Here is a 57,671-nt window from a genome sequence, read left to right as displayed (position 1 = left end):
ACGCATGGCCAAAATGGAGAAAATCGCTTCCACGGCCCCCGCCGCACCCAGCAAATGCCCGACCATGGACTTGGTGGAGCTCACCGCCAATTTGTAGGCATGATCACCAAACAGGGTTTTCACCGCCATCGCTTCGGCCACATCACCCATTTGCGTGGAGGTGCCGTGGGCATTGATGTAATCCACCTGATCCGGCTCAACCCCGGCATTGCGCAGGGCGTTGCGCATGGCACGCATGGCTCCGTCGCCGCCCGCTGCCGGAGAAGTGATGTGGTATGCATCATCACTCATGCCAAAACCTACCAGCTCCGCATAGATGGTGGCACCACGGGCCTTGGCGTGCTCGTACTCTTCTAGCACAACCGCACCAGCGCCATCAGCCAGCACAAAGCCATCGCGATCTTTGTCCCAGGGGCGACTAGCTGCTTGTGGGTCATCGTTACGAGTAGATAATGCACGTGCAGCGGCAAAACCACCTACTCCCAATGGTGAAGATCCTTTCTCTGCCCCGCCAGCAACCATCACATCCGCCTGCCCCAGAATAATCTGCTGGGCGGCAAACCCTATATTGTGGGTGCCTGTGGTGCACGCTGTTACCGTGGCAAAGTTCGGCCCTTTCATCCCGTACATGATCGCCAGATTACCTGCGATCATATTAATAATGGTGCCGGGCACAAAGAAGGGCGACAGCTTACGCGGACCGGAATCGAGCAGTTTACGATGGTTTTCTTCGATATAGGTGAGGCCTCCAATGCCCGAGCCAATAGCGGCACCAACGCGTTCGGCGTCTTCCTTTTCCATGTCCAAGCCCGCATCACGCACAGCCTGAATAGCCGCCACCAAACCGTACTGAACAAAAATGTCCATCTTGCGGGCATCTTTGGGGGACAAGTATTCGGAAATATCAAAGTCAGGCACCAGGCCAGCAAAACGGGTAGCAAAGCGCTCCGTATCAAAGTGCTCGATATTGCGAATGCCACTTTTACCCGCCTTGATGCCTTCCCAAGTAGAAGCCACATCGACTCCAAGCGGCGTGAGCATTCCCAACCCTGTAATAACGACTCGACGTGACGTCACCCAATACCTCCCAAATCCATGTTTTTTGGCGCCATTTAAAGGCCTTAATGCAACAAGACTACTACAACCGGCCCATTAACTGGCTGCCGTAATGTAAGAAAACGTCACTTGTTACGGCAAATATTCTGGCCACAAAAAAGCCGCAAGCTCATTGAACCTGCGGCTTTTTTGTTATTCGATCAACCGAAATCAGCTGTGTGCTTTAATATAATCCACAGCGGACTGGACGGTGCTGATTTTCTCAGCTTCTTCATCCGGAATTTCGGTTTCAAATTCTTCTTCCAGGGCCATCACTAGCTCAACGGTATCCAGGGAGTCTGCACCCAGATCTTCAACGAAGGACGCTTCTGATTTTACGTCTTCCGGCTTAACACCCAGTTGCTCAACGATGATTTTGTTTACGCGTTCTTCGATGCTGCTCATGATCGTATTACTCTCCTGATTAATGGTGTGCTAGCACCTGTCAGCGGCTATTCTAGGTGAACGCTGTTTGCGGTTGCAAGCCGACTAGACCGATGCCTTTCCTTGAAGTTTTTCCAAATATTTTCTTCTGCAAAAACAGTCAATTAGACAGCCTTCCCAGAAACCCTCGGGTGCCCACTTTTTGAGCTACCCGGTAAACATGCCCCCATTGACGTGCAAAGTGGTTCCCGTGACATAACCACCGCCCTCACTGGCCAGCCAAGCAACCGCACTGGCAATCTCCGCCGGCTGCCCCAAGCGCCCCAAGGGAATTCCCTGCAGTAGGGCCTCTTTCTGGGCTTCTGGCAGCGCCTCTGTCATGTCCGTTTGAATAAAGCCCGGAGCAACAGAGTTCACCGTAATGTTACGTGAGCCAAGCTCGCGGGCCAATGCCCTTGAGAAACCTTCTACGCCGCCTTTAGCGGCCGCGTAATTGGCTTGCCCTGCGTTACCCATGGTGCCGACCACCGAGCTGATATTGATAATCCGGCCCCAACGCGCTTTCGTCATGCCTTTCAAGCATGCCTTGCTAACACGATAAAGGGAATTGAGATTAGTATTGATCACATCATCCCATTCATCTTCCTTCATCCGAAGCATGATGTTATCGCGGGTAATACCCGCGTTATTCACCAACACCAAAGGAGCACCAAACTCTTCGTTGATGCTCTTGAGGGTGGCGTCCACCGACGTCTTGTCTGCCACATCAAGCCTCTTGCCGGCACCGTTTTCGCCCAACGCATCGCCAATGGCGGCAGCCCCTTTGTCAGTAGTAGCCGTGCCAACCACAAAAAAACCATTCGCAATCAGTTGTTCGGCAATCGCCCGGCCGATGCCCCGGCTAGCGCCGGTTACCAGTGCCACTTTCTTGTCTGACATGCTTATTCTCCTTGCAGAGCAGCCGTGAAAGCTGCCTCTGTTTCCAGCGGACGAGCGGCCAATTCCCGGTCAATGCGTTTCACCAAACCACACAAAACCTTGCCCGGGCCACACTCATAAAGATGACCAACACCCTGCTCTTGCAGTGCCTGAATGGTTTCCACCCAGCGCACCGGTGAATAAAGTTGGCGAATCAACGCATCACGAATTTTCTCCGGATCCGTTTCCATGGCCACATCCACATTATTGATCACCGGCATTTCCGCCGCGTGAAAACGGGTATCACTCAAGGTATCGGCAAGCTGTGCAGCGGCAGGTTTCATCAACGCACAATGGGACGGCACACTGACCGGAAGCGCCATGGCACGTTTCGCACCAGCCTCTTTACAGGCTGCAATAGCCCGCTCAACCGCATCCGCTGAACCGGCAATAACCACCTGTCCTGGCGCATTAAAATTGACAGCCTCAACAACGCCGCCCTGAGCTGCCTGCTCACAAGCGCTGCGAACCTGATCATCATCCAACCCGAGAATGGCAGCCATGCTGCCTTCACCCTGGCCAACGGCCTGCTGCATCAACTGGCCACGAGTACGCACCAGCCGCACGGCATCACCCAGATTAATGACTCCGGCGCAACTCAGCGCCGTGTACTCACCCAGGCTATGCCCTGCCAACACATTCGGCCGTGGGCCACCGCTCTGTTCCCACAAACGCCACAGGGCAACGCCTGCGGTCAGCAGTAAAGGCTGAGTGATTTCTGTCTGATTGAGCGCTTCTTTTGGCCCTTCTTGGGCTAACGCCCAGAGGTCCTGATCCAGCGCACCAGAGGCTTCCTGAAAGGTTTGCTTCACCGCCGGACGTTCGGCGAACTCACTGAGCATCCCCAGGCCCTGAGACCCTTGGCCAGGAAAAATAAAGGCTGTCTTGGACATGCAACATCCCCTTGAAAATAGGCAGGCCGCAGTATGCCGGCTTTCGCTTTCGCTGTCCGGTCAGGCCTGAAACAAAGTATGAATAGACATTCGGGGCCAGCCAGCCCCGACGCATAATTTAGTGAGTGCCGGGCTGACCCAGTGCATCACTAATCAAGGACGGTACGTTACGGCGCGCCTCCAGCTGAGCCACTTCCAGCGCACAGGCAAAACCTTCCTTGCTGGTACCACCGTGGCTCTTCACCACCACGCCACGCAGGCCAACAAGGCTGGCGCCATTATAGTGATCCGGGTCCATGCGCTTTTTGAGCCCAATCAACACCGGCAACGCAAACAAGCCGCATAGTTTGCGCAGCCAGGACTGTTTGATTTCTTGGCGCAACATGTTGCCAATCATTTTGGCTACACCTTCCATGGTTTTTAGCGAGACATTACCAACAAAACCATCACACACCACCACATCGGCCTCGCCTGAAAAGATGCCATTACCTTCCACGAAGCCCACATAGTTGAGACCTTGGGCTTCACGCAACAGCCCTGCCGCCTCCTTAATCTGCTCGTTACCCTTGATGTCTTCTTCACCAATATTCAGTAACGCCACACGAGGATGCTCCACCCCATCAACAGCACGCACCACCGCCTGCCCCATCAAGGCAAACTGCAGCAAGTGCGCGGGCTCTGAATCCACATTGGCGCCTAAGTCGAGCATGTGACAATGGCCATTGGCCGTGGGAATAGCCGTACAAATGGCGGGGCGATCTACCCCGGGAAGGGTTTTCAACACAAAACGGCTCACCGCCATCAAGGCACCAGTATTGCCGGCGCTGACCGCTGCCTGGGCACGCCCTTCCTTGACCATATTGATGGCCACACGCATGGACGAGTCCTTCTTTTGCCGCAGAGCAACGGCGACGGGATCATCCATTGCCACCACTTCCGTGGCTGGCTGAACGGTAATACGCGGGTGATCAGCGATATTAGCCTGAGACAAGGCGCTAGTTAACGGTTCAAGTTGGCCAACCAAGATAATGTGCATGTGCTCATGGCGAGACAGCATGGCTGCCACGGCGGGCACTGTTACGGACAAGCCGTGATCGCCCCCCATGGCATCCACTGCTAGCGTCACAACCGGCATGGGCTGCTTCCTTATATTCAAATTTGGAGGCATTCTGACAAAAAACGTTCGGCGGTAACATATTCTCCGCCTTCAACCACAAATCCACTTACAAAAAATCCTCCCGAAGGAGGATTTCAGTGCGCCACTGAAACTGGGCTGTTACTGCACAATAAGGGCAGCGCAAGGCCAGACCGGCACAGAAAAACGGGAGCCGCAGCTCCCATTTTCATACAACTTATTCGTCGTCAGAATCACCCTGACTGATCACCTGGCGGCCACGGTACATGCCATCCGGAGAAATGTGGTGACGACGGTGCACTTCACCAGTGTTGCTATCTTCAGTCAGCGCAGCGGCAGGCAGCGCATCGTGAGAGCGGCGCATGCCACGCTTTGAACGGGTTTTACGGTTCTTTTGAACAGCCATTTCGAGCTCCTCGGGCGTTTATTCAGCCTGAATTTACTTGCCTTGACCTTTTAATTTGGCCAGCACGGCAAAAGGATTATCCGCGTTTTCGTGTTTCTCAGGTTTACCGCTGTCCTGCGGTAAAGCTGTCGGGCAAGAGTCATGCAGAGCCACCAGTGGCATAGCCAGCAACAGCTCCTCTTCGATTAGATCGGTAAGAACCATGCGTTCTTCGCCAACCAACCAAGGATCCAGTCGCCCCGGCAATGCCTTGGCCTGATCCTCATTCCAAACCAACGCCACATCGATATGGGCAGTAATAGAATAACTCACTGGCTCCAGGCAGCGCTGACATGGCAGCACCAATACGGTGCTAACCTCGCCCTCGATACGCCGATGCCCCTCATCATCACGATCGAACGCCAGCGATATTGCTACTGGCTGGTCCAAGCTATCGCGGTATTCCTGCAGGCGTGGCAGGTCTCCAACGGTAAGCTGGCCTTCAACGATGCGACCTTGATCCGCATATTTGCGAGGATCGAGGAACTGTGGCAGTTGCCCTGAAAACATAAGCGCGCAATTCTAGGGCCGCGAGGCCCCGCTGTCAAAGTTAATGTGAGGCACTAAACACCTGAGTCAACAGGGTTTTTCGTGCGTCATGAAAAAATAATCCTTACACTTGCCCCCGCAAAGCGCGGAGACCCCTATGACTGACCAGACACCTACCCTGTTACTCGCCTCTTCATCGCCGTTTCGGCGCCAACTATTAGACAAGCTGAAACTGGATTTTATCCACCAGAGCCCGGATATCGACGAATCCCGGCATGAGGATGAAAGCCCTACCGCCTTGGTAATGCGCCTGGCCCGGGAAAAAGCGCTGGCCCTCGCAGACCAACACCCGAACACGCTAATTATCGGCTCCGACCAGGTTGCCGTTATTGGCAATCAAGTACTGGGCAAACCCGGCGACCGCGACACCGCTATTCGTCAACTCAGCGCCGCCAGCGGCAAGCGGGTCAGTTTCCTGACGGGTTTGTGCCTGCTCAATACCGCCACTGGCCGTAGCCAAGTGGTCTGTGACCCTTTCCATGTGCAGTTCCGCACCTTGAAACCAGCGCAGATTGAACGCTACGTGGACATCGAACAGCCCCTGAATTGTGCTGGCAGCTTCAAATCCGAGGGCCTCGGCATTGTGCTGTTCAAAGCCTTGGAAGGACGCGACCCGAATACACTGGTAGGCCTGCCTTTAATTATATTAACCGAATTTCTGGCTGCAGAAGGCGTTCAGCTGCCCCTATAACCAGCTGCCTCTATTCTATAAAGGGAAGAGGCGGGAACCGAACGCCCTTGGGGTTTCGGAACGCGTCTCTTCTCGTTTCTCGCCATTATGATTAACGAATCACCGGCGATGCACTCAACCCCAGCTGCGTAGCCACGCCTTCGCCAATGGAAACCCCAAAACGGCGAATAAACTCTTCCATAGGAGAGCGGCTGGCACTGTAGTTGAGCATCTCCTCCTCGCCTACCACTTCGCGAACCACCTGCCCCGGGCTCATTAGTCCATCAATCAGACCCAAATCCATAGCCCGCTCGCCAGTCCAGAACAAGCCGGAAAACAATTCTGGATGCCCATCAACTTTCAACCTATTGCCGCGCCCCTTCTTCACCGCCGCAATAAACTGCTGATGAATATCATCCAGCATGGTTTGTACGTGTTTGCGATGGGCCGGCTTCACCGGTGAAAACGGATCCATCAAATCCTTGTTTTCGCCAGCGGTAAACACACGGCGCTCCACACCCAGTTTGTCGGCCGCCTGCTCCAGCCCAAAGCCAGCCATGATCACGCCAATGGAACCTACAATGCTGGCCGGGTCCGCATAGATTTCATCTGCAGCGGAGGCAATAAAGTACGCCCCAGAGGCACCCACATCGGTAATCGCCGCATACAGTTTCTTTTCCGGGTATTCAGCCCGCAGCCGCTTGATGGCGTTGTACACCTGATTAGATTGTACTGGTGAGCCACCTGGGCTGTTGATTTTCAATAGAACGGCGGTGGTGTTTTCCGCTTCAAAGGCTCTCGTTAAGCCGGTGACGATCAAGTCCGCACTCGCCTCCTGATCCGGCGCAATCACGCCGTTCACATCTACGATCCCCACATGGGCTTCCGCCATGGTCACAGCAGAACCGGTTTTGCCCGGAATCACTATCACCAACAAGGTAAACAGATACACAAAGGTCAGGGCCTTGAAGAAAATACCCCAACGACGGGATTTACGCTGCTCATCTTGGGCCTGGCCCAGTAATTTCTCTATCAGCTTCCATTCCCGCTCATTCTGAGGGGGCTGAGAAGATGGCTGATTATTCATAGTCATACGCTCTCCATTACAAATTCAGACGCTGCCAACCCCACTAGCGGCAACAAATGGTCCAAACGATCGATCACCGCCAAGGGCTCGCATGGGAGCAACTGCTCAACTGGATGCGCACCATAACTCACCCCTATGCGGTCTACCCTAGCAGCACGGGCCATCTCCAGATCATAGGTGGTGTCACCCACCACCACGGCCCGCTCAGCAGGCACTGCCATCGCCTCCAGCAGTTCCAGCACCATGGCTGGGTGCGGCTTAGAATGGCTTTCGTCGGCGCATCTGGAAGCATCAAAATAACGTTCTAGGCCGGTATTGCCCCACACCCTCTGCAACCCCTTGCGACTCTTTCCGGTTGCCACTGCCAGCTTAAGACCCTGCTCACGCAGGTGAATCAAAACCTGCTCAGCAGCCGGATAAAGGGCACTGGGTGTCTGCTCGGCGGCAATAAAATGAAACGCATAACGATCACGCATGGCAACAATGCCAGCATCATCCAGCTGCGGATAGAGTGTAGCGATTGCTTCCGGCAACCCTAGCCCAATAATGCTGCAAACTACCGAATCAGCCAATGACGGCAACGCCATGTCCACCGCTGCCAGCTGCATGCAGCTCACAATGCGCCCCGTGGAATCCATCACTGTGCCGTCCCAATCAAAAATCACCAGGTCGTAGGGGCGAACAACACTCATGGTTTGCTCCTCAGGGCAGTCAAAATGGCCTCGTAGTCATCATCCAGCGGCGCGGTAACCGTCAGCCTTTTACCCGTATTCGGGTGCACAAAAACCAGAGTTCGGGCATGTAAGCAGAGCCGGCGGCGGCCAATTTCAGCCAACAACGCCTCCCCTTTAGCGATGCCGTACTTGCTATCACCCAGCAGTGCAAAGCCCCCAAACTGACTATGCACTCTAATTTGGTGGGTGCGGCCGGTTTCCAGGGTAGCCTCCACCAGCTGCGCCTGAGCAAACCGCTCAAGGAGGCGAAAATGCGTCACAGAGGGTTTGCCCTCACGCGATACTCTGACGATACGCTCATTGCCATTCATCATTTTCAATAAGGGCGCATCCAGCGTGCGCTCCTTACCCTTAAACCCTTGGCAGAGAAGCCAGTAACGTTTTTCAATCTGGCCGCCCTGCATCAAGCGCTGCAGTTTACGCAGAAACGAGCGCCGACGGGCCACCATGATCAAACCACTGGTATCGCGATCCAGTCGGTGCACCAGCTCCAGCTCCCGCTCTTGCGGGAACATCACCCGCAACGCTTCAATCAAGCCCAGGCTGACGCCACTGCCTCCATGCACCGCTAAGCCCGCAGGTTTATTAAAAACAAATAACTGATCATCTTCATAGACACAGGCCCGGCGCAGACGCTCAGCCAAGCCCTCACTCACCGCCGCAGGCGCGGTGGAGTCACTGGTGCGAATGGGCGGGACACGCACCACATCGCCAGTACACAGTCGGGTGGTCTGCTTGGCTCGCCCCTTGTTAACCCGCACCTCTCCGGACCGGATAATCCGGTAAACTCGAGACTTGGGCACACCTTTAAGGTGAGTAAACAAGAAATTATCCAGGCGCTGACCGTGCCGGCCTTCATCAATGGTGACAAACGTCACCCTGTTCGCTGCGGGGGTATCTTCTGACATGGCGCGATTCTAAGCGCGATCGGAGGAAATGTCTGCATCTGACCAAGCGATACCAGCAATCTATCTGATTGATCCCACTGGCCTTTTATTGCTATAGTCAAGCGTCGACCTGAAATAGGCAACGGTGACGCGCAGCGAACATTCGCCGTTCGGCCCTCTCCGGCTACAGCCGATGAAGACAGAGCCCGCCACACGGTCACAGAAAAAGCGTCAGGCCCACCTTCCACACGGGAAATACCCTATACGGAACTGGGCTTACGCTGCAGAAGACCCATTTACAGCGCCCGAAAACGGGCCCTGAACATTAACGATGGTGGCCTGCAGCGCTGGTCAAACGACCTGGAAAACAGACAGACAAGAGTTTACACATTGCTGTGTGATGATAACCACGGCAATCGCGTGAAGCATTACAGACTGGCCAACTGCCAGCATGATTACGCACTAAACATTGCACACAACTCGGAGAGCCGCTAACTCAGGCAATACGATCACCAAGGAAAGCGATCCACACGCTCAGCGTGCGCCCGCCCTACCCGTGACATGCCTGCCACAGCACTCCCCTTGGTCTGCTACCGGTTATACCCGGCCCTGCCTCATGCCACCACAAACTTGTGGTAACACCATGAAACGTATGCTTATTAACGCCACTCACCCTGAAGAAGTACGGGTGGCACTGGTCGACGGACAACGTCTGTATGACCTGGATATCGAACACCGCACGCGGGAACAAAAAAAAGCCAACATTTATAAAGGCAAGATCACCCGGGTAGAACCGTCCCTGGAAGCCGCCTTTGTGGATTTTGGCGCAGAGCGCCATGGCTTTCTTCCCCTCAAAGAAATTTCCCGCCAGTACTTCCAAAAAGATCCCAAGGACATCCAGGGCCGCATTAACATCAAGGAAGTCATCAAGGAAGGCCAAGAAGTTATTGTCCAGGTGGCCAAAGAAGAGCGGGGCAACAAAGGCGCCGCCCTCACCACCTTTATTAGCTTGGCGGGTCGCTATTTGGTGCTAATGCCCAATAATCCTCGCGCCGGCGGCATTTCCCGCCGTATCGAAGGGGAAGAGCGGGCTCAGCTGAAAGAAGCCCTAGGCGCCCTGAACATCCCCGACGAAATGGGGGTTATCGTGCGCACCGCTGGGCTGGGCCGCAGTGCTGAGGAATTACAGTGGGACCTGAACTACCTACTGAAACTGTGGACCTCCATCGACGATGCCTCACAGGATCGCAAGGCACCTTTCCTGATCTATCAGGAATCCAACGTTATCATCCGCGCCATTCGTGACTACTTGCGCAAAGATATCGGCGAAGTCCTGATCGATTCCAAGAAAGTTTATGATGAAGCCCAAGGTTTCGTTCAGCAGGTAATGCAGGACTTCCAGCACAAAATCAAACTGTACGACGACGAAACCCCACTGTTCTCCCGTTTCCAGATTGAGTCTCAAATCGAAACCGCCTTTGAGCGGGAAGTGAAGTTACCCTCCGGTGGCTCAATCGTGATCGACCCGACAGAGGCCTTGGTGTCCATCGACATCAACTCCTCCCGCGCCACCAAAGGCGCAGACATCGAAGAGACCGCTCTGCAGACCAACCTGGAAGCGGCGGAAGAAATTGCCCGCCAGCTGCGCCTGCGTGATATCGGCGGCCTGATCGTGGTGGATTTCATCGACATGGGCCCGGCACGCAACCAGCGCGACGTGGAAAATCGCATGCGCGATGCCCTGGAAGCAGACCGTGCCCGCATCCAGTTAGGCCGCATCTCCCGGTTTGGTTTATTGGAGCTGTCCCGTCAGCGCCTGCGCCCGAGCCTGGGTGAAACGTCCAGTATCGTTTGTCCGCGTTGTGATGGCCAAGGCCACATCCGTGATGTGAAGTCCCTGGCGCTGAGCATCCTTCGTCTTATCGAAGAAGAAGTGATGAAAGAGCGCACCGGCGAAATCCAAGCCCAAGTACCAGTAGCCGTGGCCACCTACCTACTCAATGAAAAGCGTGATCCGCTACGCGCCATTGAGAAGAACCACAAAGTGCGGGTAGTCATTATCCCCAACCAGAACCTGGACACGCCCCACTTTGAAGTGGAACGCATCCGAGATGACCAAACGTCCACCCAGCTGAGCCATGAGATGGATCTGCTGGAAGGCACCAAGGATGCAGATATTGCTTCCGCTCAAGACACTGAAATTAAAACCCAAGAGCCGGCCGTCAGACTAATGGCACCGGATACTGCCCCGCCGCCGCCCAAACCGGTCGTCGCGGCCCCGACTGCGCAAGTGCAAAATCTGGGATTGCTTGCCCGCCTATTCTCTTGGTTGGCTCAAGTGTTCACCGCCGAACCCAAACCAGCCAAGGCGAAGAAAGACGCCCCCCAACGCAAAAGCGACAACAAGCCTCGCCAGCAACAAAACAATCGTGGCCGTGGCGGCAACAACCGCAACGACAGTAATAACAGCGATAACCGCGCTAAGAACGATAACCGCAACAAGCGTGATGGCGGCAAAGCCGGTGATAACGACAATCGCAACACCCGCAACAAGCGTCAAAACGACAAAGATAGCGGTCGCAAGAATGATAACCGTCAAGCGGACAATCGCGCTGCCGACAACCGCAACGATGGCCGAGCCGATACCAAGGATGACGGCAACCGTAACGAGCGCCGTGGTCGCAATGACAACCGTCGTAACAATCGCAACAACGACAGCCGTGGCGAAGGTCGCAATGACAACCGAAACGGTAACCGTAACGACAACAAGCCTGATAGCAAGGTAAGCGAAGGAGCCAAGCCGCGCACCCGTAAACAGGATAACGCCGCTGATGGTGCTGACAGCAAAAGCAGCGACAAGGGCCCGAAAGCCCCCCGCCGCACCGATGCCAAGGACAACCGTCCCTTGCGCGAGCGACAGCGCCCCAACAAAGCTAACAACAGCGATGGTGGCGTAGCTCAACCGGCCAAAGCTCAGCGCACTGCGGCCCCTAAGCCGCCACGCAACGAACAGCCGGCACCTGTGGATGACGAAGGTCACCCGGCGACCAAGCTGGTACCGGCGCAGGAACCTTCCGCACAAGCGAAGCGCGACGATACCCCCAAAAAGGCAGCGACAGACAAGACGGCACCGCTCAACGAGCAATCACCCGTTACCAACCAACCGCAAGCCGCAGCTGAACCGAAGCAGGAACAAACCGTTGCTCCGGCCAAGGTACAGCAACCTGCTGCTGAACAACCGCCCGTCACCAAAGCCCCGGTTGCGCAAACCACCGCCGCACCAAAAGTCGAGGACGACAAACCCGCCAGCGCTCAGCCCACAGCCAGCGACACCACCACCGCTGCTCCGGCGCAGGAACAACCGACCCCGACCGCCGACAGCACGCCTCAGCAGCCCAAAGCTGATACCCCCAAAGCGGCCAGCACTGACGACAAGCCGGCGCCCTCTGCGCCACAGCAAGCGGCAACCACCAACGCCGCTCCAGTAGCCGCTCAACCGGCAACAGCCGCACCGACCCAAACTCCAGCTCCGGCCAAGCCAGCTGAAGAAAATAAGTCAGAGGAAAAACCGGTCACCGCCGAGCCGGCAGCACCAAGCCGTGCCAGCAATGACCCGCGCTCTCCAGGCTACAAACCTACCCCTGTCGCTCCGGCGCCCAAGGTAGAAGAAAAGCCCAAACCAGCACCGGCCAGCAATGAGCTACCCAGCCGTGCCACCGAAGTGAAAGCCGTCAAAGCAGAAGCTAAGCCGGCCGCCGCGGAACAGGGCCGAGCCAGCAACGACCCGCGCCAACGCCGCCGTGAGCAGCTCGCTGCTCAGGAAGCCACTGCCAAGGCGCAACAAACGGAATCTCCTTCAGACGACTGAGGAAATCCCACCCACAAAAAAGCCCGCTTTATAGCGGGCTTTTTTGTGGGTCCATTCTTTGCTCCAGCTATAATATGCTGGAATTAACCACCGCCATGCCTCTATGGCAACAACACTGGCTCCTGTTCTAGCGCAACACCAAATTTCTCCTGCACATCAGCACACACAGCCTCTGCCAACGCAATGACATCCGCACTGGTAGCATTACCGTGATTGACCAACACCAGCGCTTGCTCGCTATGCATACCAACTGGTCCCAACCGTTTTCCCTTCCAGCCGGCCTGCTCGATTAACCATCCTGCTGCCAGCTTCACACCATCCGGTTGCGTATACGCCACCAAATCCGCAAAGCGCCTCTTTAACGCATCCCCCCGCTCTTTTGTTACCACCGGGTTTTTAAAAAAACTCCCTGCGTTAGCCAACACATCAGGAGCCGGCAGCTTACTCTGGCGCACCGCAATCACATGCTCGCGAACCGCGGCGGGGAGAATATCTGCTTGCGACAAGTGCCCAAAGCGGGCCTTAAGCGGCCCGTAACTCACATTACACTGCGGCATTTTATTCAGACGCAGCTCAATGCCGGTAATGATATAACGGCCACGGTCTCGGCTTTTGAAACGGCTATCGCGATAAGCAAATTCACATTCATTGCCAGCAAAGTGCGTTACTTGAGCGGTAACCACATCCATCACCGTCACCTGCTCAAGCAACTGTGACAGCTCTACACCATAGGCGCCAATATTCTGAAAAGGCGCAGCCCCTACCGTGCCGGGAATCAGAGATAAGTTTTCCAACCCCTGCCAACCCTGCTCCACGGTCCAGGCCACCAAATCATCCCAATGCACACCCGCGCCCGCAGCGACCCACACATGCGTATTATCTTGCTTAACCAGGGACATGCCATCGATTGCTAAGCTTAACGTCAAGCCCGGCAGATCAGAGCAAATCACCAAATTACTGCCTTCGCCGATCACAAAAAGCGGCTCAGCGGGATTTCGCTCTGCCAAGACCTGAGACAACGCATCCAAAGTAGTCGGACGAGCTAAACGTTGAGCCCGGGCCGGCAGGCCTAGGGTGTTCAGCCCCGTCAAATCCGCATCATCAATCTGTGTGAAAGTGTGGGTTGGTGGTACCGACTCGCTCACAGCTGCTCCCGCACACGGCGCAACAATCCATCGGCACCCTCTTCAATCAAGTCCAACACCGTGTCGAAACCGTCTTCGCCGCCATAATAAGGATCGGGCACTTCCTGCACCCCAGTGTGGTCTGCAAAATCCAAAAACCGCGCGAGAGTTCCTTGGTACGATGCCGGGCGCATAACCTCAAGATCCGCTAGGTTGGCGTTATCCATGGCCAACACCCAATCAAAGTTGGCAAAGTCCGCAGGACTGACCTGCCGTGCTCGCAAAGCCGCCATTGAATATCCTCGCCGCAAAGCCGCCTCTTGAGTACGCGGGTCCGGCGCCTTACCGATATGCCAATCACCGGTTCCAACGCTATCTATGTGAATACGGTCCTCAAGCCCAGCTGCCTTCACTCGCGTCCGAAAAACCACTTCAGCGGTAGGCGAACGGCAAATATTCCCGAGACAAACAAATAACACAGACACGCTCATTATTGGCCTCCCAGCTGGGCTCGCAAACGTTCAAGATCCGTCTGTGTATCCACACCGCCAGGAACCACTTCACAGGCAGGCTCCACATGAATCGCTACCCCATTGGCCATAGCGCGGAGCTGCTCCAAAGACTCCAGCTTCTCCAGTGTCGCCGGCTGCCATTGCACATACTGATGCAAAAAAGCTACCCGATATGCATAAATGCCGATATGCCTCCACCACTGCCCACCCGACAAATCTTGTTGGCCATCGGCAAAGGCATCACGGTGCCAAGGCACCGGCGCTCGGGAAAAATATAATGCCTTGCCCCTATTATCGAAGACGGCTTTCACCACATTAGGATTAAATAGGTCATCAGAATTTTCGATGGCTTCACACAGGGTCGCCATCTGGCAGTCCGGGTTCGCCGCCAGGTTTGCCGCCACTTGATTGATCACCGCAGGGGGGATTAACGGCTCGTCACCCTGTACATTGACGATAATGTCGTCGTCGGCCAAGGCAAGTTTTGTAGCCACCTCTTGAAGACGATCTGTCCCAGAAGGATGATCCTCTCGCGTCATAACCACGGGCACGGTGTCACCCAGCACATCGGCAATACGACGATCGTCGGTAGCCACATAAATCTGATCAGCATCACTTTGCTGGCAGCGCTGCGCCACCCGCTCCACCATGGTTTTCCCGGCAATATCCGCCAACGGCTTGCCCGGCAAACGGGTAGACGCATACCGTGCCGGCACAACTACGTAAAAGCTCATTGAAACCTCGTCATTATCACAAGCTCCAAGCATTAAGCCACAACACTCGCAAAGGCCTATCGTTTCTTAAGCTTCGTGGGTCTCGCCCAAGGATTGAGCACGGACTGCGTACTTCAAATTAAAAACAAAAGCTAAGGCCCATTGCAGCATGAAGCTTGTCGCTATTCTTTTCCTAGCGCTCGGTCGAGCATCTGGTCCAGCAAGCCTTCCGGCAAACTCGCAGTGACCGGAACAAACCACCAGTGGGGCTCGGCGAAAGGTGCGCACTTCACCGCATCCTTTTCCGTCATCAAAACCGGCAACCCATCAGTAAATGCCAGATCCGCCGGCTGGTAGGCATGATGATCAGGGAAAACGTGAGGCGTGGCACTTAGACCGAGAATACTGAGCAGGTTAAAAAACCGCTTGGGATTACCGATACCGGCGACCGCATGAACCTGGGGATGAAGACGCAGAAAATCATCAGGCGTCAGGGTACGGTTATCGGCCAGACAGGTGACCCCTGAAGGGCGCATAATCATCGGATAAGCCCCGGCCCAGCCACCGCCAGTGCTGATAACGAAATCCACTTCCTTGAGCCTGGTGGCAGGCTCTCTTAATGGCCCCTCCGGCAAACAACGCCCATTACCCAGACCGCGTTGAGCATCCACGACCACCACTTCGGCGCTGCGCGGCAGGGCATAATGCTGCAAGCCATCATCGCTGATCACCAAATCCGGGGCGTATTCACGGATAGCCACATCCAGGGCATTACGACGATCAGGATCCAGCACCACCGGAACGCCCGTACGGCGAGCAATCAACACAGGTTCATCGCCCATATCCAAGGCATCGCTGCTAGCGGTTACATGCTGAGGGTAATGGTTAGTTTTACCCGCAAACCCGCGCGATACGACTGCTACCTTTAATCCCCTGGAGCGGGCAGCCTCTACCAGAGCGATTACCAACGGGGTTTTGCCTGTCCCCCCCACAGTGATATTACCCACCACCAATACCGGCACAGGAGGACGCGGTCGCTGTTTTCTGAACCGTTGTAGCCGGCGCCTAGCTTCAAACGACACCAGTGCCGACAAAGGCCGTAGTGGAACCAGCCAGGGACTGCCCTTATACCAACCCTGTTGAACCCATTCGCTCAGTGACCCCATGTCGCCCGATTACTCCTCGGAAAAGTTCATCCGGTACATTTGCGTATACAGCCCGTTTTTTTCCAGTAATTGCTGGTGGGAACCCTGCTCAATCAACTGGCCTTGATCAAGCACCATAATGCGATCCGCTTTTTCAATGGTAGACAGGCGATGGGCAATGACCAAGGTAGTGCGGCCTTGCATCACCTGCTCCAGCGCCTGCTGGATATGGTGTTCGGACTCAGAGTCCAGTGCACTGGTCGCTTCGTCAAGAATCAAAACCGGGGCATCCTTGAGCAACGCCCGCGCAATCGCAATGCGCTGACGCTGACCACCGGACAATTGCACACCGTCTTGGCCCAACAAGGTATCCAAGCCATGTTCAAGCTGCTCAATAAAGGACCAGGCATGGGCGTCCTTTGCTGCTTTTATGATGGACGCATCGTCTGAGCTGCGTAGCTCACCGTAGGCAATATTGTTACGCACGCTGTCGTTAAACAGAACAACTCGCTGACTCACCATCGCAATCTGGTTTCTCAACTCGCTCAGCTGATACTCCTGCAAGGGAATACCATCAAGTAAAATACGGCCTTGGTCTGGATCAAAAAAGCGCGGCAGCATCGCGCTAATGGTACTTTTGCCTGCTCCGGAGCGCCCCACCAGCGCCACAGTTTCCCCGGCCTTGATCGCAAAGTTGAGCTGACGCACCACCGGTGAGGCCGGATCATAACCAAAGCTCACCCCTTCAAAGTCGATATTGCCGTCAACCTTGGTCGCTACAGTATAGGTACCCGTATCCGTTTCCTGCTCAGTATCAAGCAGCTCAAACAGACTGGCAGCACCGGTGACACCGCGCTGAACCTTCACATTCACATCCGTGAGCTGCTTGAGCGGTTTTTGGATCATGCCGGCAGCGGTGATATAAGACAGAAAGCCCCCCACCGTAAGATCTTCGCCCATCAGGTGAATATACAAATAAGTAATGAAGCCAATACCCACCGCCACAAACAATTGCACGATCACCGTGCTTGCGATCTTGCTAGCGTTGAGTTTCACGTTCTGTTTGGCAAAGCTACGACTTACGTTATGAAAACGGTCTGCCTCCTGAGCCTGGCCACCAAAAATTTTCACCTCGCCACTGCCTTCAATGGCCTCACCCAAAAAGTGAGTAATGTTAGCCATGGAAGACTGAATACGACGGCTAATTTTCCTGAACCGTTTACTGGTGATATTCATCACCAGTGCAATCAGAGGAACCACTGTCACCAGAATTAACGTCAGCTTCCAGTTCTGCCATAGCAGAAAACTGAACAGCCCTATCACCGTCAGACCTTCGCGAATAATCACGATGATTGCATCCGTACCGGCACTGGTGACCTGCTGGGCATCGAAGATAATCTTCGACATGATGCGCCCGGAAGCGTTGCGATGGTATTCCGACTGGGGAAGTTTCAGAACATGCTCGAACACATCATTGCGCAATACGTAGACGATTTGTTGAGCTACCCAGTTCATGGAATAACTGCCCATGAACTGGCCAAGCCCTTGGAAGAGCACCAGCACTAAAGGAGCAATAGAGACGATCAAGACCCGCGCATCGGTTGGGTTAACAATGGTATCCCCAAGATACCCTGCCAGCTGGGCAGCCCCGGCTTGCGCGCCGGCATATAACGCATAGCCAATAACGCTGATAACCAGCATAAACCAGTAAGGACGAACATAACTCAGTAGCCGCTTGTAGGTTGGCCACACGTCCTCAGGGGGAATAGGTTGACTCATTGTGCCTCGTTAGGAGATTCGCGAGTGGTGAGCGATAGCTTAACAAAACCCAGTTGCCCGGCCACGTCATAAACACGCACGACCGCTTGATAGGCCACATTGGCATCCGCGTAAATTTGTAAGGGGTAGTTCACTTTATCCTGGCCTAGCCGTAACAATGCAGTGCGTAGGCTATTGCTGTCACTGGCAGTAAGCCTCTCACCGTTCACCAAGTAATCGCCGGTGGAGGTAATGGTCACTTCAACCTGATCATTTATCTGCGCTAAGGGAACCCCGTCCGCTTCCGGCAGGGTAATCGACAGTTGCGTTTTATCATCGAACGTCGTCGATACCATGAAAAAAATTAGCAGCAAAAACACCACATCAATCAAAGGTGTTAGGTTAACGCTAATTTCCTCCTGGCTGGGCCGGGGAAATTTCACGCCTTGTCCCCCGGTTCTGCCTCACGATCACCGTGCACCAGATCCACCACGTGAACAGCGCTTTGCTCCAACTCAACAGTGATTTCTTCCACCCGACGTACAAAGAAGCGATGAAAGAAAATGGCCGGAATCGCTACAACCAAGCCCGCAGCAGTGGTCAACAATGCTTGAGAAATACCGCCAGCCAACTGTGCCGCATCACCGGTACCGTGGATCATGATGGCCGCAAACACATCGATCATCCCGACCACGGTACCAAGCAACCCTAGCAATGGGGTAATGGCCGCAATAGACCCCAGCGTGCTGAGAAATTTTTCCAGTTCATGCACCACTCCCGTGGCACTTTCCTGAATACTTTCTTTCATGATTTCGCGACCATGTCGGGCATTGGCCAAGCCAGTGGCCAGAATACGCCCTAGCGGTGAGCTGTCACGCAATTTTACCAGGTTGCTCTCGTTGAGCAGACCGCGCTTGAGCAACGCCTGCACTTGGGGCACGGTGTCCGCCGGTGCCAATTTACTGGGCCGCAAGGTCCAGAAGCGCTCTACCACAATAGCCAACGCCACCACCGAACAGATCAAGATCGGAAGCATCATCCAGCCTCCGGACTGCACAAGATCCTGCACCTTAACTTCTCCCCATTCGCACAAATCACATTACCAGAGACGCCAAACGGCCGGCCCATGCCAAGGCCGGGCATACGCTTGCCGCCATTTTGTTATAAGCCGGACATTATCTGCGCCCCCCTGCCGAAACACAATCATGCCATCTCTGTCGGTACGCAGAACGGTGATGCCAGCGCTATCCAGCCGACCCAACACCGCTGGATGAGGATGATTAAACCGGTTCCGGTAACCCGCACTGACGATAGCAAAGCGCGGCTGTAACTGCCGCAGTAGCGCGGCGCTAGTACTGGACTGACTTCCATGGTGCCCCAACACCAGCAGGTCCACCGAAGGCAACGTTCCAAGCAAATGATATTCCTGCTGAACGCCAATATCGCCGGGCAGCAACACGGACCCAAAGGGACCATCGACATGCAATACACAACTGGCCGCATTACTCTTTAGACCCGTTTCTCGGGGCCACAGTACCGTGAACGAGACGCCATCCCACGACCAACGATCCCCCGCCCGACAAAAATGGCTACCGGGTACTCGATGCGGCTCACCACTGAATAAGGCAACCGCAGACGGCAAGTCTACCAAGCCACCAGCATGATCATTGTCACCATGACTAATCAGCATGCGATCCACCTTCTGCCCCGTGACAGACAGCCACGGTGATATGCTCTGTGCCGCAACACTGCCACCCGGCCAGGACGGCCCAGCGTCATAGATCAGCAAATGCTCGCGGGTTCGTATTGCCACCGCTAGCCCCTGCCCCACATCGAAAGCTGTCAGCGACCACTCCCCCGACGCCAGAGGCTCTGGTTGCTGTGTCAGCCAGGGTAATAGACAGAACGGCAACAATCGTCTGGGAAAAGGAACAAATGGCATCAGCAGAAGCATCAAGCCAAACATCAACACAATGCCCGACACTGTAGAAGGAAGCATGAGCCATGACGGTATCCCCTGGTTCGCCAACCAAGTCATCACCCACACAGACAATTCCACGCCTGTCGCAGCCGCTTGCAGCAACCAAGTTTGGTCCAGCAACGCCCCGAGCAAGGCTGCCGGGATGACCAACACAGTGTATAAGGGAACCAATATAAGATTGGCCAGCGGTGCGCTGGGTGTCCATTGATGAAACAACCCAGCGCTGGCCATCGTCATTACCACAGGCAGCAGTATGATTAACCGCCAAGAACCATGACTGCGGGTTAACATGGCAATAAATGCCACCGCCCCGAAGGATAACCACAGGCTTTCTGACAGCGCCGCCAGCGGCATGATCATGAGTACCACCAGCAAGGCCAACGCCAATGCTCGCCCCAGCGAAATCGGCACTCGCCACCACTGCGCCAACGCCACCACTATCAGCATGACCAATGCCCGCACCGTAGGAAGGCTAAATCCCGCCAATGCGGCATACCCCGTTGCCGCTAATAGAGCTGGCACCCAAGCCAGATGCTGCTGAGAGTATCGCCGCAATACCGGCATCAACGCCTGAAGAACCGGGGCAAACACCACCCGGCCCAACCACCAGAACCAGCCGGCCACAATAGCGATATGCAGGCCGGAAATAGCCAATAGATGGGCGCCTCCCGTTACCTGGAAGGCTTGCCACAGCGACGCCTCCAGCCCGGAGCGATTGCCAACGATCAGAGCAGGAAGTACTGCTTGGCCTAGGGGCGAACCACTGACCCGCTCCTCCACACGGTAAGACAACTGCTCACGCCAGGCAGCAATACCGCGGTTATTCCCCTCCACTGATATCTGCTTAAGGGTACCGCGGGCATCTATCCCCGCGGAGAGGTCAGAACGGCTGCGATCAGGACCGAAGCGGTTGTACAGGCCACGCGGCACCTTCAGTTCCGCCGTTAGCCTCACCCGATCGCCCGCACCCAGCAGCACAGGCGGCGCATAGCTATTAAGCACGACTTGGTGCTTTCCAGGCCACTCCTCGCTTCCCCACACCAAAAAAAGTATTTGCTGGCGCCATTGCCAGCGACCAAAACGAAACTCACGATGAGTCACCGGGACATCCACTACTTCGCCCTGCAGGCTAACTACGGCCCGATCCTGATCAGCAGGCAGACGCTTTATCAATCCTATATTCAGCTGCCAAACGCCAAAACCGTAACCAATTATTAACCACACAAGCCACAGGGCCCGACAGCGCCACATCCCAGCCGCTGCAACAACCGCTAACACCAGTAGTGGCCACAATACACCCAGCCAGCAACCCGCCACGATAGCGGCGGTCGTTAACCACATTCGCATCCTTGCTCCGCGGTTTTATCTATCACAACCCCATGTAAACGGCGAAATCAGCGCTGCTATAGGAACAACAATTCCTTTCCTCGCCTTTGTGGCAGTATGCCTTCTTTAATGATGCGGGCATAATAGCGCCCGCGGGAACAAGAAGAGATCACCCATACCTTCTTAATCCCACTTTTTCCCGGCGATGTCAGGCTCGAACGTACCGGGCATAGCACCAAACTGGTAGAGTGCCTTCATCGGCAGCCAGATACCGCTGTCATGAAAGCACCGGGGCTACACATGTGCTCCCGATTCAGCCAGTAGATGCGAGTTAATGCCAAAACGGATATTCCGCAAATACCTGCCAACACCCGAACGTATTCGACAAACCAAGTCGTTGAGTTTTCTCGGGGAAGTGCTATCGGACCCAAACCTTTGGCACATTAACCGTCGTTCACTGGCCGGCGCAGCCTTTATCGGTATCTTCTCCGGTCTGTTACCTATCCCCCTGCAAATGGGGTTGGCCGCCCTGTTGGCGGTGCGCTTCCACTGCAACCTGCCGCTTTCGATTATGCTGGTATGGATTTCCAATCCAGTGACTTATGTGCCGATTTTCTATTTCACCTACCGCATTGGCGCCTGGCTGCTGGGAATGCCGCCCCACAGCGGTGAAGGCATCACCGTCGCCTGGTTTGTGGAACAGCTCATCCCATTATGGGTAGGTTCAATGCTATGCGCATTCGGGTTTGGCGGATTAGCGTACATGGCAGTAAAAGTCAGCTGGCGGCTAGCTGTAATTCGAAGTTGGAATCTACGCGCGCACCGGCGCGCACGGGCTCAGCGCCGTGACGCGCGATTAGAAGCCAAAGAAGAGAAAAAAAACGAAACCAACGAGCCTCGCGGCGGTTCAGAGCCGCCGCAGTAACCCATCGTGTAGCTCGTATTGTTGCGGGCAGCGGGCGGCAAACTCCCTGTCGTGGGTCACGATCATGAACGCCGTGCCCAGTTTTTCATTTAATTCGATCATCAGGGCTTGCACCTGCGCTGCCGTTCGCTCATCCAGGTTACCAGTGGGCTCATCTGCCATTACCAGCGCAGGCTCTGTCACCAGTGCACGAGCAATGGCCACCCGCTGACGCTCACCACCGCTTAACGCCGAAGGCTTGTGTTTGAGACGGGGGCCCAGCCCCACCCGCTCAAGAATCTCGGCGGAACGAGCCTGACAATCCGACGGCTTGTCTCCACGGATCAATAATGGCATAGCCACATTTTCCAGCGCGGTAAACTCAGGCAGAAGATGGTGAAACTGGTAGACGAATCCCAAGTAGCGGTTACGTAGTCGACCGGTTTCCCGGTCGTTCAACGACGCCACTGAGGTACCCGCAATGGCCACAGAACCTCGGGTCGCATGATCAAGCCCACCCAATAGATTCAACAAGGTGGATTTGCCAGAACCGGAGGCACCAATAATCGCCAGGATGTCGCCTTTATTTACGGTCAACTCCACACCGCGCAATACTTCCAGCTCGTTGTCACCCTCTTCATAAGCCTTGACCAGCTTCTTTGCTTGCAGAACAGGCGTTGAATTATTCATAGCGCAACGCCTCTGCCGGTTGCACCCGGCTGGCACGCCAGGAAGGATAAAGGGTGGCCGAAAAGCTGATAAACAATGCGATACTTACAATAGTGCCCACATCAGACCACTGCAGCTCGGACGGCAGATAATTCACAAAATAGGCATCAAATAAACGAGTGTTAAAGGTTTTTTCCACCCACTCGGCAATATTGCTCACATTGGTGGCCAGCAACACACCCAGCACCGTACCTAACAACGTCCCGGCCACACCAATCAAGGTACCTTGCACCATGAAAATACGCATGATGGTGCCCGGTGAGGCTCCCAACGTACGCAATACCGCAATATTGCCGCGTTTCTCGGTTACCAACATGACCTGGCTGGATATGATGTTGAAGGCCGCCACCGCCACAATAAAACTAAGCAATAGCGTCATCATGGTTTTTTCCATCTTGATGGCTTGGAAAAGGTTACCGTGGCTTCTCGTCCAGTCACTAGTGTAATAATTCGGCCCCAGTTCCTGCTGTAGCGTCCAACCCAGATTCGATGCACTGAACAGATCATTCAGTTTCAACCGCACGCCCTGCACCGTGCCCGCCTGACGGGCCAGCTTGGCCGCATCCGCCACATTCACATAGGCATACAGGGAATCCACTTCCGCCCGCACCCGGAAAATACCGGTAACGGTAAAGCGCTTAAATCGGGGCATCACCCCTGCGGGTGAAATGGTGGCCTCCGGCAGCACCAGGGTTATCTTGTCCCCCAACTGCGCATCCAACCGCCGTGCCAAGCCATAGCCCAGTACCACATCGAATTCACCTGACTCTAAGCTATCCAGCTCGCCTTGGTGCATAAAGTCACCAACGATGGACACCTTTCGCTCGGCCTCCGGGTCAATCCCGTTAATTAACGCTCCGGCCACATTGCCACGGTGAGTTAGCATGCCTTCAAGCTGCACAAACGGCGCGACCGCTTCAATCTGGTCGTGGTGATCCAACCGGTTGGCCAACGCCTGCCAATCCTGTACTGGCTCGCGGCCATGCACGGACAGATGCGTCACCATGCCCAAAATGCGGGTCTGCAACTCACGATCAAAGCCATTCATGACTGAAAGCACCGTTATCAGCACCGCTACGCCCAACATCAGGCCTAGTGCCGAAATCAGTGTAATCACCGAAATAAAACTGTTGCGGGCACGGGCGCCGGTATAGCGCAGCCCCACATAGAAAGATAGAGGTCGAAACATGCAGCGCATTTAACCCGAAACCCGAGGCAAATACTACGCCCACTGGCACAAACGCCTCGGCACGCCGCTTTGTGATCGGTGTCAGCGTTCACCAGCTAGCAAAATGGTTGAATAAGCCTACCTAACTTTCTAATACTGAAAGAAAATAAAATATTTCTGGGGGAAGAAATGAAGATAAGAATAATACCGATGCTGGCTTCAGCAGCGCTGGTCATATCCACTGTCTCACTGGCAGCCGATGTTCCCCAGCGTGGCATGTCCCAATCTCAGGTTCGAGCTCAATTTAGTGCCCCCAACCAAAGTAAAGGGCCAGTGGGCAGCCCGGCCATCACCCGCTGGGATTACGACGGATTTACTGTTTACTTCGAAAACAATACCACTCTGCACACCGTGGTTAATCGCCCGGCGAATACGGCAACAGACCCAGTTTCTGGCCAACAAGTCGATGCCCTGCCCTCTATTCAAGAAAAAGCGGCCACACAACCCAGCACACCGGCCGACAATGCGTTCGAACCCACTACGACTCCCCCCGCAGCGCCAGAAGCTCCTACAGCTCCCTCCACACCAGAAGCCACCAAGCCAGCAGAAAGTCCGGCTCAAACCGGCCCTAACCCCGAAACACCGACGACTCCAAACACTGAAGGCGAGTTTCGCTTCGACCCGGTAACCGGTCGCATCATCATCGCCGGTGAAGACACACCAAAGCAGGCGGCAAAAAAGCAAGCCGATAGCATGAAACAAGAGGCACGACAGTCCGCTAATCAAGCCAGAGAGTCGGCCGACCAGGCCGTTGAAGACACTCAGGGCAAGGCCCAGAACACTGTAGACGAAGCCAGCAAAAACGTGGGGGCGGCCCGGGCTCAGGCCCAACAGGAAGCAACAAAGCAAGCCGCTCAGGACGTCAATGACGCCGCCGATGGCGGTGGTTTCTATATTGACTGGGGCGCACGCCAGTAGCACACTCGCGCGCATAGTCAATCCTGCGGACCCTCTTCGCTATGCGCCAACTTCTTCCTGAATGGCACCCCCAATGGGGGGTGTTACTCGCCTGGCCCGACGCCCAAACCGATTGGGCCGATCACTTGGCCGATGCCGAAACCTGCTACCTGAATATCCTCGCTGCTCTGCTCGACCACGAGCATGTATTGATGGTGTGTCGTAACGCGCAAACCCATGCGCATATTCACGCGCAAGTCGCGGCCCGGGGCATCGACCCGCAACGCCTACAATTGGTGATCGCAGATTACAACGATACCTGGGCCCGGGATTTTGGCCCCATCGCCATCCATGAAGACGGCAAAACCCTGCTGCTGGATTACACCTTTACGGGCTGGGGCGGCAAGTTCGCCGCCGACAAGGACAATGCACTCAACGCACAATTGCCCTGGCAACTCCCCCTACGAAGCCACGCTCTAGTGCTCGAAGGCGGCGCCCTCGATACCGACGGCAAGGGCAACCTACTGACCACCCGCCACTGCCTGCGTAACCCCAATCGCAACCCGGATCTTTCAGAAGCGGAACTCACGGCACAGTTGAAAGAGCAGCTGGGCGTCAGCGATATCTGGTGGCTGGATCATGGCGAACTGGACGGTGACGATACCGACGCCCACGTGGATACCCTGGCCCGTTTTGTGGACGAGAAAACGCTGGCCTATGTGCAATGTCAGGACCCCACTGACAGCCACTACCCGACCCTCGCTGCCATGGAGCTGGAGCTGCAACGGCTAGCGGATCAACATGATTTAACCCTGGTTCCGCTGGCACTGCCCTCTGCCCAATATTGCCGTGAAGGTGAAAGGCTGCCGGCCACCTATGCCAACTTCCTTATCACCAACGAAAAAATCTTGCTGCCAGTCTATGGCTGCGATACGGATCAACAAGCTCTCAGTGCTCTACAATCCGTTGCTGGCTCACGGTGCGTGGAAGCCATCAACTGCCGGGTATTGATCGAACAGCACGGCAGCCTGCACTGTGTCACCATGCAGTTACCGCAAGGCGCCCTGTCAGCATGACGCACGCCACCACCGCACAGAGGAAAACGCCCATGCGTGTTGCCGCTATTCAACAGACCAACACTGCCGACCTGCAAGCCAACCTGGACCACTCCCTGTCACTGGTCCGCGATGCCGCCGCTCAGGGCGCGGAACTGGTGCTATTGCAGGAGCTGCACCGCAGCCTGTATTTCTGCCAAACCGAAGACACCAGCGTGTTTGATCTGGCAGAAACCATTCCCGGCCCCAGCACAGAGACCCTTGGCGAACTGGCCAAAGAGCTTGGCATTGTTATTGTCGGCAGCCTGTTCGAAAAGCGCGCCACCGGCCTGTATCACAACACTGCAGTCGTTCTGGAAAAAGATGGCAGCTTGGCTGGCATCTACCGCAAAATGCACATCCCTGATGACCCGGGCTTCTACGAAAAATTCTACTTTACCCCCGGCGATGCCAACTGCAACGACGGCCGCAGCGGTTTCACCCCCATCGACACCAGCGTGGGCAAACTAGGATTGCTGGTATGTTGGGATCAATGGTATCCAGAAGCGGCTCGCCTGATGGCCCTGGCCGGTGCCGACCTGCTGCTCTACCCCACCGCCATCGGTTGGGATCGCACGGATGAACAAGACGAGCAACAACGCCAGCTAGACGCTTGGATCACGATTCAGCGGGCCCATGGCATCGCCAACGGCCTACCCGTATTGGTGGCCAACCGCTGTGGTTTTGAACAAAGTCCGGCGGACGAGAGTGGCATTCAGTTCTGGGGAAATAGCTTTATCTGTGGGCCACAGGGCGAATTCCTCGCCCAAGCCAACAGCAATAACGAGCAGGTACTGCTCGCCGATGTAGACTTGCAGCGCAGCGAATCCGTCCGCCGCATCTGGCCTTATCTGCGTGACCGGCGTGTGGATGCTTATGATGACCTGGGCAAGCGTTTTCGAGACTGACGTTAACCGCAAACGGCCATTCTCACGCCAGCGTGGGCGAAACCGTGACCGGGTAACGTACCTAACGTGCCGATCTATCCTCTATAAATCCGGGCTCCATTCCTAACTGCGGATACGGTAATGCCTGCGATAAGGATTTCAGTAACGGTGAAATTCTGTTGCCTAGGCGCAACTCAAAATCGTGCGGGTGTAACCCGATACGCACCGGCACCCCCACGCGCCGAGCCCGGCTAATATTCACCGCATTAGAAAAGCCCAACACCCAGGCCCGAAAAGCAGTATCGGCCTCAAAGCCCACTAAAGGTAGCCGGGTAAACGTTTGCTCTTGAGCATCATGGAGACCGAAAAGGGTTTCCACATACCGAAATGGCAACCGGGAAAGCTGCGCCGGAGAGAGCGCACCCAACGCCCAAGCCGGTGGCACATAGAGGGGTGAGGGGCTCAGCCCGTTACGGATAAACCAGCGATAACAATCCCACACTAACCGCTGAATGCCATCGCCGGAAAACGACAGATGCTCCGCCACATCCCGTGACAACAGCGCACTGTGCAAGCGGTGATAAAGCGTCACGGGGGGCTGACAACGATGGGACCAGCCATGCCCGGCTAGTGGATGCCCCGCGTTCTGCAGGCTTCGCAACCAATCAAGATCACCCTCCTGCCAATCTTTACCCGGCACCACTAACAAGGTTACCGCTTCACAAGGCAAGCGTAACCGCGCCAGCATGGCCGTTACCTGCGTCCGCGTCTCGGGCATCACGTCATGAATCGAGACCAGCGCAGCTAATGAGTCAGAGCGCATTACGTAGATAACTGCTACTCAAACGGCGCAGTAATGCCAAGGTAGGGGAAGGCAACGCCCAGCTCGAAGCTGGTGCCAACGAAGCACAGTGGGCCAGTACCGCCGTCCACTGGATAATCGCATCGTCGTTCATGGCTAGTGCCGCCTGGCGTGCCTGACGGGCTTTGAATGCACGAGTCACCGGGCTTAGCGACTGCAATCGCTCAACAGTATCGAACAGGCTCTCCCCCACCTTCATCACCCACAAGCCACTAACCAATGCCGGCCATTCGTTGATGCCGCAAGCCGGCGTAGTAATCACCAGCCGCTCACGTGCCATGGCTTCCAGCGCGACCGTGCCAAAGGCTTCCACCGATGAAGGTAGCACCAGTACTTGGCAGCGATCCAGCATACTGACCACTTGTTCACGGGTGCACCAACCATGGAAATGCAGATTATTCTGTTCACGGCAGGCGTTTTCTACCTTGTTACGCAGGGGGCCGTCTCCAGCGATTTCAAATTGCAGATCCGGACGCTGGGATGCCAGTACGAGAAAGGATTCAATATTTTTTTCCGCCGCCAGCCGGCCCACATAACAAACCCGCTGAACCGTATTATCTAACTCGACCACTGGCGTATTCACGAACTCTTGGGCCAACGGCGTGCCGACCAATTGAGGATTACGCGCTCCCGCTGCACGGGCCTGGGCGATCATCGATTCGCAAATAGTGGCGGCGGTTTCGCTGCCCTGAAACAGCGTCCGATTCACCCAATTGAGAAAGCCCCCAGCCAGACGCGCCAACCGCTTACCCCAATACAGCTCCACCAGACGGTTGTAATCTGTCTGGAAAGTTACGCACACCGGGATCCCCCATTTCTTGGCAATCCAGTACCCGATCATGGAGAAAATACCGGGGCCCGGAATGACGATCACATCGGGTTTCATTTCCCAGACCAAGGCACTGAGTTCTCGCACCTTGGGAAAAAACAGACGCTGAGTGGGATCACCCGGAATCGGAACAGACGCCCCTTGGCAAGGATGGGGATTGTGCATGCAAGGCTGCACCAACTCCACTTGCGCCACTTGATTTTTTAGATGCGACACCAGGTCTTGGAAGTAAGCACCGACGCCATTCCGCCCTTTGATTGCATCCACCACAAACAGTATGCGTAGCTCTTTGGTATCCATGCACGGCAGTATCCGGACTGCTCATGTCGAGAATGTGACAGCAAGGCCACCCACAACGCGGAAAGTACGACAAGGTATGACAAAAAACCAACAGGCTGCACACTACATACAACCTGTGCGGGCGTCAGGCGACGCTAACACGCCTACCCCTTTGCGGTGTGGAGATCACTTTCCATAGAGGCGGCGTTAACCATCGGGTTTGATAAAACCAAAGCGCTCATAAACCCAACCAAACCTCTGCAGCAATTCGTCATCACTGACGCCCAAGGCGTCCAGTGAGTAGTGGTGGCCACTACGGTACTGTTTGGCTTTGCGGTCTTGCTCCTGCAGCTGCTCACAGAAATGCGCGTCTGCTTGCCAGCCAAAACGACGGTAAAAACCCAGCACGGTATCGCTGGGAGCGCGCACCAGGGTCTCCATCACCGATAACGCCCGGCGCTGTTGCGGCATTTGTTCGGCCACTTCTATCAAATGCAGATAGTAGTATTCCAGCATTGCTAGAAACCCTTCCCGCCAGTAAGCGGTAGTGTCGCGGCCATCAAACAGGCGCGCACCGATCAGGATCGAATTCACCTGCGATGGCACCGCCGCCGTGGGGCTACGTAGGCAGCCAATAAAACGGGCATCCGGAAAGGCCTCTGCCAAGGTTTCCATCCACGGGGTAAACGAGGGATTCTTCGATAACAGGGTTTTCCCCTGTCCGTGAAAGTAAAGGTGACGCTGCACAAAGCGGCGGTAGGATTGCATCAATCGCTGTTTCTCATCCGCACTGCCATCGCGGTCCAGAAACGTCAGTTGCCACAGGGAAGGAACGGGAACCACAAGGACCAGCAGAAAGCAGCCCCATACGGGGATCAACCCCAGATAATCCTCTTCCGGATCGAGCAACCCTGTCTTGTGCACACCATCCAACCCACTCAACAGACGCCGTTCCAACCAACAGACTAGTCTAGCCCCCGGCCGGCCTAGCCACTTATCCAAGCGCGCCATACCCGTCCAGAAATAGCGCTGGGTAATCGAGGGGGCGAACAGTAGCTCCCATAGGGCGGTCGTCGTGAAACGCGAATCCATGGCCAGCAGACGATGCAGGAAAGTGGTACCGCTTCGCGGCACGCCAATCACAAATAATGGCTCGCGCACCGACACCCGGCGAAACCCCGGAAATAGCAGGTAATCCAACCCCAGCCCGATACCATTAATCGCCTGCACCAGCAAAAAAGATGGCCAAAAAACCAGCATCACCAGCAGTCGTTGCAACGAGAAGCCGTGCCATTGCCCTTGATAACGTGGAGCCCAACTGACCAGGAATAATCGGCTATAACGTTTCAACAGCTTTAACATGGTGAAGCTCGGCGGCGAGAAACGTTGAAACAATAAAACAGCTCCAAGACATAAAAATGACAGCAGTATCTCTTGTGTCTCGGTCACAGCGCTGTCATCTTTCTCGCAAAGAATAGCACTATGACACTGCCAATGACCGACCTAACTGCCTCTTCAATCTACCCAGCCTTGGTGGGCCACCGTGGCGCCCGCGGCGAAGCGCCTGAGAATACCCTCGCCAGCTTCCAGGTCGCTTTAGAGGCGGGCGTAACAGAAATGGAATTGGATGTACGGCTATCCTCCGATGGCCAGTTGATCGTATTGCACGATAGCGACGTAATCCGAACCACCGGGCTTCGCGGCAATGTTCGTCAGTACACCAGTGCCCAGCTCGGCGTCATGGATGCTCGCCGAAATACACCAGGCTGGCACAGCCCCACCGGGATTCCCTCACTTCAAGAAGTGATCGACCTATGTGGCCCAGCTATACGCTTCCAGTTCGAAGTTAAAGGGGCAAACCGGATTGTTCTGCACCAGCTAGCCCATCATCTGACGCATATGATCCACGACCAACAACTGCAAACACGAGTGGTGATCACCTCAAGTCACACTGGGTTTCTGCGCATGATCGGCACCATGGCCCCGGATATTGAACGCGGCTATGTGTGTCAGCACCGCTACCTGCAACCGACCCGAAGAGCACAAGGGTTGGGTTGTAGCTGGCTCATTGCACATTACTCTCTCGTTGGCCCTGCACTGATGCGCCGCGCCAAACGTCGCGGATTAAAGGTCTCTGTGTGGACGGTGAACGACCTGACAGAAGCCGAGCGGCTGGCAAAACTAAAGGTAAACAGCATCATCACCGACTTCCCCACCAGCTTTGTCAGCCACTTCCGCCGCAAACAGCGTTACGGGGCCTCGGAAGCCGTCTCCATTAGTGGCTGATCATTTAGGAACGCCATGATCTCATCTTTACGGGCCGTCGCATCTTTGCGCCCCATTTCAATCAATGCATTGGTGAACCCAGGCTCAAATAACAAATAGCTCATAGCACTGGCACCAGGAGAGCGAGTCGCTCCGGAACTGCGCAGAAAAAACCGCAAGGATCGAGGTAATTCCCGAATATGCTCCGCCGCGATTTCATCAATGGGCCGAGAGGGATAAATCTTTAGTACATCCACTTCTCGCAGCTTGATATCTTTTTTCCTGCGCGCCCGCTCTCCCAGGGCCGACAGTGTGTGATTAATGCGCTCAAGCCGCTCAACATCCCCTTCCAGCGTGTCGACAAACACACTATTAAGCACGTGCCCCAGCACCTGGGCCATTGAAGGGTACCCGCTTAGCTGACGTAGATGCCCTGCACTCACATTACCAGACACACCAATTACCAGTAGCCGCGTAGCGCCCAAATGCAGCGCGGGGCTTAATGGAGCAAGCTGACGCAGCGCTCCATCACCATAATAAGCCTTGTCCACCTTAGTCGCAGGAAACAGGATAGGAATGGCCGCCGATCCCAACAAATGCTCTACCCCAATTTGCGAACGCTTACCCTTACGGCGAGCGCGAGCCCATTCGGCAAGCTCATCGGTGCCCTGATAAAAGCTCACTGATTCACCGCTTGCATAGGCCGAAGCAGTAATGGCCAGTGCCCGCAAATGCCCCTGATCCAAGCTCTCCTGAATACGGCGAAAATTAATCACTAGCGATAGCAAGCGTTGTAACGGCGTATTATCAAGCAACGAACTTCGCTCCGGAGTTTTGCCCGTCGCCACACCAGAAAAAAACCAACGCAACACGCCACGGATGCAGGCATAGAGGTCCGTGCGATACACCTGTTCGGCGGTAATATTGGACCAGACTCTCTCCAAGCCTCGGACCGCCGCCCGATAGTTACCCGCATTCGCCGCTAAAGCCGTTGCATTGATCGCCCCCGCCGAGGTGCCACAGATAATCGGAAAGGGGTTCGGCGCGCCACGGGGAATCATTTCCGCTATCGCCGCTAGGACGCCTACCTGGTAAGCGCCACGTGCACCGCCGCCCGACAATATCAATCCTCTGACCGGATCCTGTTTGTGCATTGATACCCTCCCTGTTTGTTGTTTTCAGTATGCCGCGCTAACCGCCACGCCACCACTACTCGCCGCATCAATAATGCTGGCAAGGCAATACCCGCTACCTTATTCTGAACACCTTCAAGGACACAGGATTATGTGCGTTTTCTCCCTTCGCCCCGCTCTTCCCGACGATCTAGATGCCCTCACGGCACTGGAGCAGCGCTGCTTTTCCTCCGACCGCCTTACTCGACGCAGTTTTCGTCAATGGCTCAAGCGGCAGCACGCTGGCCTTATCGTTGCCCAGAACGAACATCAGCAATTGGTTGGCTATGTGCTAGTGTTGCTGCAACCCGGCACGCGTCTTGCCCGCCTTTACTCCATAGCAGTGGATCCGCAGCAGCGCGGCAAAAAACTCGGAGAACAGTTACTGGGTGCCGCCGAAGGCTATGCACATCAGCAACACCGCCTGTTTCTTCGTCTGGAAGTCCGCAAAGACAACACCGTGGCCATCGCCCTGTACGAACGCTTAGGCTACCGCCTGTTTGCCCAGACGGTAGACTATTACGAGGACCACGAAGACGCCCTGCGTTACCAAAAGCGGTTGCACTATTTAGCTGACTTACCCGACCTATCAGGCCAAGCGCACGCTGCCTCGACTCAAACAGGGCGTTTGCAGTTACCTTGGGTTCAGCAAACCACGCCTTTCACTTGCGGGCCCGCCTGCTTACTGATGGCCTTAGCTGCCCTGAAAAAACAGGCGCCCACGGTCACCGAAGAGCTATTGCTATGGCGTGAAGCCACCACCATCTACATGACCGCAGGCCATGGTGGCTGTCATCCGCTCGGCCTCGCACTGGCCGCTCGACAGCGTGGGCTCAGCGCCCGTGTATGGTGTAACCAGGCCGGCCCGTTATTTCTGGATTCGGTGCGTGACCGCGACAAAAAATCCGTGATTACCACCTTACACGACCACTTTGTCAGTGAGTGTTCGCGGCACAGGGTCCCGGTCTGCTACGACGATTTCAGCGCCACCGATCTAGATAATGCCATTAGTGTCGGCAGTATCGTGCTAGTGCTCATCAGTACTTGGCGACTAGACCGGCGCAAGGCGCCGCACTGGGTCGCTATTAGTGGCAGCGATGAGGAATGCTTCTACATCCACGACCCGGATCCCGGTGAAGACCAGGTGCCCATGGATTGCCAACATGTCCCCATTACACGCTATAAATTTGAACAAATGCGGCAGTACGGTCAGGCAAAGTTGCGTACGGCAGTGGTATTGAACCGCCTCTGAAGAATACCTTGCCGTAATCGCCGCGCTCGCGGCGCGCCTACGGCAGATAGTCAGACATAAAAAAACCCGCATGGAGCGGGTTCTTTTGTGGGCGGGCTTGGAATTAGATCTTCATCACGTTCTTACCCAGTGCCGCCGCTTTTTCGCTGTTAACCTTGCGAGCGTTCTCTTCGCATTCGTCATCATTACCGCCGCAAATTTCACAGTCCTGCTTCATGCCCAGCGCCGCCAGGCCACCACAGGATCCCTTTACCGGCTTGTTGGAGAGAATCACGCCCACAGCCATGCCGGCGAAAAGCAGGCCAATAAAAATTACTGCCGCCACAATAGTCATGAACATGTCACTTACCCTCCACAATTGCATCAAACGCAGGAGTCGATAACTCTTTCACTCCCTTCTCAGTTCTGACAATAAAAAATACGGCCAGTTCATGGTCTTTGGCAAAAGCCATTCCTTCATCCGGCCCCAGCACCGTCATTGCCGTGGCCAGCCCATCCGCAATCATTGCACTTTTGTGCAAAACAGACACCGAAGCAAGCTTGTGCTGCACCGGATAGCCCGTACGTGGATCAATCGTATGGGAGAATAATCGTCCTTGCGACTCGAAGAAGTTACGGTAATCACCACTGGTAGCCACCGCCATGTCCTTCAAGTCTACCACCTGCTCAACCTCACGAACGCCAGCAATCGGCCGCTCAACGGCAACTCGCCAAGGCTGCTTATAGGGCTTGCTGCCTTTGCCCCGCAATTCACCCCCCACTTCTACTAAATAGTTGCTCAAGCCATAACGGTCCAGTAAATCCGCCACCTTATCCACCGCATACCCCTTCGCAATAGAGGACAGATCCACATACACGCCGCCAGGCTGAAGTAACTGCTGCTCGCTGAGCATAAGCTTTTGCCAACCAACTCGTGTTAGCGCGGCCTCCACTTCAGAGTGTTTCGGAGGCTCAAAGCGCTCCGGATCAGGCCCAAAGCCCCACAAATTAACCAATGGACCCACAGTCACGTCGTAGGCCCCATCAGTCTGCTCCGAAAGCAAAAAAGCGGCATGCAAAACCTTCACCAGATCAGATGGCAACACCATCAGGGCACCGGGCTCAGCATGATTAAAACGGCTAATATTGGAGTCAGGACGGTAAGTGCTCATCTGCGCATTTACTTGCTCCAACGCCGCTACAATATCCGCCTTTAATGCTTGTACTCCGCCATCACTCGGTGTCCCTGTATATTTCACACTCCAAGTGGTACCCATAGTCGGGCCACTGAGCACAGAAAGGCGATTCTTGCTGTCATCACAGCCACCAAAAAGCAGAAGCAGAGAGAAAGCCAGTACAGAGAGGATGCGGAGCATTGCTTAGGTCCGAAGGTATAAAGCAAAGGAACAAGGATCAAGCTGGAACACAGAAAAGGAGCCCATGTTCTGTAAAGCTTCGCTCGCGATCAACGGCAAGGCGCGATCACAAACGATAAAACCTAAACATAGCTTCCACTGTAGCTTGTAGCTAACAAAACGCCGGCCCGAAGGCCGGCGTTTGGAATCATCCGCCAAAGTCATCCAACAGAATATTTTCCGGCTCGACGCCCAAATCTTCCAACATTTTGATGACAGACGCATTCATCATCGGCGGACCACACATGTAGTACTCGCAGTCCTCAGGGGCCGGATGGCCCTTAAGATACTGCTCGTACAGCACGTTGTGGATAAAGCCGGTGAGGCCATCCCAATTGTCTTCAGGTTGCGGATCTGACAGAGCTAGGTACCAGTCGAAGTTGTCATTCTCTTCAGCCAGCTTGTCATATTCCTCATTGTAGAAACATTCGCGAACACTGCGGGCACCATACCAGAAGCTCATTTTGCGCTTGGAGTGCAATCGCTTGAGCTGATCGAAGATATGGCTACGCATGGGGGCCATACCCGCACCACCGCCGATGAACACCATTTCTGCGTCGGTTTTCTTAGCGAAGAACTCGCCGAATGGACCAAATACAGTGATCTTGTCACCCGGCTTCAGGCTGAACACGTATGAGCTCATAATGCCGGGTTGAATATCCTTGGAGCCAGGAGGCGGCGTCGCAATACGGATATTGAATTTAAGGATGCCCTTCTCTTCCGGGTAGTTGGCCATGGAATAAGCACGGATCACTTCTTCGTTATTTTTGGTGTTCAAATCGAAAAAGTTGAACCGTTCCCAGTCACCCCGGTATTCCTCATCGATATCGAAGTCAGAAAACTTCACATCGAAAGGCGGCGCTTCCAGCTGTACATAACCCCCGGCACGGAAATCCACATTTTCGCCTTCAGGCAACTTCAGCGTCAGCTCTTTGATGAAAGTGGCAACATTGTTATTGGAAACAACCTCACACTCCCACTTCTTAACGCCGAAGAATTCTTCTGGCACCTGGATTTCCATGTCTTGCTTCACGTTGACCTGACAACTTAAGCGCCAGCCATCGCGAATCTGACCTTTGGTGAAATGACCTTCTTCAGTGGGAAGAATATCGCCACCACCATCCAGCACCTGACACCGACACTGCGCGCAAGTACCACCACCGCCACAGGCAGAAGATAGAAAAATACCCTGATCTGCCAATGTCCCCAACAGCTTACCGCCAGCTGGAGCTTCAATGGATTTATCTGGATCATCGTTAATGACAATGCTCACATTACCCGTGCTGACCAGCCGCGAGCGGGCAACCAGAATGATTGCCACCAACGCGAGCACGATGGCGGTGAACATGACAACACCGAGAATAATCTCAAAACTCATGATTCAACCCCTCGCTTACAGCTGCACACCGGAAAAAGACATAAAGCCCAGTGACATCAAACCAACAGTAATGAAGGTGATGCCTAGACCTTTTAGGCCATCGGGTACGTCACTGTACTTCAGCTTTTCACGAATACCGGCCAACAGAGTGATGGCAAGAGCCCAACCCACGCCGGCACCCACGCCATACACAACAGACTCACCGAAGGTGTAATCGCGTTCCACCATGAATAGAGAAGCCCCCATGATGGCGCAGTTCACTGTAATTAGCGGCAGGAAGATACCCAGCGCGTTGTACAAGCTCGGCACGTATTTATCCAGAGTCATCTCCAGAATCTGTACGATCGCTGCAATCACGCCAATATAGCTGAGAAGCCCGAGAAAACGCAGATCCAGACTTGCGAGCTGTTCGCTGCCAGTCCAAGACAAAGCACCTTCTTCAAGCAGATTATGAAGAATCAGGTTATTCACCGGAACAGTAATCGCCAGAACCACAACCACCGCAATCCCCAGGCCGATGGCAGTCTGGATCTTTTTGGAAATCGCGATAAAGGTACACATGCCCAGAAAGAAGGCCAACGCCATGTTCTCAACAAAGACGGCGCGGACGAACAGGCTCAGATAATGTTCAAACATTCCTCGTCTCCGTTAAAACGCGTCGCTGACACGGGTGTTGGGCTTCATTTTGAAGGTATCTTCTTCCACTTGCTCCGGCTTCCAGGCACGAATAGCCCAAATAAACAGACCAATAAGGAAGAACGCGCTGGGTGGTAACAGCATCATGCCATTGGTCATGTACCAGCCGCCTTCGGATACCTTGGGCAGAATCTGGTGACCAAACAAACTACCCGCACCCAGTAATTCGCGGGTAAAACCCAGCCCCAACAGAATTGCCGAATAACCTAGACCGTTCCCTACGCCATCGAGGAAAGACGGGATCGGCGGATTCTTCATAGCAAAGGCTTCCGCGCGCCCCATCACGATACAGTTGGTAATAATGAGCCCCACGAACACCGACAGTTGCTTGGAAATACTGTAGGCATAGGCTTTCAGAAACTGATCAACCACAATTACCAGCGATGCAATGATGGTCATCTGTACGATGATTCGAATGCTGGAAGGAATGCTGTTGCGAATCGAGCTTACAAAGAAGTTCGAGAACGCTGTTACCGCAGTCAATGCGATACACATCGTCACCGTGGTGCTCAGGTTACTGGTCACCGCCAACGCGGAACAGATACCCAGGATCTGCAGAGCGATGGGGTTATTGTCGAAAATCGGACCTAACAAGATGTCCTTGGTTTTCTCCGCCATTACGCCTCTCCTTCCGGTTGCTCAGGTGTCGCGGCACCATCAGCCACCGCCGTTTCACCCTCTTGCATACGCTCAAGGTAAGGACCAAAACCGTTTTCGCCTACCCAAAAACGCAGCAAGTTACTTACACCCTTGCTGGTCAGGGTTGCGCCGGCCAGGCCATCAACTTTGTATTCCGCATTCGGGGTGCTGCCATCCACTGTGCCTTTAATCACCTGGATTTCCACTTCCCCCTGGTCACCGTATAACTTCTTGCCTTCCCAAAGAGCCTTCCACTTAGGGTTATCCACTTCACCCCCCAGCCCTGGAGTTTCGCCGTGCTCGTAGAAACCGAGCCCGGCCACTGTATTGGCATCCGGCTCAAGCGCCAGGAAACCGTACAGAGTAGACCAAAGGCCGTAGCCATGAACGGGCAAGATGATACGGCTTAGCGCGCCGCTATCGTCTTTGGCCAGGTACACTTCGGCCACTTTTGCCTGGCTCTTGATGTCCGCAAGGTCTTCATCGCCAGTCAGGCGAATAGATTGCTCGGGATCCTTAGCCGCTTTACGTTGATCGTAAGACTCTGGCATCTCAACATATTTGCCGGTATCGATATCAACAAACTTACGCTCAATAGTCTTGAAAACCTCTTCTACGTCGGTACCTTCTTGGTACAACCCAGCGGCTTGAAGAATATTCATCCGTTTATCGAGAAGCTGATTCTCAGCCTGAACCGGACGCAAGCTCACCGCTGCTGTGGCCACAACCACACCACAAACCACGCATACCAGGAAGGCGACCAGCAGCGTTTTACCAACGCTTTCGTTGTTTCCAGCCATTAGACTTCTCCCCCTGTCCGACGCAGGCGGCGACGAATATTCGCCTGGGTCACAAAGTAATCAATCAGCGGTGCACACAAGTTGCCGAACAGGATCGCCAACATGATGCCTTCTGGGAAAGCCGGGTTGATCACCCGAATCAGGACGGTCATCACACCAATCAGGGCACCAAAGATGTATTTGCCCGTGTTGGTCATGGAGGCCGACACCGGGTCGGTTGCCATGAAGATCATACCGAAGGCGAAGCCACCCACACTCAGGTGCCAGTACCATGGCATGCCGAACATGGCATTGGTCTCAGAACCGATCACATTGAACAGGGAAGACATACCAAGCATGCCCAAGAACACACCCAAAACAATGCGCCAAGAAGCAATCTTGGTCATCAACAAAGCTGCGCCACCGATAAGAATAGCCAGCGTGGAAGTCTCACCAATACTGCCCTGGATGTTACCAAGGAAAGTGTTCATCCAACTCAGGCTAGCGGTAGCGGCCGCCGCACCTTCAGTCAATGCGTTGCCAGTAAGGCCTACCGCGTAGTTCAAGCTACCCGAGGCAGCCAGAGACAAGGACGTGGCACCGGAGAAGTTATCCACGGCGGTCCACACTGCATCACCGGACATCTGCGCCGGGTAGGCAAAGTAAAGGAACGCACGGCCAACCAACGCCGGGTTAAGGAAGTTCTTGCCCGTTCCCCCGAACACTTCCTTACCGATGACTACACCGAAGGAAATACCCAGGAACACCTGCCACAAAGGAATGGAAGGTGGCAGGATCAAGGTAAACAGAATACCCGTAACGAAGAAGCCTTCGTTAACCTCATGGCCGCGCTTCCACGCGAACAGTCCTTCCCAGATAAAACCCCCGATGTACACGGTGAGCAGAATCGGGATGTAGTAAACCGCACCATGCAGAACATTGGCCCAAATACTGGCCGGATCGAACCCGGTCAGCGCTGCCACCAAATCACTACGCCAGCCGGCGAGCGGACTAGCACCTAACTCTGCGATCTGCAAATTAGCTTGGTAACCGGTGTTCCACAGACCAAACAGGATCGCCGGAAAAGTGCAGAACCACACCGTCATCATGATCCGTTTCAGATCAAGACCATCACGCACGTGAGCCGCGGAACGGGTTACCGAATCCGGGGTGTAGAGCATGGTGTCGAACATTTCGTAGAAGGTGTAATACTTCTCGAACTTACCACCCTCATGAAAATGAGGGGACACTTTGTCATCTAGAAACTTTCTCATACCCATGCTCAGCCCTCCGCCTCAATCGTGGTCAGGTTGTCGCGCAGAATCGGACCGTATTCGTATTTGCCTGGGCACACGAAGGTACACAGAGAAAGGTCTTCTTCCAGCAACTCCAAGGCACCAAGGGCCGTGGCGCTGTCGGTATCACCAACAATCAATGCACGCAGCAACTGCGTCGGCAAAATATCCAGCGGCATCACTTCTTCATAGGCCCCCACTGGCACCATGGCACGTTCGGAGCCATTGGTAGTAGTGGTAAAATTGAAGCGTTTGCCCGGCATCAGCTTGGACAGATAGATATTCATCAGCGAGAAACGGTTGGCGCCGGGCGAAATGTAACCCAACAGCTCCCGTTCATGGCCTTCACGCAAAGCCGTTAGCTGGTTTGTTGTCCGGCTTAACCAAGCCACAGGACCTCGGGCGTTGTGACCGTTCAGCACAGAGCCGGAGATCAGGCGGTTATCGCCCTCTTTTAGTTCACCCTGGGCAAAATCGTCCACGCTGGCGCCCACACGAGTACGTAAGGCCCGTGGAGTTTTCGCCTGCGGGCCTGTCAAGGCAACCACACGGGCGGAACTAATCTTGCCTTCGGTGAACAGCTTGCCGATAGCAATCACATCCTGATAACCCACCGACCAAACTGTCTTGTTCAGGCCAACAGGGTCTAGATAGTGAATGTGGGTACCCACATTGCCTGCCGGATGCTTACCAGAAAACGCTTCTTCACGAACCTGCCCGCCCGCAAAGCTGGGCAGATCAGTATTAGGACCGCGACACACCCATACCGGGCCGTCGGTCAGACGGCTCAGTACAGTCAAACCATGGCGAAAAGCCTGCTCATTTTCCTTGATCACCACAGCCGGATCTAGTGCCAGAGGGTTGGTGTCAAGGATAGAGACGAAAACAGAATTGGGTGTACTACCCGGTGCCGGCACCTTGCCGAATGGGCGAGTGCGCAGCAGCGTCCACTCACCGGAGTCCACCAACTGCTGCTGCACCGCATCGCGATCCAGAGATCTCAGTTGGTCAGCACTGTAAGAGGCGAAGGTGACTTCGTCTTCCTGGTCTGCCACTTCAATCACCACAGATTGAAGCACTCGTTTGTGGCCACGGTTAATGGCAATCACTTTACCGGCAGCAGGAGATGTATATTTCACACCCTCGGTTTTCTTATCCGTGAAGATCAGCTGGCCTTTTTTGACCACGTCTCCCTCGCGGACTTCCATAGTGGGTTTCATGCCCACATAGTCACCGCCGAGCACGGCAACAGAACGAACCTGGTGACCTTCCTCAATCGCCTGGCGCGGTGCACCAGCGATGGGCAGATCAAGGCCCTTCCTGATTTTAATCATAGTTTCTCGCCCACGTTGCATGTTGCTGAAGTCGAGGCACGCTACCTGAGGGCCCGGGTAAACCAGGTTTTACAGGAAACGTTCGCAAATTCCGGAATGTGCAATGGATACCGACAAAAACCCGGCGGGCACATTATAAGGTCGCGCCTACCTGTTCGCCAGCACCGCCGCCTCCGCCTTTTGTCGTATAGCCCCTTTTATAGGGCAACAAGAAAACGGAAAATGCACCGAAAAAAGCCCGCGGGGCGGGCTTCTCTGTTCCGGGTTCAGTCCTTCGGATACACCGGGAATTCCACCCCAGAAATCTGCTGCAGGATACGCAACACCTGACAGCTATAACCGAACTCATTGTCATACCACACATACAGCACACAGTGACGACCATTAACAATAGTCGCTTCTGCGTCAATCACGGAGGCGTGACGTGAGCCAACGAAATCCGTAGACACTGCATCCGGGCTGCTTACGAAATCCACCTGGCGCTGCAGAGGAGAATGCAAGCTCACCCAACGCAAGTAATCGTTGAGCTCTTCCAAGGTAGTTTCTTTGCCCAGAGTCAAGTTCAGGATCGCCATAGACACGTTCGGGGTGGGAACGCGGATGGAGTTTCCGGTCAGCTTGCCATTAAGGCTCGGCAATACTTTGGTGGCAGCCGTCGCCGCACCGGTCTCAGTCAACACCATGTTCAGTGGCGCCGAACGCCCACGACGAGGCCCCTTGTGGAAGTTATCCAACAGGTTCTGGTCATTGGTGTAGGAGTGTACCGTTTCCACATGGCCGAACTCGATGCCGAACTTATCTTCCAGCGCCTTCAGCGGCGGAACGATGGCATTGGTGGTGCAGCTTGCTGCGGAAATAATCTTGTCGCTGTCTTCAATCAAATCATTGTTCACTCCGTGAACGATGTTCTTCATGTTGCCCTTGCCTGGCGCAGTCAACATCACGCGGGACACACCCTTGCATTGCAAATGCTGAGACAGACCTTCCTCGTCACGCCATTTACCGGTGTTATCAATCACCACAGCATTATTAATGCCGTAATCGGTGTAATCGATAGACGCCGGGTCGCTGGAGTAAATCACCTTAATGAAGTTACCGTTGGCGATGATGGCATTTTCTTCCTCGTCCACAGCAATAGTGCCCGCAAACGGGCCGTGCACAGAATCACGACGCATCAGGCTAGCGCGCTTTTGCAAATCACCCTTACCTGATTCACGCACCACAATGGCTTTCAGGCGCAGGCCATCGCCGGAGCCGGCTTTCTCGATCAACAGACGTGCCAGAATACGACCGATACGGCCGAACCCGTACAGCACCACATCGGTGCGCTCGGGCATGTCGACTTTGCTGCTCACCGCTTCAGACAGCTCTTCTCGCACATAATCTTCGATAGAGAGGCCACGATTGTCTTTTTTGTACTCCACCGCCAATTTACCGATATCGATCCGGCAAGGGCCGAGATCCGACTTAGCCACTTCCTGAAGGATCGGGAAAGTATCGACCACAGACAGTTCAGAATCTTCAACCTGCTTAACGAAACGATGGCTCTTCAGAATCTGGATAACAGACTTGTTGACCAGGGAACGGCTGTACACGGTCGTGGTAACGTTCTTTTCACGATGCAGGCGCCCGATCATAGGAATCATGGCTTCTGCAATTTCTTCGCGGTTCTTCCAGCGTCCGAAATGGTCTTCCAGTTTGCTCACGGAGATGGCCCTCTCAGTTTGGGTTCAGGCGACGAAAAGCGGCATCATTGCCATGCTTGCCGTCCTACCTGCGGTGGTGGAGTACGGGGCGCGCATAATAGCGCCAAAAGGCCACATTATCTACCCGGATTAGGGGAAGATAGCACGCCAAAGCCCGCTATCCGGCGCAGACAAAGATAAACACCCATTACTACAGGAGTATCATCCGTCTGCGGCCTTCTGCAAGGCGGAAGCAACCTGTTTCCTTAGCTCCGGCACCACCTCCTCCTCGAACCAGGGCCGTTGCTGTAACCACAGGCGATTGCGGGGGCTGGGATGAGGGAGCGGAAAAAACCCCTGATCCAACGCCCGGGCAAAATGCCGCACTGTGTCTGTGAGTGTTTTTCCAGGCTTAGCCAGATAAAAGCGCTGGGCATACCGTCCTACCAACAATGTCAGCCGCAGATTTGGCAACTCCGCCAGCAAAGGGCCATGCCACTGGGGCGCACATTCCGGTCGCGGCGGCAGGTCCCCGCCCTTGCCCCGGCCCGGATAGCATAGCCCCATAGGAATGATCGCAATCTGACTCTCGTCATAGAAGGTTTCACGGCCAACCTGTAGCCAGTCTCGCAGACGATCGCCGGACGGATCGTTCCAGGGAATCCCGGTCTCATGAACGCGAGTCCCCGGCGCCTGCCCCACAATCAGTAACCGCGCGCCCTGCCCAGCCTGCACCACCGGCCGCGGCCCCAGCGGCAGATGCGACTCACACAGCCGGCAGGCACGAACGTCTTCCAACAGGTCAATCAGTTGTGTCATTCCGTCGGGCTGTCTGAGGGATGCAGGCGCATCAATCCTTCTTGAGCCACCGACGCCACCAAGGTGCCATCTTGGCGATAAATAGAACCAAAATTCAGGCCGCGAGAACCACCCGAGAAGGGGCTATCACTTCGATACAGCAGCCACTCATCAATGCGAAAATCATTATGGAACCACATGGCATGATCAATGCTCGCGCACTGCACATTAGGCTGCCAGAAATTCATTCCGTGAGGCAGCATGGCGGTGCCCATTAGGCCAAAGTCGGAACAATAGGCTAATAACGCTCGCTGGGTCATCGGGTTAGCATCCACCCGATCTACCACCCTGAACCAAACCTCGCGGACAGGGTCCTGGGGTTCAGAGGAGATGGAATCTTTCGGCGTCACCGGCCGAAACTCTACCGGCCGGTCAGTCAGAAAATCCTTTCGAAACTGTTCAGGCAAGCGATCCACCAGCTTCATACGAATGCCCTCATCATTCTCTAGGCCCTCAGGCCCCGGCACGTCGGGCATAACTGACTGATGGGAAACCCCCTCCTCCGCCACTTGGTAAGACGCCGCCAGAGAGAAGATCGGCCGACCATGCTGGATCGCGTCCACTCGGCGCGTGGTGAAACTCTTGCCATCACGTATCCGGTCAACGTAATAGACAATCGGCACGTTAAAATCGCCGGGGCGCAAAAAATACGCATGCAAGGAGTGCACAGGACGTGCATCATCCACCGTCCGCGAGGCGGCCAACAACGCCTGCCCAGCCACCAAGCCACCAAACACACTGCGCTGCCCATTGGCCTCGCTTTGTCCCCGAAACAAATTATTCTCCAGCTGCTCCAAATCGAACAGATTCATCAGTTCCTGAACCGATGCCTTCATACTCAACCCTCTGCGCAATAAAACCAATGGTCGCCATCCTACCTGCAACTCGAAAGAATGTTGAGATTGACGACATCCAGAAAAGTGGGCAGGCAATAACCAACAGAGCACGCCCAATGAGCAATAACATGCACATTATTTCTCGCAAGAGCTCACAGCCTAGCAAGTCGCTTTCACTCTATGTGAAAACCAACAACCCGGCCCGGTGGCTTTATGGAATAGGAAAACAACGCTCTCTATTTACTTCTGCGCTAACGACCCAACAATTAAAGGCCACCTCGAAATGGTGAGTACCATCACTGACCACCAGCGACGCCAACGGAACCCAAAAAGCAAACGACTCACCCGGCGCCTTATTGTGTAGGGCAACCTCGCCCTGCTTGCGTTGCGAGTGGCCGGAGAAACAGAAGAAAAAGGCTTTCCCCGCCCTTGGGAGAGACCGGCATATTTGCTTCCACCAGTGTCAAATTATTGCCATTTTTCAACGCAAACGCCTGTCCTTCACAATTTTTCCATGGTTGTCATGTGATCATGCCTGCTCCCCAAAAAATGCTACGCAGTGCAGACGGCGCTGACGGCACCGTCCCCCTTGGCTACAATACGCGCCCACCGAATGCGCAGGAACGGGTCTGAATGAAGCTACTCCCCGACAGCAATCTCTTTCCCAATGGGCGAGAGCACTATAAGGACTGGGCCGGGCTCAATGCCGGCAGCATGGCCGCAGTGCTGGCCGAGCTGGCGCGTAGCCAAAACCATTTATTGGTGGTGCTAGCGCCCAATAGCAGCCGTGCCCAGCAGCTCACCGACTCACTAAGCTTCTACCTGACCGGCAGCAACACCCCGGTGATGCTGTTTCCGGACTGGGAAACCCTGCCCTACGATCTATTCAGCCCGCATCAGGACATTATCAGCGACCGTATTCAGGTTCTTCACCAGCTGCCCACTACCCATAAGGGCATTCTGGTGGTGCCGGTAAATACGCTAATGCAGCGATTGGCGCCGCCGATACATATCACCGGCAACAGTTTCCTGCTCAAGGTGGGTGATCGTTTCGACATGGAAGCTACCCGCAGCCGGCTAGTCGCCAGTGGCTACCGGCAGCGCGACAACGTGTACGAGCACGGCGAGTTTGCCGTGCGCGGGGCTATCATGGACATTTTTCCCATGGGCGCCGAGCAACCGTTCCGCATCGAACTGTTCGACGATGAAATCGAATCCCTGCGCCTGTTCGAAGCGGAAAGCCAGCGCTCCACCGGCAAAGTGGACAATATCACCCTGCTGCCCGCCGCAGAGTTTCCCCTCAGTGCCGAAGGTATTGCCCGCTTCCGTAGCCGCTTCCGCGATACTTTCGACGTGGATACCCGTCACGTGCCCCTTTATCAGGACGTGACCGACGGCCTAGCGGCGCCGGGCCTGGAATATTATCTACCCCTGTTCTATGAGGAGATGGCCACCTTATTCGATTACCTGCCCGACGATGTACGGCTGGTGGAACTGGCCGACACACAGAGCGCCATCAAGCACTTCTGGCAAGATGTGGAGCAGCGCCATGAATCCCGGCGCCACGATATTCACCGCCCGATTCTGGCTCCCTGGCAATTGTTCCTGCGCCCTGACGAGCTCAACGCCGCACTAAAGCAACATCCAAGAGCGCGCCAGATTCATAATGATTCAAGCGGCGCAGACCAGGCCATCCACTTTGACGTGGCGCCTATGCCTTCGCTCACCGCCGATGTGCGTGCCAACAATCCATTGGCTTTGCTGCATACCTTTTCCGACGCCCATCCTGATACCCATATCCTGATTTGTGCGGAAACCGCCGGGCGCAGGGAGGCCCTGCTGGAGTTGATGCAGAAGATTCAGATCCAGCCGGCCATGAAAGACAACTGGCCCGACTTCATTGCCAACTCGGCACGCTGGAACCTGACCCAAGGGGAGCTGGATGCGGGCTTCTACGCTCCGGAACACGCCTTACTCGTGGTCACCGAAAATGACCTGTATGGCGAGCGGGTACTGCAGCGCAGGCGCCGTAAATCCAGCAGCGACGACGGCGCCGCCGAGCAAGCGTTCCGCTCCTTAGGCGAAATGACCGTGGGCTCCCCGGTGGTGCATCTGGAGCACGGCGTGGGGCGTTACTTGGGCCTCACTCATATGGAAGTGCATCGCCAGCAACACGAATTTCTGCTGCTGGAATACGCCGGCGGCGACAAACTCTATGTACCGGTTTCCTCGTTGCATCTGATTAGCCGGTACGGTGGCGGTGACACCGCTCCCTTGAATCGTTTAGGCACTGAACAATGGACGAAGGCTCGCCAGAAAGCGGCCGAAAAAATCCACGATGTAGCTGCCGAGCTGCTCAACACCTACGCTCGGCGCGAGGCCAGAGAAGGCCGCCAGTTCGAACTGGACCTGAACGACTATGACCGTTTCAGCGCTAGCTTTCCCTTCGAGGAAACCCCGGACCAACAGGCGGCTATTGCCTCAGTGGTTGCCGACATGCAATCGAGCCAGCCCATGGATCGGCTGGTATGTGGTGACGTGGGTTTCGGCAAAACCGAAGTTGCCATGCGCGCCGCCTTCGTGGCGGTGGAAAACCAGACCCAGGTGGCGGTGCTGGTGCCCACCACCCTGCTTGCCCAACAGCACTACGAGTCATTCACCGATCGCTTTGCCGACTGGCCGGTAAATATCGAAGTACTGTCCCGTTTTCGCAGCGCCAAGGAAAAGACCCAGGTGTTACAGCGGCTTAAGGAAGGCAAGGTGGATATTCTGGTGGGCACCCATCAGCTCCTGCAAGAAACCGTATCGTTCGATAATCTGGGGCTGATTATTGTCGATGAAGAGCACCGCTTCGGGGTACGCCACAAGGAGCGCCTCAAGCAAATGCGGGCCGAGTGCGACATCCTCACCCTCACCGCCACGCCAATTCCGCGAACCCTGAATATGGCCATGAGCGGCATGCGAGATATCTCCATCATCGCTACCCCGCCGCAGAAACGCCTGTCGGTGAAAACCTTCGTACAGCAGCACAACGATACCGTCATCAAGGAAGCCTTACTGCGTGAATTATTGCGCGGCGGCCAAGTGTATTACCTGCACAACGACATCGACACCATGGAGAAAACCGCAGCGGACATCCGCAAACTGGTGCCCGATGCCCGCGTCGGCATTGCCCACGGGCAAATGCGCGAGCGGGAACTGGAAGCGGTGATGAGTGACTTTTACCACCGCCGCTTCAATGTGCTAGTGAGCACCACTATCATCGAAACGGGTATCGATGTGCCCAGCGCCAATACCATCATCATCGACCGGGCCGACAAGCTTGGGTTGGCCCAGCTTCATCAGCTGCGCGGCCGCGTGGGCCGCAGCCATCACCAAGCCTACGCCTACCTGATCACCCCCAGTCCCAAGGTGATGACCAAGGATGCGATCAAACGACTAGAAGCCATTGAGCAGGCCACCGACCTGGGGGCCGGCTTCATGCTCGCCAGCCAGGACATGGAAATTCGCGGCGCCGGCGAGCTGCTCGGCGAAGAACAACATGGCAATATCGAGACCATCGGTTTCAGTCTCTATATGGAAATGCTGGAACAAGCGGTGGATGCATTGAAGCGCGGCGAACAGCCGGATGTGGAAAAGCCCCTAAGCGGTGGCCCGGAACTGAACCTGCGCATTCCCGCACTGATTCCCGAAGATTATCTGCCCGATGTGTTCGGCAGGCTGACCCTCTACAAGCGCATCGCTGGGTGTAAAACCCGTGCCGGCCTGAAAGAGCTGAAAGTGGAAATGATCGACCGCTTCGGCCTGCTGCCCGAACCGGTAAAAAATCTGTTTGCTGTCACAGAACTACGTCAGCAGGCCGATCGACTGGGCATTATCCGCTTGGACGCCCACGCCACCGGCGGCAAGTTAGAGTTTGGCGAACGCACCCCTGTGGACCCGCTCACCATCGTCAAACTGGTCCAGTCCGGCCCCAACCGTTTCAAGCTGGAAGGTGCCAACGCCCTGCGTTTTGTGGAAGACAGCGAGACACCTGAAGAACGCATTAAAGTAGTACAGGAACTGCTTAAACGTCTGGCAGCTCAAAGCATTAAGCCCGACGCTCCGGCTTGAATACCAGCTATATCCTTTTGAGGCCAAGCACTGGAGGCCGACCACGGAAGTGGTATGCCTCCAGTGGCCACAGTGCAAGACTGACCGCTCCTTTATCACAAAAACCGTACCGATCAACCAATGCCCCGTGAGCAAACGGGAAGGCGTAAGGTATAAAGATATAGTCCGCACTATGGTGAAAGCCTGATCGACAAGCTGCACAAGGAGTTCTCGATGCATCGCGCATTATTGTTTGTTGCTCTTATCTTATTGGGCAACAGCGCCATGGCACAAAGATGGTATCAAGTAGAAGTCTTGGTGTTTGCCCATAACAACACCAGCAACGAAGAGCGCTGGGCCGCCGGCTTACAACCTCGCTATGCTTCTCAGGCCATCACCATAGGTCAGCCTGAATCTAATGAACTCGCTGACCCGGATGCGATTGCCCGCGGCGCTTGGCTGCCACTCCCCCAGGACGATGAAGTGCTTCGTTACATGCTCGAACGAATGGAAAGTAGCGGCAAATATCGCGAGCTTTATCATGCGGCATGGCAGCAGCCCATCGGTAGTGAGACCGATACTTTACCCATCTATATCCGGGGCGATCAGATGCTGATCAACGAGGGCGCAAACGTGCCGGAACTGGAAGGCACCTTACAATTCAGTAAATCTCGCTATCTTCATGTTAAGCCCCAAGTCTGGTTTAACACAGAAAGTAATGGAGAACGCCTGTACGTGAAAATAGATGAAAAACGCCGCCTTACTGGCCACCAAATCTATTATTTCGATCACGGTTTGTTCGGCATGTTGATCCGAATTACCCAAGCCTGATCAGCAACGCTCACCAATGGCACACTCGCCGTTTAAGCTAATACTGCTCTCACCTAAGCGCTAAGGTAGCGGACCCCTGTGAGGCGCTCGGACTCATCCCATAGCTTTTCTGCCAGCCCTACGTTATCGGTGATTTTACGCGCGAAAGCCGGAGCAGGATAACCTCGCAACTCGAAAACTTTTCCATCCGGGCCGTAATATCCCCCAGACGTCACATTATCACTGGTGGCTGCCATCACCCCAGGCAAGCATCCCATCTCGGCGGGCTGAGCCAACAACCAGTTAAACACGCCACCACCGGGCACCGTGTCCTGAAGATGGGTTGCAGAGTAGCCTGGGTGCGCCGCCATCACCTGAATGGAAGATCCGCATTTTTGTAAACGCCGATGCAAGTCTTTAGCGAAGATCAGGTTAGCCAACTTGCTTTGACAATAAAAAGACCAGCGTGAATACCGCTTCTCTGCGTTCAGATTTCCCCACAATATTTTTCCACCGCGGTGAGCCAAGCTGGAGATCTGAACGATGCGTGGAGCCGGCGCCGCTTCAAGCAGACTCAATAACGGCCCAGTCAATGCAAAATGGCCAAGATGGTTAGTGCCGAATTGCATCTCGAACCCCTCCTTGGTGCGCTGCAAAGGTGGCGCCATCACTCCCGCATTATTGAGCAACACATCCAGTTTATTAATACGCTGTTTGAGCGTAGCAACAAACGTTTTAACCGACTCAAGATCAGCCAAATCTAGCGGCAACACTGTTAAGCTAGCTTGCGGCGTCAATATCTTAACCTGCTCAGCAGCCGCTTCAGCTTTCGCTGTGTTGCGACATGCCATAATCACTTCTGCGCCATTAGCAACAAACAGCTTCACCGCTTCTAGGCCAATGCCGCTATTAGCCCCGGTGACAACAATCGTTTTACCAAACAGATCGGGAATGTGCGCCGGGCGCCAGCGGGACCGGGTCATGGTCGCTCCTTAATGTCAATTGTGACTACCATTGTTTTCCCCACGCAGCTCTAAAGCACGCTCATGTTGAGCCAATTGTCACTCCCCCCTTTATCCAAAAGATATTTCACAACAACCTCTGGCCATTGCTAAAATAGCGTCCCCTACCCCAGAGAATCTCCCATGGCGCGCGTCCAGCTCGAGTTACCCGAACAGTTCCTTTACACCCATACCATCAACGTGCGCATGACCGACCTGAACACCGGTAAACACGTGGGTAATGATCAGATGATTTCCTTGCTCTCGGAAGCCCGTTACCGGTTTTTTTGTGACATTGATTACAGCCAGGAGCGCATTGTGGTCACCGACTTGGTGGCCAACTATCTAGCGGAAAGCTTTGCCCGAGACGATCTGCAATTCGAGGTAGGGCTAATGGATTTCAACAAGTATGGTGCCGATCTGATTTTCCGAGTCACCAAGCAACCCAGCGGGCAGCTAGTGGTATTGGCCAAACAGGGCTTCGTATTTTTTGATCACGTCACCCACGCTGTAATGCCTATGCCAGAGGACTTCAAGGCAAAGTTTTCCGACATTACCTGAGGCCTCCAGCCAAACACCTACGGAGATCAACAACCCCAGTTTACCGCTTACAAAGCCATCCCTGTGCACCAGCCACAAGCCCAAGCCCACTGGAAATTAAATCCTCCCAGTTGCCCGGTTACATCCAGCACTTCGCCAATGAAATGCAAACCGGGCACCTCTTTGACAGCAAAATTTTTGGACGAAATGGCATCCGTATCCACCCCGCCCAAAGTCACTTCTGCGGTGCGGTAACCTTCAGTGCCAGAGGGTTTGAATGCCCAGCCTTTAAGCGTTCCTGCCACCGTGGCCAAGCGCTCATTGCTGAACTGCTGCAGAATACCCTGCCAACCAAACTGATCCACTAGTGCCGCCGCCAACCGCTGTGAAAAGTACTGCCGTAACCAGCGCTCCAGCCCACGGTTAGGATGCGCCCGACGCTCTTCAATCAATAGCGCAAACGGATCGTCTAGCTGGGGCAACCAATCCACGGTCACTGGCTGACCCGGTGTCCAGAAACTGGATACCTGCAACATAGCGGGCCCAGACAGCCCCCGGTGGGTGATCAGCATGGGCTCGGCAAAAGCGGCCTCGGCAGCCCGCGCCACGACCTCGGTGCTGATGCCCGACAACTGTGTCAGCCAGGCCTTGTCCTCGGGCTGTAAAGTGAACGGCACCAAGCCGGCACGGGTGGGTAAGACAGAGAGTCCAAATTGCTCCGCCAGTTGATAACCAAAGCCACTAGCCCCCATCGTTGGAATCGACAAACCACCGCAGGCCACCACCAACTTCGCACACTGGATGACACCGGCACTGGTGGTCAGACCAAAGCCTCTGGCCGTCTGCCTGACTTGCCGGATAGCGGTATTGAGGCGGATCTCGGCTCCCGCCCACTCACACTCGGTGAGCAGCACCCCGAGGATTTCCTTTGCTGATTCAGCGCAGAAAAGCTGCCCAGGGGCTTTTTCCACGTGCTCTATGCCATGGCGCTCAATTAATTCCACAAAATGCCAGGGACTGTAGCGTTTGAGAGCGGATTTACAGAAATGGGGATTCGCGGAGATGAAATGCTCCGGCGCGGTATTCAGGTTAGTGAAATTACACCGTCCGCCACCGGACATGAGAATTTTCTTGCCCGCTTTATTGGCATGGTCCAGCACCAGTACTCGATGGCCCTGATACGCTGCCGTAGCAGCGCACATCAGCCCGGCTGCGCCGGCACCGATAACCACTACATCGACCTCAGTTGCTGCTTTTTTACCTGCCCCTGTTATGCCTGACATGAGACCACCAGCGTAAATCCGACCGGCAAGGATAACGGGGATATCTTCCAGGTTCCATCTGGGCCGCTTCCTAAGCAGGCGGCGGCCATGCGATTCATTAAGCGCAACAGGTACTTTTCACCCTAATCTGTGATCAATCAGAATATAAGAACAGAGCGGCTGGCAGCGAATAACAGCGCTCTCAGCGATAGTACCGTCATTCTTACTGGTGGCCTTGAGAGCGGCGGCGCCTTCAACCTTCAACCTTCAACCGCCAGAGCATGGCCGGTTACAACGAATCCGGCGCAATCTCACATTCTCCCAAGGCTCGCTTTGCCGCTACTGCCCAAGCTCTTGTGCGGTGAAGGTATCCGCAAACAGAGGTGAACTGAGGTAACGTTCGCCGGAATCTGGCAGCACCACCACAATGGTCTTGCCGGCAAATTCGGGCTGCTGGCTAAGGCGATCTGCCACGCACATGGCAGCGCCACAGGAAATACCCGCCAGAATACCTTCTTCCTGCATTAGCTTGTGCGCCCACGCCATGGCGTCTTCGTTGTTGACCTGCTCCGCCCGGTCCACAACCGAGATATCTAAATTCTGGGGCACGAAACCTGCGCCGATTCCCTGAATTTTATGGGGCCCGTGGGTCGGCTCTTCGCCTTTTAAAGCAGCAGAGATCATCGTGGAAGAATCTGGCTCCACGGCAACAGCGGTGATGGCTTTACCCTGAGTATTCTTAAGATAGCGGGCGACACCGGTGATGGTACCGCCGGTGCCCACCCCACATACCAGTACATCAATATCCCCACCAGTATCTTCCCAGATTTCCGGGCCGGTGGTTTTTTCATGAATAGCCGGGTTCGCCGGGTTGTCGAACTGTTGCAGCATCAAGTGGGTATCCGGGCTTTCCTGCACCAGCTCTTCGGCCTTGGCGATGGCACCGGGCATGCCTTTAGGGCCCGGGGTAAGTACCAGTTTGGCGCCCAGCGCCTTGAGGATCTTGCGACGCTCTAAGCTCATGGAATCCGGCATGGTGAGCACCAGGTCATACCCTCGGGCGGCCGCCACATAGGCCAGCGCAATACCGGTATTACCACTGGTTGGTTCAACCAGGGTCATGCCCGGCTTGAGCTTACCGCTCTTTTCCGCATCCTGAACCATGGATGCCCCGATGCGGCACTTAACGCTACCAGCCGGGTTACGGGATTCGATCTTGGCGAGAATATTACCCTGGCTGATACGATTGATCTTTACCAAAGGAGTGTTGCCGATGGTTTCGCTATTGTCTTGGTAGATGCGGGTCATATTGATCTCTCCGTTCTTGGCGCATGGCGCACAATGGCTTACTGCGGTTTATCCTGCTTTTTCAGCCGCCGGTTCCAACGCTGGCGCGCATACAAACGCAAGTCGGCCACGTTATCAGTTTCATCCATAATTTCACGGCCCAAGATGCTTTCTAAAATATCTTCCAGGGTGATCAGACCCACCCAAGTGCCGTGCTCATCATAAACCACAGCCATATGCTGACGTTGCGTCAACATCACACTGAACAACTCTTGGATACTCAGCGTGGTATGTACCATGGACACTTGCCGAGCCAACGTTTGCATGGTCTTTTCCATGTCGCTGTCGAGCAAATCGGACTTATGGATATACCCTTTCGCTTCACCGCTGTCACTCATCACTGGGTAACGAGAGAAGGGCTGCCCTTTCTCACGTTCGCGAAATTCACCCACTGTCATGGTCGGAGACACCGTGCGGCATACCGTACGCGGCGTCATGATGGCGCCCACAGGAATATCGTGCAAACGCAGAATATTATGGATCACTCGATGTTCGTCATCATCCAGTGCCCCCTGATCCTCACCCATGTCTGCCAGTGCGCGAATTTCTGCACGCACATCCACATCGTGTTCGTTGCCACCGATTCGGCTGGTAATCAATTTCGATAACCAAACGAAGGGAAGTAACGACACCATAATGACCTTGAGTGTAGGCGGTAGAGCCGGTGCCAACGAGCGCCAGTATTTAGCGCCAATGGTTTTCGGGATAATTTCGGAAAAGATCAAGATTGCCAGCGTCATGATGCCGGACGCAGCCCCCAGCCACGCTTCCCCGAATACCACCGCCACCTGGGCACCTACCCCCGTGGCACCCACCGTATGCGCCACCGTGTTCAGGGTGAGAATCGCCGACAGCGGTTTGTCGATATCATCCTTAAAGGCGCGCAGACTTTTATACAGTGCTGGGCGAGTGTCACGCAGGCCAGCAATAAAGCTTGGAGTAATAGACAGCAACGCAGCTTCCAGCACGGAGCACACAAAGGAAAAGCCAATGGAGATGGTGGCGAAGATAATCAGTAACGTCACCGATGCATGCTCCTTATGCCAGTACGCGGTTCAACTGAGCCGCGCACATCAGGGTTATTAGGGTATGTAATGCGCCGCGAAGTCCGCTAGCACCTGTCGTACATTGGCCATGCCATCGTGTATCACCGCGTCAATTTCCGCCATGGTAATTTCATGGCTGGACTTGCCGGCCGCCGGATTCACTACCAGAGACAGCATGGCGTAAGGCAGCTCTAGCTCCCGAGCCAGAACCGCTTCCGGCATACCGGTCATGCCGACGATATCGCAACCATCACGCTCCAAGCGGTCAATTTCCGCCGCCGTTTCCAGCCGTGGGCCTTGGGTCGCACCGTAACATCCCCCATCGTTCCAGTGCAGATCAGCCGCGCCAAGTCGCGCTTTCAGAGCATTGCGTAAAGTAACATCAAACGGCCAACTGAAATCCACATGCACCAACGGTTCGCTAAGATTGTCGAACAGGGTCATCTCCCGACCGTAGGTGTAATCGATAATCTGATCGGGTAACACCAGCGCGCCAGTGGGCGCTTGGGCAGTAATGCCCCCCACCGCATTGGTCGCAACAATGGCGGTAGCCCCCGCCGCTTTCAACGCCGCCAGATTCGCCCGGTAATTCACCTGGTGGGGTAACAGCAGATGGGGGTCGCCATGACGGGCTAAAAACAAGACTCTCTGCCCATTCAGTGCCCCTTCTACCACCGGCGCAGAAGCAGCCCCAAAGCGGGTCTCAGGTGTGTGCGAGTCGATGATGCGCAGGTTGTCCATACGCGTCAGGCCTGTACCACCAATAAACGCCAACATTAGAGATCACTCTCTTTGACCGCATAAATACCCGGAGCATTGCGCCAGAAGCCCTTGTAATCCATACCCATACCAAAGAGGTAATAGTCATCCGCTTCGAGAGCGGTGAAATCAGCTTTCAAACCAGGTCGTGCTTTTCGATCGTGTTTCTTGTCTACCAATACACAGGTCTTCACAGAGGCTGCGCCTTGGGACTTACACGCTTCGATAATCGACAACAAGGTGGAGCCAACATCGAGGATGTCGTCCACAATCACCACATGGCGGCCTTGCAGAGTGGCGCTGGGCGTCACAATCCACTCCACTTCACCACCAGTGGTGGCGCCCAAATAACGGCTGGCGTGGAGATAATCCATTTCCAGCGGAAAATCCAATCGCTTGACCAGTTCCGCCGCGAAGATCATCCCACCGTTCATAATGGTCACGAATACTGGCACCTTGCCGGAGCAGGCTTCGGTGACTTCAAAGGCCAGTTTACCGATGGCTTCCTGTACCTGATCAGAGGAATGCAGTTCGATGGCGTTACGCCGAACTGTCATTAATTCCTTTTGCAGTTCTTCAGCGCTGGACATGCTGGAGCTCCTCCGCGTTGCTGTCTTCCAAACCCGTTGCCGGGGCATCATCGTTCTGGCCAACCAGGTGCAACGTGCGTGTGGGGAACGCAAATTCGGCACCGTGTTGATGGACAATATTCATGATTTTCATCAGCACATCTTGTTTGATCTCATGATACTGAACCCACTCCGTGGTTTTAGTGAACGTATAAATAAAGAACTCCAGGTGAGAGGCTCCATAGCTATCGAAGTTCACGATCAACGTGCGCTTATCCGTTTCCAGATCTTCATGTTCAACCAGCATGGTGCGAACGTCCGCCACAATGGCGGGCATTTTCTGCCAATCATCATAACGGATGCCGATTTTTTCATTGATTCGGCGGTTGTACATCCGCGACGGGTTTTCCAGCACGATGGAGGTAAACATGGCATTGGGAATATACAGCGGGCGTTGATCAAAGGTGCGGATGCGCGTTAGGCGCCAACCGATATCCTCCACGCTACCTTCGATGGAACGATCCGGTGAACGCACCCAATCCCCCACCCGGAATGGTTTATCCAGGTAGACCATCATGCCGCCGAAGAAGTTGGCCAATAGATCCTTGGCAGCAAAGGCTACCGCCATGCCGCCAATACCGCCAAAGGCCAGCACACCGGAAATGCTATAGCCCAACGTCTGCAAAATAATCAGCAGGGAGGTAATAATGACCGACACCCGCAACAACTTGGCAACCGCCGCCGCCGTGGATTGATCCATGGGTTTACGCATGCGGCCCGGATCAATCAGGTTCTTTTCGGTATAGGAAATAAACCGGCTCAGGAACATGGCAATAATGATAATAAAGGCAATGCGACGAGCCTGTGGCACCATTTCAAACAGCACGTTGTCTTCCTGTGAAACCGCCTGCAACAGCTCCATGGACACGGACAAGCCAATGACCCAGAACACCAAACGCACGGGAATTCGCACGGCTTCCAGCAAGGCGTCATCCCACAGGGTTTCAGTTTTTCCAATTAACCGCTCAGCCACGTCGATGCTGCGCATCAAAATAAAATTGATGGAGACAGTGCACAGCACAATGATAAACAGCTGAGTCAGCCAGATATCCATTGGCGTCTCGACCGTTGGCCACTGCAGCAGTTGATTCCAATCCCAGTTCATTAATATTGTCCTTCGCGTTTACGGTTCAATTCAGTGTTCACGTAATGCTGCAGCCAAATCAGCGGCCACCGCCCTGCGCTGTGCGTCCATAGGCAGGCGCGGGCGGGCACGCAGCCCTGCCGCCGGTACCTGCCCTGAAAAGTTCTGTGTGCCCAGAAAATCCAGAACTTGCTCCGCCCCTTCGCAGCAATTGCAAGCCAATACCATGTCGCAGCCCGCCTCCAACGCTGCTTGCGCGCGCTGGGGGTATCCGCCCACACCGTGGGCTCCAGCCATGGACAGATCATCAGAGAAAATTACACCACGGAAGCCCAGTCGCTCACGCAGCTGCGTCTGCAACCAATAACGGGAGAAACCGGCGGTCTGTTGTTCCACGGCGCTATAGATCACATGGGCCGGCATGATGCCGTCCAGTTTTGGCGCCAAAGCCATGAAAGGGCGCATGTCCGCCGCCTCCAATTCAGACAGAGGGCGTGGATCTATTGGTAATTCCAGATGAGAATC

General features: G+C 54.9%; 54 protein-coding genes (2 of these 54 running past the window's edge). 11 read left to right on the top strand and 43 right to left on the bottom strand.

All coding sequences use genetic code 11. From position 1 onward, the window contains the following. The 7 genes from fabF to ABO_RS05505 form a co-directional block, all read right to left on the bottom strand. Positions 1–1,077, bottom strand: the 5' portion of a protein-coding gene (fabF, locus tag ABO_RS05535) for a beta-ketoacyl-ACP synthase II (protein WP_035458431.1). It extends 162 nt beyond the left edge of the window; the window shows 1,077 of its 1,239 coding nt (coding positions 1–1,077); its start codon is at positions 1,075–1,077; the stop codon falls past the left edge of the window. 189 nt (positions 1,078–1,266) lie between these two features. After that, on the bottom strand, positions 1,267–1,500 hold the full coding sequence (gene acpP, locus ABO_RS05530) for an acyl carrier protein (RefSeq protein WP_007149764.1): 234 nt from the start codon (positions 1,498–1,500) through the stop codon (positions 1,267–1,269). A gap of 186 nt (positions 1,501–1,686) precedes the next feature. Beyond that, on the bottom strand, positions 1,687–2,418 hold the full coding sequence (gene fabG / locus ABO_RS05525; protein WP_011588353.1) for a 3-oxoacyl-ACP reductase FabG: 732 nt from the start codon (positions 2,416–2,418) through the stop codon (positions 1,687–1,689). A 2-nt stretch (positions 2,419–2,420) separates the two neighbouring features. After that, entirely contained in the window at positions 2,421–3,350 is a 930-nt protein-coding gene (gene fabD / locus ABO_RS05520) for an ACP S-malonyltransferase (RefSeq protein WP_011588352.1), read from the bottom strand. A 118-nt stretch (positions 3,351–3,468) separates the two neighbouring features. Further along, on the bottom strand, positions 3,469–4,485 hold the full coding sequence (gene plsX, locus ABO_RS05515) for a phosphate acyltransferase PlsX (RefSeq protein ID WP_041704922.1): 1,017 nt from the start codon (positions 4,483–4,485) through the stop codon (positions 3,469–3,471). A gap of 217 nt (positions 4,486–4,702) precedes the next feature. Beyond that, positions 4,703–4,891 (bottom strand): 50S ribosomal protein L32, encoded by a 189-nt coding sequence (gene rpmF, locus ABO_RS05510; protein ID WP_011588350.1) that lies wholly within the window; start codon positions 4,889–4,891, stop codon positions 4,703–4,705. Between the two features lie 33 nt (positions 4,892–4,924). Then, positions 4,925–5,440, bottom strand: a complete 516-nt coding sequence (locus ABO_RS05505; RefSeq protein ID WP_011588349.1) for a YceD family protein — start codon at positions 5,438–5,440, stop codon at positions 4,925–4,927. Positions 5,441–5,576: 136 nt separating this feature from the next. Between ABO_RS05505 and ABO_RS05500 the strand changes: the two genes are divergently transcribed. Then, positions 5,577–6,170, top strand: coding sequence for a Maf family protein (locus ABO_RS05500; RefSeq protein ID WP_011588348.1), 594 nt, complete (start codon positions 5,577–5,579; stop codon positions 6,168–6,170). A gap of 91 nt (positions 6,171–6,261) precedes the next feature. Here ABO_RS05500 and sppA read toward each other — a convergent pair whose 3' ends face one another. The 3 genes from sppA to ABO_RS05485 are packed head-to-tail and all read right to left on the bottom strand — an operon-like array spanning position 6,262 to position 8,878. Then, complete coding sequence (sppA, locus tag ABO_RS05495; RefSeq protein ID WP_011588347.1) at positions 6,262–7,242, bottom strand: signal peptide peptidase SppA; 981 nt, start codon at positions 7,240–7,242, stop codon at positions 6,262–6,264. After that, a complete protein-coding gene (locus ABO_RS05490) occupies positions 7,239–7,928 on the bottom strand; it encodes an HAD-IA family hydrolase (RefSeq protein WP_011588346.1) in 690 nt (229 codons plus the stop codon). Before ABO_RS05490 ends, sppA begins: the two co-directional genes overlap by 4 nt. Further along, positions 7,925–8,878 carry an RluA family pseudouridine synthase gene (locus ABO_RS05485; RefSeq protein WP_011588345.1) on the bottom strand — a complete coding sequence of 318 codons (954 nt, stop codon included), beginning with the start codon at positions 8,876–8,878 and terminating at the stop codon, positions 7,925–7,927. The genes ABO_RS05490 and ABO_RS05485 overlap by 4 nt, the downstream gene beginning before the upstream one ends. 622 nt (positions 8,879–9,500) lie before the next feature. Between ABO_RS05485 and rne the strand changes: the two genes are divergently transcribed. Continuing rightward, positions 9,501–12,725 (top strand): ribonuclease E, encoded by a 3,225-nt coding sequence (gene rne / locus ABO_RS05480; protein ID WP_011588344.1) that lies wholly within the window; start codon positions 9,501–9,503, stop codon positions 12,723–12,725. Between the two features lie 101 nt (positions 12,726–12,826). Here the strand turns inward: rne and murB are convergent, their stop codons facing one another. From murB to ABO_RS05440, 8 genes are all read right to left on the bottom strand, one after another. Then, the gene (gene murB / locus ABO_RS05475) at positions 12,827–13,870 is read right to left on the bottom strand and encodes a UDP-N-acetylmuramate dehydrogenase (RefSeq protein WP_011588343.1); all 1,044 of its coding nucleotides are present in this window, start codon (positions 13,868–13,870) and stop codon (positions 12,827–12,829) included. Then, a complete protein-coding gene (locus ABO_RS05470) occupies positions 13,867–14,340 on the bottom strand; it encodes a low molecular weight protein-tyrosine-phosphatase (RefSeq protein WP_011588342.1) in 474 nt (157 codons plus the stop codon). Before ABO_RS05470 ends, murB begins: the two co-directional genes overlap by 4 nt. After that, a complete protein-coding gene (kdsB, locus tag ABO_RS05465) occupies positions 14,340–15,095 on the bottom strand; it encodes a 3-deoxy-manno-octulosonate cytidylyltransferase (protein WP_011588341.1) in 756 nt (251 codons plus the stop codon). Before kdsB ends, ABO_RS05470 begins: the two co-directional genes overlap by 1 nt. A gap of 161 nt (positions 15,096–15,256) precedes the next feature. Beyond that, entirely contained in the window at positions 15,257–16,240 is a 984-nt protein-coding gene (gene lpxK / locus ABO_RS05460) for a tetraacyldisaccharide 4'-kinase (RefSeq protein WP_011588340.1), read from the bottom strand. 9 nt (positions 16,241–16,249) lie between these two features. Next, the gene (gene msbA, locus ABO_RS05455; protein ID WP_011588339.1) at positions 16,250–17,998 is read right to left on the bottom strand and encodes a lipid A export permease/ATP-binding protein MsbA; all 1,749 of its coding nucleotides are present in this window, start codon (positions 17,996–17,998) and stop codon (positions 16,250–16,252) included. Then, positions 17,995–18,420: an ExbD/TolR family protein gene (locus tag ABO_RS05450; protein ID WP_011588338.1), complete on the bottom strand. Its 426-nt coding sequence runs from the start codon at positions 18,418–18,420 to the stop codon at positions 17,995–17,997. Before ABO_RS05450 ends, msbA begins: the two co-directional genes overlap by 4 nt. Then, on the bottom strand, positions 18,417–19,046 hold the full coding sequence (locus ABO_RS05445; RefSeq protein WP_011588337.1) for a MotA/TolQ/ExbB proton channel family protein: 630 nt from the start codon (positions 19,044–19,046) through the stop codon (positions 18,417–18,419). Before ABO_RS05445 ends, ABO_RS05450 begins: the two co-directional genes overlap by 4 nt. A 30-nt stretch (positions 19,047–19,076) precedes the next feature. Then, positions 19,077–21,299, bottom strand: coding sequence for a DNA internalization-related competence protein ComEC/Rec2 (locus ABO_RS05440; RefSeq protein WP_144412627.1), 2,223 nt, complete (start codon positions 21,297–21,299; stop codon positions 19,077–19,079). 319 nt (positions 21,300–21,618) lie between these two features. On the opposite strand from ABO_RS05440, the gene ABO_RS05435 reads away from it, so the two are divergent. Continuing rightward, positions 21,619–22,209 (top strand): DUF2062 domain-containing protein, encoded by a 591-nt coding sequence (locus tag ABO_RS05435; protein ID WP_011588335.1) that lies wholly within the window; start codon positions 21,619–21,621, stop codon positions 22,207–22,209. On the opposite strand, the gene lolD is transcribed toward ABO_RS05435, so the two are convergent. Continuing rightward, positions 22,192–22,878: a lipoprotein-releasing ABC transporter ATP-binding protein LolD gene (lolD, locus tag ABO_RS05430; protein ID WP_035458447.1), complete on the bottom strand. Its 687-nt coding sequence runs from the start codon at positions 22,876–22,878 to the stop codon at positions 22,192–22,194. The genes ABO_RS05435 and lolD overlap by 18 nt on opposite strands. After that, positions 22,871–24,106 (bottom strand): lipoprotein-releasing ABC transporter permease subunit, encoded by a 1,236-nt coding sequence (locus ABO_RS05425; RefSeq protein ID WP_035458449.1) that lies wholly within the window; start codon positions 24,104–24,106, stop codon positions 22,871–22,873. Before ABO_RS05425 ends, lolD begins: the two co-directional genes overlap by 8 nt. 168 nt (positions 24,107–24,274) lie before the next feature. Between ABO_RS05425 and ABO_RS14110 the strand changes: the two genes are divergently transcribed. Genes ABO_RS14110 through ABO_RS05410 form a run of 3 tightly spaced genes read left to right on the top strand, consistent with a single transcriptional unit; the run spans position 24,275 to position 27,044 of the window. Beyond that, positions 24,275–25,063, top strand: coding sequence for a hypothetical protein (locus ABO_RS14110; RefSeq protein WP_011588332.1), 789 nt, complete (start codon positions 24,275–24,277; stop codon positions 25,061–25,063). A 41-nt stretch (positions 25,064–25,104) separates the two neighbouring features. Beyond that, positions 25,105–26,118, top strand: a complete 1,014-nt coding sequence (locus tag ABO_RS05415; RefSeq protein WP_011588331.1) for an agmatine deiminase family protein — start codon at positions 25,105–25,107, stop codon at positions 26,116–26,118. A 32-nt stretch (positions 26,119–26,150) separates the two neighbouring features. Continuing rightward, positions 26,151–27,044, top strand: coding sequence for a carbon-nitrogen hydrolase (locus tag ABO_RS05410; protein WP_011588330.1), 894 nt, complete (start codon positions 26,151–26,153; stop codon positions 27,042–27,044). Positions 27,045–27,105: 61 nt separating this feature from the next. Here the strand turns inward: ABO_RS05410 and ABO_RS05405 are convergent, their stop codons facing one another. The 3 genes from ABO_RS05405 to ABO_RS05395 form a co-directional block, all read right to left on the bottom strand. Next, the gene (locus tag ABO_RS05405) at positions 27,106–27,846 is read right to left on the bottom strand and encodes a polysaccharide deacetylase family protein (RefSeq protein ID WP_046961827.1); all 741 of its coding nucleotides are present in this window, start codon (positions 27,844–27,846) and stop codon (positions 27,106–27,108) included. Beyond that, on the bottom strand, positions 27,836–29,014 hold the full coding sequence (locus tag ABO_RS05400) for a glycosyltransferase (RefSeq protein WP_011588328.1): 1,179 nt from the start codon (positions 29,012–29,014) through the stop codon (positions 27,836–27,838). Before ABO_RS05400 ends, ABO_RS05405 begins: the two co-directional genes overlap by 11 nt. Positions 29,015–29,200: 186 nt before the next feature. After that, positions 29,201–30,355, bottom strand: coding sequence for a sulfotransferase (locus tag ABO_RS05395; protein WP_011588327.1), 1,155 nt, complete (start codon positions 30,353–30,355; stop codon positions 29,201–29,203). A gap of 120 nt (positions 30,356–30,475) precedes the next feature. On the opposite strand from ABO_RS05395, the gene ABO_RS05390 reads away from it, so the two are divergent. Next, positions 30,476–31,279 carry a glycerophosphodiester phosphodiesterase gene (locus tag ABO_RS05390; RefSeq protein WP_046961826.1) on the top strand — a complete coding sequence of 268 codons (804 nt, stop codon included), beginning with the start codon at positions 30,476–30,478 and terminating at the stop codon, positions 31,277–31,279. Here the strand turns inward: ABO_RS05390 and ABO_RS05385 are convergent. After that, positions 31,243–32,412, bottom strand: coding sequence for a patatin-like phospholipase family protein (locus ABO_RS05385; RefSeq protein ID WP_011588325.1), 1,170 nt, complete (start codon positions 32,410–32,412; stop codon positions 31,243–31,245). The two genes, ABO_RS05390 and ABO_RS05385, sit on opposite strands and share 37 nt — an antisense overlap. Positions 32,413–32,542: 130 nt before the next feature. Between ABO_RS05385 and ABO_RS05380 the strand changes: the two genes are divergently transcribed. Further along, positions 32,543–33,682 (top strand): GNAT family N-acetyltransferase/peptidase C39 family protein, encoded by a 1,140-nt coding sequence (locus tag ABO_RS05380; protein WP_041704921.1) that lies wholly within the window; start codon positions 32,543–32,545, stop codon positions 33,680–33,682. Positions 33,683–33,785: 103 nt separating this feature from the next. Here ABO_RS05380 and nqrM read toward each other — a convergent pair whose 3' ends face one another. From nqrM to ABO_RS05325, 11 genes are all read right to left on the bottom strand, one after another. After that, on the bottom strand, positions 33,786–34,022 hold the full coding sequence (gene nqrM / locus ABO_RS05375) for a (Na+)-NQR maturation NqrM (protein WP_011588323.1): 237 nt from the start codon (positions 34,020–34,022) through the stop codon (positions 33,786–33,788). A 1-nt stretch (position 34,023) separates the two neighbouring features. Beyond that, complete coding sequence (locus ABO_RS05370) at positions 34,024–35,037, bottom strand: FAD:protein FMN transferase (RefSeq protein ID WP_011588322.1); 1,014 nt, start codon at positions 35,035–35,037, stop codon at positions 34,024–34,026. A gap of 187 nt (positions 35,038–35,224) precedes the next feature. Further along, the gene (gene nqrF, locus ABO_RS05365; protein ID WP_011588321.1) at positions 35,225–36,454 is read right to left on the bottom strand and encodes an NADH:ubiquinone reductase (Na(+)-transporting) subunit F; all 1,230 of its coding nucleotides are present in this window, start codon (positions 36,452–36,454) and stop codon (positions 35,225–35,227) included. Positions 36,455–36,469: 15 nt separating this feature from the next. Beyond that, positions 36,470–37,090 (bottom strand): NADH:ubiquinone reductase (Na(+)-transporting) subunit E, encoded by a 621-nt coding sequence (nqrE, locus tag ABO_RS05360; protein WP_011588320.1) that lies wholly within the window; start codon positions 37,088–37,090, stop codon positions 36,470–36,472. Positions 37,091–37,102: 12 nt separating this feature from the next. Next, positions 37,103–37,768 carry an NADH:ubiquinone reductase (Na(+)-transporting) subunit D gene (locus ABO_RS05355; RefSeq protein WP_011588319.1) on the bottom strand — a complete coding sequence of 222 codons (666 nt, stop codon included), beginning with the start codon at positions 37,766–37,768 and terminating at the stop codon, positions 37,103–37,105. After that, a complete protein-coding gene (locus tag ABO_RS05350) occupies positions 37,768–38,589 on the bottom strand; it encodes a Na(+)-translocating NADH-quinone reductase subunit C (protein WP_011588318.1) in 822 nt (273 codons plus the stop codon). Before ABO_RS05350 ends, ABO_RS05355 begins: the two co-directional genes overlap by 1 nt. Beyond that, positions 38,589–39,848: an NADH:ubiquinone reductase (Na(+)-transporting) subunit B gene (locus ABO_RS05345; RefSeq protein ID WP_011588317.1), complete on the bottom strand. Its 1,260-nt coding sequence runs from the start codon at positions 39,846–39,848 to the stop codon at positions 38,589–38,591. The genes ABO_RS05350 and ABO_RS05345 overlap by 1 nt, the downstream gene beginning before the upstream one ends. Before the next feature lie 2 nt (positions 39,849–39,850). Then, complete coding sequence (locus tag ABO_RS05340) at positions 39,851–41,197, bottom strand: Na(+)-translocating NADH-quinone reductase subunit A (protein ID WP_011588316.1); 1,347 nt, start codon at positions 41,195–41,197, stop codon at positions 39,851–39,853. Positions 41,198–41,463: 266 nt separating this feature from the next. After that, the gene (locus tag ABO_RS05335; protein ID WP_011588315.1) at positions 41,464–42,903 is read right to left on the bottom strand and encodes a glyceraldehyde-3-phosphate dehydrogenase; all 1,440 of its coding nucleotides are present in this window, start codon (positions 42,901–42,903) and stop codon (positions 41,464–41,466) included. Positions 42,904–43,104: 201 nt separating this feature from the next. Then, complete coding sequence (locus ABO_RS05330) at positions 43,105–43,701, bottom strand: uracil-DNA glycosylase family protein (protein ID WP_011588314.1); 597 nt, start codon at positions 43,699–43,701, stop codon at positions 43,105–43,107. Beyond that, a complete protein-coding gene (locus tag ABO_RS05325; protein ID WP_011588313.1) occupies positions 43,698–44,576 on the bottom strand; it encodes an acyl-CoA thioesterase in 879 nt (292 codons plus the stop codon). Before ABO_RS05325 ends, ABO_RS05330 begins: the two co-directional genes overlap by 4 nt. Positions 44,577–45,209: 633 nt before the next feature. Between ABO_RS05325 and mfd the strand changes: the two genes are divergently transcribed. Both mfd and ABO_RS05315 read left to right on the top strand, forming a co-directional pair. Then, a complete protein-coding gene (gene mfd, locus ABO_RS05320; RefSeq protein ID WP_011588312.1) occupies positions 45,210–48,689 on the top strand; it encodes a transcription-repair coupling factor in 3,480 nt (1,159 codons plus the stop codon). A 213-nt stretch (positions 48,690–48,902) separates the two neighbouring features. Next, complete coding sequence (locus tag ABO_RS05315) at positions 48,903–49,499, top strand: peptidoglycan binding protein CsiV (RefSeq protein WP_011588311.1); 597 nt, start codon at positions 48,903–48,905, stop codon at positions 49,497–49,499. Positions 49,500–49,552: 53 nt separating this feature from the next. Here the strand turns inward: ABO_RS05315 and ABO_RS05310 are convergent, their stop codons facing one another. Further along, positions 49,553–50,461, bottom strand: coding sequence for an oxidoreductase (locus ABO_RS05310; RefSeq protein ID WP_011588310.1), 909 nt, complete (start codon positions 50,459–50,461; stop codon positions 49,553–49,555). Between the two features lie 162 nt (positions 50,462–50,623). On the opposite strand from ABO_RS05310, the gene ABO_RS05305 reads away from it, so the two are divergent. Further along, positions 50,624–51,040, top strand: coding sequence for a thioesterase family protein (locus ABO_RS05305; protein ID WP_011588309.1), 417 nt, complete (start codon positions 50,624–50,626; stop codon positions 51,038–51,040). A gap of 47 nt (positions 51,041–51,087) precedes the next feature. Here the strand turns inward: ABO_RS05305 and ABO_RS05300 are convergent, their stop codons facing one another. From ABO_RS05300 to nagZ, 7 genes are all read right to left on the bottom strand, one after another. Then, positions 51,088–52,302 carry an NAD(P)/FAD-dependent oxidoreductase gene (locus ABO_RS05300; RefSeq protein ID WP_035458468.1) on the bottom strand — a complete coding sequence of 405 codons (1,215 nt, stop codon included), beginning with the start codon at positions 52,300–52,302 and terminating at the stop codon, positions 51,088–51,090. A 318-nt stretch (positions 52,303–52,620) separates the two neighbouring features. Continuing rightward, positions 52,621–53,589: a cysteine synthase A gene (cysK, locus tag ABO_RS05295; RefSeq protein WP_011588307.1), complete on the bottom strand. Its 969-nt coding sequence runs from the start codon at positions 53,587–53,589 to the stop codon at positions 52,621–52,623. 38 nt (positions 53,590–53,627) lie between these two features. After that, on the bottom strand, positions 53,628–54,653 hold the full coding sequence (locus tag ABO_RS05290) for a CNNM domain-containing protein (RefSeq protein ID WP_011588306.1): 1,026 nt from the start codon (positions 54,651–54,653) through the stop codon (positions 53,628–53,630). A 57-nt stretch (positions 54,654–54,710) separates the two neighbouring features. Continuing rightward, positions 54,711–55,451, bottom strand: a complete 741-nt coding sequence (locus tag ABO_RS05285; RefSeq protein WP_011588305.1) for an S-methyl-5'-thioinosine phosphorylase — start codon at positions 55,449–55,451, stop codon at positions 54,711–54,713. Continuing rightward, positions 55,451–56,023: a hypoxanthine-guanine phosphoribosyltransferase gene (locus ABO_RS05280; RefSeq protein WP_011588304.1), complete on the bottom strand. Its 573-nt coding sequence runs from the start codon at positions 56,021–56,023 to the stop codon at positions 55,451–55,453. The genes ABO_RS05285 and ABO_RS05280 overlap by 1 nt, the downstream gene beginning before the upstream one ends. Beyond that, entirely contained in the window at positions 56,010–57,167 is a 1,158-nt protein-coding gene (locus ABO_RS05275) for a mechanosensitive ion channel family protein (RefSeq protein ID WP_011588303.1), read from the bottom strand. The genes ABO_RS05280 and ABO_RS05275 overlap by 14 nt, the downstream gene beginning before the upstream one ends. A gap of 30 nt (positions 57,168–57,197) precedes the next feature. Beyond that, positions 57,198–57,671, bottom strand: partial view of a beta-N-acetylhexosaminidase gene (gene nagZ / locus ABO_RS05270; RefSeq protein WP_011588302.1) — the final stretch only. It continues 564 nt past the right edge of the window; only the last 474 of its 1,038 coding nucleotides appear in the window; its start codon lies beyond the right edge, outside the window; the stop codon is at positions 57,198–57,200.

This window comes from Alcanivorax borkumensis SK2 (assembly GCF_000009365.1).
GTDB classification, from domain to species: Bacteria; Pseudomonadota; Gammaproteobacteria; order Pseudomonadales; family Alcanivoracaceae; genus Alcanivorax; species Alcanivorax borkumensis.
Note: the sequence above shows the minus strand (reverse complement) of the source record. Positions and strands in the feature narration are given on the sequence as shown.

Bases quoted from the DNA above. Each gene is read 5' to 3' on its own strand.
- acpP (WP_007149764.1), bottom strand. From the start codon at position 1,500: ATGAGCAGCATCGAAGAACGCGTAAACAAAATCATCGTTGAGCAACTG.
- fabG (WP_011588353.1), bottom strand. From the start codon at position 2,418: ATGTCAGACAAGAAAGTGGCACTGGTAACCGGCGCTAGCCGGGGCATC.
- fabD (WP_011588352.1), bottom strand. From the start codon at position 3,350: ATGTCCAAGACAGCCTTTATTTTTCCTGGCCAAGGGTCTCAGGGCCTG.
- plsX (WP_041704922.1), bottom strand. From the start codon at position 4,485: ATGCCGGTTGTGACGCTAGCAGTGGATGCCATGGGGGGCGATCACGGC.
- rpmF (WP_011588350.1), bottom strand. From the start codon at position 4,891: ATGGCTGTTCAAAAGAACCGTAAAACCCGTTCAAAGCGTGGCATGCGC.
- ABO_RS05505 (WP_011588349.1), bottom strand. From the start codon at position 5,440: ATGTTTTCAGGGCAACTGCCACAGTTCCTCGATCCTCGCAAATATGCG.
- ABO_RS05500 (WP_011588348.1), top strand. From the start codon at position 5,577: ATGACTGACCAGACACCTACCCTGTTACTCGCCTCTTCATCGCCGTTT.
- sppA (WP_011588347.1), bottom strand. From the start codon at position 7,242: ATGACTATGAATAATCAGCCATCTTCTCAGCCCCCTCAGAATGAGCGG.
- ABO_RS05490 (WP_011588346.1), bottom strand. From the start codon at position 7,928: ATGAGTGTTGTTCGCCCCTACGACCTGGTGATTTTTGATTGGGACGGC.
- ABO_RS05485 (WP_011588345.1), bottom strand. From the start codon at position 8,878: ATGTCAGAAGATACCCCCGCAGCGAACAGGGTGACGTTTGTCACCATT.
- rne (WP_011588344.1), top strand. From the start codon at position 9,501: ATGAAACGTATGCTTATTAACGCCACTCACCCTGAAGAAGTACGGGTG.
- ABO_RS05470 (WP_011588342.1), bottom strand. From the start codon at position 14,340: ATGAGCGTGTCTGTGTTATTTGTTTGTCTCGGGAATATTTGCCGTTCG.
- kdsB (WP_011588341.1), bottom strand. From the start codon at position 15,095: ATGAGCTTTTACGTAGTTGTGCCGGCACGGTATGCGTCTACCCGTTTG.
- lpxK (WP_011588340.1), bottom strand. From the start codon at position 16,240: ATGGGGTCACTGAGCGAATGGGTTCAACAGGGTTGGTATAAGGGCAGT.
- msbA (WP_011588339.1), bottom strand. From the start codon at position 17,998: ATGAGTCAACCTATTCCCCCTGAGGACGTGTGGCCAACCTACAAGCGG.
- ABO_RS05440 (WP_144412627.1), bottom strand. From the start codon at position 21,299: ATGTGGTTAACGACCGCCGCTATCGTGGCGGGTTGCTGGCTGGGTGTA.
- ABO_RS05435 (WP_011588335.1), top strand. From the start codon at position 21,619: ATGCCAAAACGGATATTCCGCAAATACCTGCCAACACCCGAACGTATT.
- lolD (WP_035458447.1), bottom strand. From the start codon at position 22,878: ATGAATAATTCAACGCCTGTTCTGCAAGCAAAGAAGCTGGTCAAGGCT.
- ABO_RS05425 (WP_035458449.1), bottom strand. From the start codon at position 24,106: ATGTTTCGACCTCTATCTTTCTATGTGGGGCTGCGCTATACCGGCGCC.
- ABO_RS14110 (WP_011588332.1), top strand. From the start codon at position 24,275: ATGAAGATAAGAATAATACCGATGCTGGCTTCAGCAGCGCTGGTCATA.
- ABO_RS05415 (WP_011588331.1), top strand. From the start codon at position 25,105: ATGCGCCAACTTCTTCCTGAATGGCACCCCCAATGGGGGGTGTTACTC.
- ABO_RS05410 (WP_011588330.1), top strand. From the start codon at position 26,151: ATGCGTGTTGCCGCTATTCAACAGACCAACACTGCCGACCTGCAAGCC.
- ABO_RS05405 (WP_046961827.1), bottom strand. From the start codon at position 27,846: ATGCGCTCTGACTCATTAGCTGCGCTGGTCTCGATTCATGACGTGATG.
- ABO_RS05400 (WP_011588328.1), bottom strand. From the start codon at position 29,014: ATGGATACCAAAGAGCTACGCATACTGTTTGTGGTGGATGCAATCAAA.
- ABO_RS05395 (WP_011588327.1), bottom strand. From the start codon at position 30,355: ATGTTAAAGCTGTTGAAACGTTATAGCCGATTATTCCTGGTCAGTTGG.
- ABO_RS05390 (WP_046961826.1), top strand. From the start codon at position 30,476: ATGACACTGCCAATGACCGACCTAACTGCCTCTTCAATCTACCCAGCC.
- ABO_RS05385 (WP_011588325.1), bottom strand. From the start codon at position 32,412: ATGCACAAACAGGATCCGGTCAGAGGATTGATATTGTCGGGCGGCGGT.
- ABO_RS05380 (WP_041704921.1), top strand. From the start codon at position 32,543: ATGTGCGTTTTCTCCCTTCGCCCCGCTCTTCCCGACGATCTAGATGCC.
- nqrM (WP_011588323.1), bottom strand. From the start codon at position 34,022: ATGTTCATGACTATTGTGGCGGCAGTAATTTTTATTGGCCTGCTTTTC.
- ABO_RS05370 (WP_011588322.1), bottom strand. From the start codon at position 35,037: ATGCTCCGCATCCTCTCTGTACTGGCTTTCTCTCTGCTTCTGCTTTTT.
- nqrF (WP_011588321.1), bottom strand. From the start codon at position 36,454: ATGAGTTTTGAGATTATTCTCGGTGTTGTCATGTTCACCGCCATCGTG.
- nqrE (WP_011588320.1), bottom strand. From the start codon at position 37,090: ATGTTTGAACATTATCTGAGCCTGTTCGTCCGCGCCGTCTTTGTTGAG.
- ABO_RS05355 (WP_011588319.1), bottom strand. From the start codon at position 37,768: ATGGCGGAGAAAACCAAGGACATCTTGTTAGGTCCGATTTTCGACAAT.
- ABO_RS05350 (WP_011588318.1), bottom strand. From the start codon at position 38,589: ATGGCTGGAAACAACGAAAGCGTTGGTAAAACGCTGCTGGTCGCCTTC.
- ABO_RS05345 (WP_011588317.1), bottom strand. From the start codon at position 39,848: ATGGGTATGAGAAAGTTTCTAGATGACAAAGTGTCCCCTCATTTTCAT.
- ABO_RS05340 (WP_011588316.1), bottom strand. From the start codon at position 41,197: ATGATTAAAATCAGGAAGGGCCTTGATCTGCCCATCGCTGGTGCACCG.
- ABO_RS05330 (WP_011588314.1), bottom strand. From the start codon at position 43,701: ATGACACAACTGATTGACCTGTTGGAAGACGTTCGTGCCTGCCGGCTG.
- ABO_RS05325 (WP_011588313.1), bottom strand. From the start codon at position 44,576: ATGAAGGCATCGGTTCAGGAACTGATGAATCTGTTCGATTTGGAGCAG.
- mfd (WP_011588312.1), top strand. From the start codon at position 45,210: ATGAAGCTACTCCCCGACAGCAATCTCTTTCCCAATGGGCGAGAGCAC.
- ABO_RS05315 (WP_011588311.1), top strand. From the start codon at position 48,903: ATGCATCGCGCATTATTGTTTGTTGCTCTTATCTTATTGGGCAACAGC.
- ABO_RS05310 (WP_011588310.1), bottom strand. From the start codon at position 50,461: ATGACCCGGTCCCGCTGGCGCCCGGCGCACATTCCCGATCTGTTTGGT.
- ABO_RS05305 (WP_011588309.1), top strand. From the start codon at position 50,624: ATGGCGCGCGTCCAGCTCGAGTTACCCGAACAGTTCCTTTACACCCAT.
- ABO_RS05300 (WP_035458468.1), bottom strand. From the start codon at position 52,302: ATGTCAGGCATAACAGGGGCAGGTAAAAAAGCAGCAACTGAGGTCGAT.
- cysK (WP_011588307.1), bottom strand. From the start codon at position 53,589: ATGACCCGCATCTACCAAGACAATAGCGAAACCATCGGCAACACTCCT.
- ABO_RS05285 (WP_011588305.1), bottom strand. From the start codon at position 55,451: ATGTTGGCGTTTATTGGTGGTACAGGCCTGACGCGTATGGACAACCTG.
- ABO_RS05280 (WP_011588304.1), bottom strand. From the start codon at position 56,023: ATGTCCAGCGCTGAAGAACTGCAAAAGGAATTAATGACAGTTCGGCGT.
- ABO_RS05275 (WP_011588303.1), bottom strand. From the start codon at position 57,167: ATGAACTGGGATTGGAATCAACTGCTGCAGTGGCCAACGGTCGAGACG.